The sequence below is a fragment of the Streptococcus infantis genome (genome assembly GCF_047463175.1).
GTDB classification, from domain to species: domain Bacteria; phylum Bacillota; class Bacilli; order Lactobacillales; family Streptococcaceae; genus Streptococcus; species Streptococcus infantis_AC.
On sequence record NZ_JASHEJ010000002.1, the window covers coordinates 1 to 57,671 of the forward strand.

A 57,671-nucleotide genomic window follows, 5' to 3' on the forward strand; every position below is an offset into this window, starting at 1 on the left:
AGTATTCAACTCCTGCTACTGATCCAGCTTTTTCTGTCAACACGTATTCGTGCTCGCCTGCTTCAGTGTATGAAAGTTTGAAGGCTACTTCGTTTGTTGCAACTTCAACACCCTCAACTTCTTTACCATTTGATGATGTTGCGATGACGTTTCCGCCTTCACTCAATTCAAACTCAAATTGTTCTTTAGCAAGTTCTTTACCAACTAATTCTTTAGTTGCTTTGATAACTGCTTCTGTTGGTGATACTTTATATTTGTTTGTAAACTTACGAGTTGAATCTGCTTCTTTAACAGTTGCAACTAGTTTGCCTTCGCCGTTATCTGCTACTGAGACATGGATTGTGTGGCTTTCAGTTGAGTATTCAACTCCTGCTACTGATCCAGCTTTTTCTGTCAACACGTATTCGTGCTCGCCTGCTTCAGTGTATGAAAGTTTGAAGGCTACTTCGTTTGTTGCAACTTCAACACCCTCAACTTCTTTACCGTTTGATGATGTTGCAATGACGTTACCACCTTCGCTCAATTCAAACTCAAATTGTTCTTTAGCAAGTTCTTTACCAACTAATTCTTTAGTTGCTTTGATAACAGCTTCTGCTGGAGTTGCTTTATATGTGTTTGTAAACTTACGAGCTGCATCAGCTTCTTTTACAGTTGCAACGAGTTTACCTTCGCCGTTGTCTACCACTGAGACATGGATTGTGTAACTTTCAGTTGAGTATGTAACTCCTTCTTCTGAACCAGCTTTTTCTGTAATTGTATATTCGTGGTCTCCAGCTTCAGTATAGAGAACTGAGAAGACTACTTCATTTGTTGCTGCTTCAACACCATTAACTGTCTTACCGTTTGATGATGTTGCAATGACTTTTCCACCTTCGCTCAATTCAAACTCAAATTGTTCTTTAGCAAGTTCTTTACCAACTAATTCTTTAGTTGCTTTGAATGTAGCACGAGCAGGTGATGGCTCATATGTATTTGTCAAAGTAGGTGTTTGAGTTGTAACCTCAGCTTTAAGTGTTCCACCTTCAGCTTTGACAACAACTGTTACTTCGTATGAGTTTTCATCAAATGTGATACCAGGAACTTTTGTTTCAGTATTTTCTTTGATGACATAGTTGTAGGTACCAGGACCTTTAGCTTTCAAACCTTCAAATGTGATGCTTCCATCTGCTTTGTTTGTTGTTGAAGCAATTGGAGTAGTCAAGTTGTTTGCATTGTACAAATCAAACTTGAACTCACCATCTTTCAAGGCTACTGGACGATTTCCAGCAATTACTTTCTTAGCAGTAATTGAGAAATCTGCTGCGATTGGTTCGTCTTGAAGGTTAATCTTAGAACCTTCGGCTCCAAGAACTACCTTATATTCTTTTTCATCAAGAGTATATCCAGCAGGAGCTGTCTTTTCTTTGATGATGAATGTCTTACCGACATATTTCTGATCAAACTCATCAGAGATTGCCACACCTTTTTCATTTGTAGTCAATTCTGTAGAGATAGTTCCATCTTCTGACTTAACTGTGTAAACCGCACCTGCAACTGGAACCAATGTGAAGGCATTTGTCTTGTTGATCTTAATCTTGAAGGCTGTAGAAGCTTCGATTTGTCCTTTTACAAGAGATACACGTTCAGCTTTAAAATCTAAGTTTGTACGATTACTACGTTGAGTAAGTGCAGTTCCATCTGCTGTAGTCAACTGGATAACGTTTTGAACTTTTCTACCGTCACCTGGTGTTGTGGTGTGGTATTCTACCCAATACGATTTAGATCCATCTGCAAAGATAAGATTGAACTGAGTATAGTTCTCATTCCAAGCTACAGTATAGTCAGTACCTTCTACCATCTTCTTAGCATCAGACGGAACTTGAGAAGTACCATCGTTCAATGTAGCAGAAGAATAAACTACCAATGACTCTGGGATATATTGGATAGGAGCAAATTCAGATGTATTTGGAAGGAAGTCATTCAAAACTAAGTTTTTACCATAGTCTTGTTTTCCTGTGTTAACACGGATTCTCCATGGAGAGTAAACGTCTCCTTTACCTACTGAACCGATAGCTGCTAACTTTGCTGAAGTCCATTCTTTACTTACTACGTCGTTACCGACCTTAGCATAGTTTTCGAAACCTTCTTGTTTGCTGTCAACTGTCTTAGAAGTAAAGCTATGTGTGATTGTTTTACCAACACCCTTGTTTTCGAAAGTGATTGGTGTTGCTGTTTGGTCACTCTTGAACAAGAAAGTAATTGCATAATTTCCTTTCACACCTTTAACGATATCTCCACCTGTTTTAGCTTGGAACTCATCAAGGTTCTTCAAAGTAACACGTGCCTTACCACCTTGGTTATCACCGTTAGCAGTAACAACTACTGTACCGATATTTACTTTTGTTTCCTTATCGTACAATTCAGTTGTTCCATTATAGACAGTTACTGGTGTAGGAATATCTACATCAAAGTAATCGCCATTGGTCAATTTCCCATCATATTGCTTGAGGTCAAATTGAACAAAGAACTGATTTGAACGATTGGTAATAATCTGATAAGTACCATCTGCATTTGGTTCCAATTTGGAATCCGACATGTTGAGGACACTTATATCAGTTACTACACCCGTTAATTCTTTCCCATCTGCATAAGCGACATTAGTCGACAAGAACAATGTGCTTAAGAAGGTCAGAACTGATACAAAAAATATTAATAACGGCTTTTTCTTTATCTTTTTCACCATTAAATATTTCCTTCTTTCCCTATTTTTTTAAAATATATTGAATTATTAAATAATCCAAAATTATAGTACTATATTTAAATTTAAAAGTCAATAAATTCAGGCGTTAAAAGCCTATTATTTAGTATATTTTCAATTATTTTTTTAATTTCCAATCCTTTTATAATATTCTATTGTTTAACGTACATTTTTTGTAAAATTATCCACTAGAAATCTATGGAGTCAGACAAATTTAATATATTCAAAATAAAAAGCCATCCAAATGAATTTTGAATAGCTTCCCTCTATAGTATAGTATAGTATAAATATTATTGATTCAATAGACTTAGCGCTTCTGCATCCGCAATAATGGTTACATCTGGATGATTTTGTAAGCTACTTGCTGGTAGATTTTCAGTCACTGGACCTTGAACAGTTCCTGCAATAGCTTCTGCTTTTGAAGGACCATAAGCAAATAGAAGAATAGACTTAGCATCTAAGATATTTTTGATTCCCATTGAGATAGCTTGTGTTGGGACGTCTTCGATTTTTTCAAAGAAACGAGCATTAGCTTCAATCGTAGACTGATCAAGATCTACAAGGTGTGTTTGGCTGTCAAAGGAAGTTCCTGGTTCGTTAAATCCGATATGACCGTTTCGACCAATTCCCAAAATTTGCAAATCGACTGGATGATCTGCAAGAATTTGGTTATAGCGTTCTACTTCTTCTGCTTTGTCTTTGACACCACGCGGTAAAAAGCTTTCTTTGAATGGCTTTTTATTGAAAAGATTTTCTTGCATAAAGTAACGATAAGATTGAGGATTCTCTCCATCAAGTCCTACATATTCGTCCAAGTTCACACTAGTAAGATTTGAAAAATCAAGATCACTCTTAACGATTTCTGCGTAAAATTCAAGCGGGCTGCTACCTGTCGCAAGCCCTAATGTTTTAGCACCGTTTGCTAGCTTTTCTTTTAAAATATCAAAAGCTACTTTTCCACCTTCTTCAGGATTTTTCACTTGAATAACTTTCATAATTGTTCCTCCATATTTCTTTATTTTATTATATGGTATAGACCAATTTTTGTCAAGTGTAAACGGTTTTATTTTTTTTAATTTTTATAGGTGAAACTTGATAAAAAGAGAAGACTGAATTAGTCTTCTCTTTTCAAAAGATTCTTAGAATAAATTAATCTTCTTTTTTCTTTCTTGACAAAGCATAACCGGCAGTAGCTAAACCAATAAGTGCTGAATAAGTCATGAATGATTGTTCAACTGAACCAGTATTTGGCAATAATTTCTTAGATGATTTTGGTTTTGATTCTGGCTTAGGCTCTGGTTTTGATTCTGGCTTAGGCTCTGGTTTTGGCTCTGGTTTTGGTTCTGGCTTAGGCTCTGGTTTTGGTTCTGGCTTAGGCTCTGGTTTTGGTTCTGGCTTAGGTTGTGGTTTTTCATTTTCCTTGATAAGCACAACATTTTTATTCCATTCAACAACTGGTTTTTCTGTTTCTTTCTTAACAGGATCCTTCACCAACTCAGGTGCTTCTGGTTTAACCGGTTCACTTGGTAAGACAGGTACAGTTTTATATTCTGGTTCTGTCGGTGGAACTGGTTTTTCTTTAACAGTTGGTACTTCTGTCAATTCTGGTTTTTCAGGTTTAACTGGAGGTGTTGGTTCTGTTGGTTTAACTGGCTCTTCACCTGGATCTTGAGGGAAGCCAACGTTTGAGTTGATAGAGAACCAATAGAGAGTTGCTTCGCCTGTTGCGTTAGCACCTTTTGCTGTAAATTCAAGATGACCATCTTTCAAAATAACAGCAGCACCACCATAGTAAAGGTAAGGGCTCTTAGGATCATCCCAACCCTTAGTTTCACTTGAAGAGTCTGCATTAAATGTAGCACCTTGAGCCATGTATTGGTTTTGTTCTTTAGCAGATACTTCTTTTGTCGATGAATCTTGGTCTACACTTGAATTTGGAAGTTTAATAAACTCTTTGTCACCAATGTTTACAGACTCAACGTGAGGAGTATCTTGGTGTTTCATTTTTGGTGTGTATCTCAAAACACCTGATTTAGCGTCTACAGTGTAAGAACCGATAACGTCTGATTTATCACCGAATGTGTAATCTTCAGTACCAACTGAGTGACCATTTCCGCCACCAGATGCGTTCACTGTTGTAGCATCAACTGTTGTTGCTTCAGTTACTTTGAAGGCATCATCATCCCATGTTGCTTTTTGAGCAACAATTTTCAAAGGATTATCAGCATTGATATCAACTTCTGCACTACCGAAATCAGCTTTACCGCTTTTCACAACAACGTCTGCACCATCAAGTTTTGGTTCACTTCCATCTGAATATGGATCCCAAGTTCCACGAACTGTATTGCCTTCGCTATCTTTAGCTTCAACAACTAGAGGACGAGGTTTGTCATTTTCAACATAAGATGCACCATTCCAGTGGTTAAGTGAGTTAAGGGCAAGGATTGCATTGTGTTGTGACAAATCAATTAATTGGTCATTTTCATCGTAAAACTCAATGTCAACACCAACAGTTACTGGGTTTTCAGTATCTGTTGAGCTACCAATTGTCATTGTAACTGCTGGATCGTTGTAAATTTGAACGATTCCTTTTCCATCTGATGATGGAAGGCTCTTCACTTCGTATTTATAAACAACTTTTGCAATACCTTTTTCTTCGCTATCTTTTACAATTTTAGCTTGAGTAAGTCCTGTGTATGTAACATCAAATTTGTCTCCGACTTTTACAAGACCCCACTCGATTTCATTGTTGGCATATGGATTTGTAGTTGTCACATCAGAATCTTGAAGATTCTTTGTTTCATACATCTTAGTAGCTTTACCATCACCGTACATACGAGATTGACCTTCTTTTGTCAAGTAAGTTGTTAATCCAGTTGTTTGGTGTGTGATTTTAGTTGTTTCGCCATCAGCAAGTTCTTCAGAGAGGAATGTCAAATCTTGTTTGTATTTCTCAGGATTTCCACCACGCTCTGCAACCATCTTATTGAAGGCATCTTTAGCATCATCGTATTGTGCTTTTTTCTTGTTATAAATTTCGAGTTCAATCAAGTAAGCCGCTTGTGCTTCATCATAAGCAGCTTTTTTAGTCTTGTAGTCAGCTAATTTAGCTTCATACTCTGCTTGAGCTAATTTATTACTTTCAGTAGCTTCTTGATTTGCTGTTACAGATGCATTGTATGCTGCAAGTGCTGTGTTATATTCTTCAAGAGCTTTTTCATAAGCAACACGTGCTTCTTCATTACTCTGTTCTACTGCTGTTTTTTCTGCTGATTTTTCAGTCAATTCTTTTTTATAAGCAGTAAGTTTTTCGTTATAAGCTTCAAGCTCTTTATCGTAGTTTGCTTGTGCAGCAGCATTTTTAGCATCAACTTCAGCTTTTTCTTTTTCGTAAGCTTCTTGATTTGCTGCTACTTCAGCTTTATAATCAGCTACAGTTTTATGAATATCAGTAACTTGTTTTTCGTAATCTTTAGCAGCAGCTTCCTCTGAATCTTGCTTTTTAGTTTCAGTTTCTTTAACTTCAAGACCTTCATTTGTTGCAGCAGTTTTAGCTTCTTCCAACTTCTCTGGAACCGCAACTTCTTTTGTTTCTTCTCCAGCTACTGTTGTAGTTGAAGCAACAGGTGTAGTTGCTGATGAAGTTTCATCGGCTGATACAGTGGCAATACCCGCAGCAGCAATCACTGTTGCGACTGCGACAGAACCAAAAGCAACTGAGGTTTTTCTCAAGGCATACTTGATTGTTTTATTATTCTTTAACGATGACATGACAAACTCCTTTTTTAAATTAAAAAAATTTTCTTTAGAAAAAAATCTTATTTTATAAAATTCATATTAAGTTTATCAAAAAAAATATATAAATACAATTAATTTCCGTATAGTTTCTGAATATTTTCAATTTATTTCCAAAACATAAAATTGAACTACAAATATTTAAGATTCAACCTTATTAAGATTGCCCTATAGATTCAAAAAAACTTATTTCCCATTCATAACTTAGAGTTTTGAAAGTCCTTCACGAAGTTACTAAATTTATTAACAACCTATCTTAAACAGGTAATCAATCTTCTCAATGAGCAATTATAGAATTTTCTTTGCTTCTTAGTTTTGTAATCCTAGTCAGTTCTAAAAGGCAACAAGACTAGTGTATTTTAGAGAAAGAAACTAGTTTTTTTACAAAGTAACAAAGAGGCCCCACTCTTCCGAGTAAAGCCTCTTCATTTTAGAGCTAAAATTGTTATTTCAACATCAAAATTTTGATGTTATCTCAATCTTAGTCTTCACGTTTTTTACGTTTTGCAACCAAACCTAGACCTACGAGACCAAGCGCAGCACCAAGTGCAACAACTCCAGATTTAGATTGTTCACCAGTATTTGGCAATTCAGGACCTTTAGGTTTTTCTGATGTTGACGGTGTTACCGGTGTTGGCGGTGTTGGTGGTGTTGGTGGTGTTGGCGGTGTTGGCGGTGTTGGCGGTGTTGGCGGTGTTGGCGGTGTTGGCGGTGTTGGCGGTGTTGGCGGTGTTGGCGGTGTTGGCGGTGTTGGCGGTGTTGGCGGTGTTGGCGGTGTTGGCGGTGTCACCTTGTTGTTAAACTCAGTGTCTTCCGGCATTTGTGAAGTAAGGGTCAACACTTTACCATCCTTAGTTACAGTAACTCCAACAGTCGCTACCATCTTATCGTACTCAACTCCAGCCTCTGTACCTTTCACTTCTTCTACATAATAGATATGAGTGCCTTCTTGACCACGTTTGAACTCAAGAGCTGAGAACTTGATCTTACCTTCAGCATCGTTGCTTACGGTTTCAATCACGTTGCCATCTTTGTCTTTCAATACGAAGCTGAATTCACCAGCTTTCAACGCACGACCTTCCAATTTCTTCGTGAAGTTGAATTCAACTTTTACTGGGATATTAACAACACGTTTTTCAGTTGGTTTTTCTGGTTTTTCAACTGATTTCTTAGTTGGATCGTATTGGTGAACGATTTGAGAAGCTGTATTTTCAATATCTACACCTTCCTTAGCAGTGTCCTTGATACGTGCAAGAATATCAAACTTATAGTAACGACCAAACGCTAGCTTAGTAGTATCAATTACTTGTGTATCTTCCGCATCTCCAAGAGACTTAGTCAAGTCAGCCTTAGATGTAGCAGTAATGACACCATCCATAATTGAGATATCAAACTTAGCTGTTACATCTTCACCAGTTACTGAATCATAAGCTTTAATTTCAGATACATTAACATCCAAGTTTTCGCTGTCATATTTATCTGTAATTCCTACAGATTGAATATTGTGAGCTTCTGTAAATTTAGTTGTATCCAACCATACTTGGTAAACAACCTTATCACCTTTATGGAGTGTTTGAGTATTGATATTTTGTGCTTCGTTGTTATCAACTTTATCCGCATATGGATCTTTGTTGGTATCAGCTACTTTATCAGTCAACTCTTTATCATCATCCAGAAGTTTAGTTCCAGTAATATCAAATTTCTCTTCATTAAGAATATATTTCTCTGGATTGAACTCAGGAGTTTCTGGAGGAGTTACACGGTTGTTAAATTCTTTATCCGCAATGTCGCCTACAGTCGCGATCAGAATTTTAGCTGTTCCATCGTGTTTCACTGTGACTGTTACATTCGCTTTCATTGTGTCGTATGTAACGGTTGCGTCGCTTCCTTTAACCTCTTCTACTGTGTAGTTGTGTACACCTTCTTGGTCTTTCTTGAACTCAAGTTTAGAGAACTTAACATTACCTGATGCATCGTTGCTTACAGTTTCAAGAGTCTTACCTTCTGAATCTTTAAGAACGAAGCTGAATTCGTTAGCTTTAAGCTCACGGCCTTCCAAACGTTTCGTGAAGTTGAATTCTACTTCAACTGGAACGTTGTTGACACGTTTTTCAGTTGGTTTTTCTGGTTTCTCAACTTTCTTAGTAGTTGGGTTGTAGTAGTTGACTACTTGAGCCGCAGTATTTTCGATATCTACACCACCAGGTACATCAGCTTTCACTGTTGTTGGGATGTCGAACTTGTAGTAACGTCCAAATGCGAATTTAGTTGTATCGATGACTTGAGTGTTATCTGCATCGCCAAGTGACTTCGTGAAGCCATCTTTAAGGGTTGCAGTGATCACACCGTTGTTCACAGTAATATCGAATTTCTCTGTTACATCTGCACCACTTACTGAATCATAGGCTTTAATCTTAGTAGCGTCAAGATTCAACTTAGTTTCATCGTAGTCATCTGAGATTCCTACTGATTGGATGTTGTCCTTGTTAGCTGCGTCGAATTTAGTTGTATCCAACCATACTTGGTAAACCAATTTATCGCCACGTTTCACAGTCTTCGTATTCAAGTTTTGAGCTTCGTTGTTTGATGCATCGTCAGCGTATGGGTTCGCTTTAGTATCTGCGTACTTGTCTGCCAACTCTTTATCATCATCAACGAGCTTGTCGCCTGTGATATCGAATTTCTCTTCAGAAACAACGTATTTCTCTGGTTGGAACTTAGGTTCTTTTGGAGGAGTTACTGTATTGTTGAATTCTTTATCAACAGCATCTGTTACATTCGCTACGATTGCTTTAGCTGTACCATCATGAGATACAACAACTTTCACAGTAGCAACCATTGTGTCGTATTTAACAGATGAATCTGTACCAGGAGTTTCTTCAACTGTATAGTTATATGTCTTACCTAAATCATCTTTACCAAACTCAAGAGTCTTGAAGGTAATCTTACCAGTCGCATCGTTCTTAACCGTTTCGACAATATCGCCGTCTTTCTTAAGAACAAAGCTGAATTCACCTTCTGCTAAATCACGACCTTCCAGTTTCTTAGTAAATTTAAGATCAAGTGGAACTGGAACATTGTTCACACGTTTTTGAGTTGGTTTTTCTGGTTTCTCAACTTTCTTAGTTGTTGGATTATAGTAGTTCACCACTTGAGCAGCAGTATTTTCAATATCTGCACCAGCAGCTACATCCTCTTTAACTGTTGTTGGAATGTCAAATTTGTAGTAACGCCCAAATTCGAATTTAGTTGTGTCAATAATTTGAGTATTTTCTGCATCCCCCAATGACTTAGTGTTACCAGCTTTGAGAGTTGCTGTAATAACTCCATTATTAACAGCAATATCAAATTTATCTGTTACTTCAGCTCCTGTTACAGAATCGTAGGCTTTGATATCAGCTTCATTCAGAGTTAATTTAGCTTCATCGTAGTTATCAGAAATTCCTACTGATTGAATATTATCTCTGTTATTAGCATCAAATTGAGTTGTATCTAACCATACTTGGTAAACCAATTTAGAACCACGTTTAACAGTCTTAGTATTTAAGTTTTCTGCTTCATTGTTGTTATCTTTATCAACATATGGATCAGTATTTGTTTCTGTATACTTGTTTGTTAATTCTTTATCGTCATCAAGTAGTTTGTCACCAGTAATATCGTATTTCTCTGCAGCGACAACATATTTTTCTGGCTGGAACTTAGGCTCTTCAGGTGGTGTTACAGTGTTGTTGAACTCTTTGTCAGCTGGATTATTCACAGTTGCAATTAGAGCTTTAGCTGTACCATCATGTGATACTGTCACGGTCACTTCTGCTTTCATAGTATCATATGTTACAGTAGCGTCTGTTCCTACAACTTCCTCAACAGTGTAGTTATATACACCTTCTTCACCCTTCTTGTATTCTAGGGCTGAGAATTTAACATTTCCAGTTGCGTCGTTCTTAACTGTTTCAACTTCATTATCTTTTGAATCTTTCAGAACAAAGCTAAATTCGTTGGCTTGCAGTTCACGACCTTCTAGTTTCTTAGTGAAATTAAATTCTACTGAAATTGGTACACTGTTCACACGTTTTTCAGTTGGTTTAGACGGTTTTTCAACTTTCTTGGTAACTGGATTATAGTAGTTGACTACTTGTGTCGCAGTATTTTCAATATCTACTCCACCATCAACATCATTTTTGACTACTGCTGGGATATCGAACTTATAGTAACGTCCAAACTCAAATTTAGCTGTATCGATAATTTGAGTATTTTCAGCATCACCAAGTGACTTAGTATTGCCAGCTTTAAGCGTCGCTGTCATTACTCCATTTTCAACTGTAATATCAAATTTATTTGTTACATCATCACCTGATACTGAATCGTAGGCTTTGATCTTAGTACCATCAACACCAACCTTAGTTTCATCGAAATCATCTGTAATTCCAACTGACTGTATCTTTTCCTTGTTATCAGTTGTGAATTTTGTAGTATCCAACCAAACTTGGTAGACTAGTTTATCTCCACGTTTAACAGTCTTGGTATTGATGTTTTGTGCTTCGTTGTTTGATGCATCGTCCGCATATGGGTTCGCATTGGTATCTGAGACCTTGTCTGTCAACTCTTTATCGTCGTCAACGAGCTTATCGCCTGTGATATCGAATTTCTCTTCAGAAACAACGTATTTCTCTGGTTGGAACTTAGGTTCAGTTGGTGGTGTAACTGTATTATTGAATTCTTTATCAGCTGGTTCAGTTACATTTGCGATTAAAGCTTTTGCAGTACCATCATGTGAAACAGTAACTTTAACTTCAGCCTTCATCGTATCGTAAGTAATAGTTGCATCTGCTCCTGCTACTTCTTCAACAGTGTATTTATGTTCACCAACTTGGCTCTTTTCAAATTTAAGAGCTTTGAATTTTACTTTACCATCTGCATCGTTCTTGACAGTTTCAACTTCTTTCCCTTTTGAATCTTTCAGAACAAAGCTGAATTCACTGGCTTGCAGTTCACGACCTTCTAGTTTCTTAGTGAAGTTAAATTCTACTTCGATAGGAACACTGTTCACACGTTTTTGAGTAGGTTTTTCTGGTTTCTCTACAGATTTGCTTACTGGATTGTAAACATGAACGATTTGGTTGGCTTTGTTTTCGATGTCTACTCCACCTGGAACTGAATCTTTAACTGTTGCTGGGATATCAAATTTATAGTAGCGACCAAATGCAAATTTAGTTGTATCGATAACTTGTGTATTATCTACATCACCTAATGATTTGTTTACAGAAGTCTTAGATGTTGCTGTAATAACACCATTTTCAACCTTAATATCAAACTTATCAGTGACTTCATTACCAGTTTCACTATCGTAAGCCTTGATTTCACTAGAGTTAACCGATAATTTATCAGCATCATAGGTATCAGAGATTCCAACCGATTGGATATTGTTTCTATCAGTGAAATTCTTAGTATCTAACCATACTTGGTAAACTAATTTTTCACCGCGTTCAACAACCTTCGTATTGATGTTTTCTGCTTCGTTGTTAGTAGTTTTGTCAGCATAAGGGTCAGCATTTGTATCTGCGTACTCGTCTGTCAACTCATGATCATCGTCAACGAGTTTTGTACCAGTGATGTCAAATTTTTCTTTGTTAAGAACGAATTTTTCTGGTTGGAATACAGGTGTTTCTGGAGGAGTTATTTTATTGTTAAACTCTTTATCTTCCATTCCATCTGTTGATTCTCCATTCTCATTCACACCACCTGCTGAGCTGAAATTTGTTACAGTTGTTAAGGCATGTCCATTTTTAGCAACTTCCACAGTAAGCGTTGCTTTCATAGTGTCATACGTCATACCTACTTCTTTAGTTGCAGGGATTACTTCTTCTACTGTATACGTGTGAGTTCCAACTTTAGAGTTGTCAAATGATAATTCTGTAAATGTTACAGTCCCGTCTGCTTTGTTAGTTACTGTTTCAACTTCTTGACCGTTTGCATCTTTAAGAACGAATTTGAATTCGCCGTCTTTAAGCTCACGTCCAGCTAATTTCTTAGTGAAGTCGAATTTAGTTTTAACTGGTGCTACAACATAGTTGTTGAAGATTTTATCATCAGCACTTGACTTGAATCCACCTTCAGCACTGTATTTAACTGCAGCTTGTAAATCACCTTGAGCATTCTCCGTAACAGTAACATTCATAGTAACTGTCATTGCATCATAATCAACATTTGCATCTGAACCTGGTGTTTCAGTGATGGTGTAAGTGTAAGTACCCGCTTTGTTAAATGTTAATTTGCTGAATGTAGCTTTACCGTCTGCTTTGTTAGTTACAGTTTCTTCATAAGCTTGGATCGATTTATTTGGTTGAACTTCTTTTAGTTTGAATGTAAACTCACCATTTGCTAATACACGTCCTTCAAGTTGTTTTTCAACTTCTGGAGTTACCTCAACTGGTTCTTGTTTAACATAGTAGTAAATAGGTTGTTTATACGGTGTCAAAGTGTTAAGCAAGTCAACGTTTGTACCGATACCACCAACTCCACGTTCTAATTGTGCGTTAGCTGAATGGTGTCCAATTCCATCTCCCAAGAATGGTACGAATACCGTTTTCTTAGGTGTATATCCTGCTGAACTTTGGAAATCGAATGCAACTTCTTTACCATTTGGATATTGAGTCTGCGCTCCTGTTTTTGGATCTGTTACAGTATGTGCAATCGTATTAAGAGGTGATTTTTTAACAACTAGTTCTTGCGTATTAGCTTCCCCTGGTTTAATTGGTTTAGTTTCAGCAAGCAACATATAGCCATCAGTACTTAATGAACCATCAGAACGCTTGCTTTGTTGTCTTGGATCTAATAAGTAAACACGAATAACTACTGAACCGTCTTCTCCAACAACTTCTTTGATACGTTTGATACCGTATCGGTCCGCATCCATGAATTTAGAACCGATAGTATAAGGACGATTTACAAAGCCTGATTGATCATTTGCATTAGCTGTTTGGTACAATTTATATCCATCAAATTGGCGCTCACCAGATGCTGTGAATCTTTGTCCTTCTTCAGCTTTAAGTGTATATCTAGCTAAGTCTACTTCATTACCATTTTCTTTATAATCTTGAACAGTTTTATCCGTTTTATTAGCGTTGAAAGTAGGGTTATTTTTATCAACTACTTTATAGTAAGTTGTTTTATTAATTGTTTCTGGTATTTTAGCGTTTGAATCAGTAATTGTACGGCCATTGTAAGCTGGTTCAACAACGTTTAGAACATCTGTTGTAGTACGAGCATTATAAACCGCAGTATAAAGTGTTTGCTCTGCTGGCGTAAGTTTGTGTCCAGCAGCAACTAAATCTGTTATACTCTTTCCAACTTCATAACCATTTTGAATAAATGGTTGAGTAGTTTTACCTTTTTCAGCAGTACCTGCTTTATAATCCACTTGGAAGGTTAATTGACTATTAGACGCAGCTGTGGTAGTAGTGAATTTTTGAACACCACTAGAGGCAGTAATTGTTCTTGTTTCAACCACAGCACCAGTCGTTTTATCGATTAAATCAACATTTGTATCTGTAGATTCATCAAATCTCTTATAAGCACGAGCATAGTATTTTGTACCATAACGTTCATTGAATTTAGTTAAATCCCAGATAGCGTATGTATACCAATCTCCTTCTTTAGCAGAATAACCAGCTGGTACCGTTTGAGATCTTACAGTTGCACCGTTAGCATCTTTAATTTCTGGAGTTACTTTTTCCCCATCTTTTAAGTAAGTACTTACGGCTACTGGGTTAGAGTTATGGTCCCCAGCTACAGCTTCGTTAGTAGTAGCACGACGACTACGTACTTTTGGTTTGTTTGATTCGTCTGTAGCTGGTTTTACTTCAGTTGTTGCCGGTTTTGCTTCTTCTGCTTTTTCCTCTTTTTTTGTCTCTCCTTCAGCAACTTCTGGTTTAGCAGCTTCTTCTGTAGCAGGTTTTACTTCAGTTGCTACTGGTTTTACTTCTTCTGCTTTTTCTGAAGACACTGGTTCAGATTTAGCTTCTTCTGTTTTAGCCTCAGAAGCTGCTTTTCCTTCTTCAACCTTGTTTGTCTTAGCAAGTTCACTTGTTGCAACATTTTCTACAACATTCTGTTCCTTTTTAGAGGAATCCTCGCTACTATCCTTTTTCACCAACTCTGTTTTTTCTTCAGAACTTGGTTGTGCAGGAATTTCTGAAGCTTTTACTCCACCACCATTTGCCATTAGAAAGCTTAGAGTGGTTCCTAAAAATACCGATGCAACACCAACTTTATATTTACGTAAAGAAAAGCGTTGTTGTTCCTTTCTTATCATCTTGATAAGTTCTCCTTTATAAATCTTTTATTTTACTAGGAGTCAGAATTTTATAATTTTTGTACCTTTTATACAGAAATTATATTCTGGCTTTAGCTCCTTTATCATATCATAAGTTTAAGATAAGTTCAAAGAATTATATGTCCTTGAAAACGTTTACTTTGGAATAGTTTTCATTACCTGAGATCTAAATTTTTTATTATATTTTTTTTTATGCATGCTTGATATAATGCTAATTTTAACAGGATTTATTTGAATATGTTCTAATTTTTACTATATTTTTATTTTTGCTTTTTATATTTTCTAGATTATTTTTTTCTTGTGAAAATGGTAACAACATTTTCATAAAATAAAAAATGATTCCCTTACGAGAATCATTTTTTTATTTAGATGGCTTCTGTGACAAAACTTCTGCTTTCTAGTACTTTTAGCATGGCATCTGCTGTGTCTAGAGCTGTAAAGAGAGGAACTCCATGTTCAATTGCTGAACGTCTGATTTGTTCACCATCTTCATCAGCTGTCCGTTTGGTACCAACTGTATTGATGATAGCTTGAATTTTTCCTTTGCGGACGTAGCTTGGGATATCGTGTTCATCATCACCAATCTTTCCAACGAGTTGAGCCTGCAATCCATGACTTGCAAAGAACTCTGCAGTTCCTTCAGTAGCAAGGATTCCGTAGCCAATATTTTGGAAACGACGAGCCAAATCTAGTGCTTCTTCTTTTGCATCATCCGCGATGGTAAAGACAACATTACCAAAGGTTGGTAAGTGAAGATAAGAAGCTTCAAAGGCCTTGTAGAGAGCTTTTTCAAGAGTGGTATCAGAACCCATGACTTCCCCTGTTGACTTCATTTCAGGTCCAAGCAGGCTGTCTACCTTAGCTAGCTTGGTAAAGGAGAAGACTGGTGCCTTGATATGAACGCGAGTGCTTTCTGGGTAAAGTCCATCTTGGTAACCAAGCTCTTTGAGACTTTGACCGAGAATTAACTTAGTCGCTACTTGAGCCATAGGGATGTTGGTTACTTTAGAAAGGAATGGAACAGTACGACTGGCACGAGGGTTTACTTCAATGACGTATACTTTCTCATCCTTGATAACAAACTGAATGTTCATCATACCAAGACAGTTGAGGCCAATTGCAAGACGTTTGGTGTAGTCTGCAATAGTTTCTTGTACCTTTTGCGACAAGGTTTGAGGAGGATAAACAGCCATGGAGTCACCTGAGTGGACACCAGCGCGTTCGATATGCTCCATAATACCAGGGATGAGGACATTTTGTCCGTCTGAAATGGCATCGATTTCACACTCTTGTCCGACGATATAAGAGTCGACAAGAACTGGGTGGTCTGGACTAGCCTTAACAGCAGTTCGCATGTAAGATTGAAGATCATCTTCATTCTCAACGATTTCCATGGCACGTCCACCCAAGACATATGAAGGGCGAACGAGAACTGGGAAACCAATTTTACGTGCAGCAAGTACTGCTTCTTCTTCATTGGTTGCTGTTTGTCCAGGAGGTTGTGGAATATCCAAGTCTTTGAGGGCTTGTTCGAAGAGGTCACGGTCTTCCGCACGGTCCAAGTCCGCAACTTGAGTACCAAGGATAGTCACACCAGCTTTTGCTAATGGTTCAGCTAGGTTGATAGCTGTTTGACCACCAAATTGAACGATAACACCTTTTGGTTGCTCCAAATCGATGACATTCATCACATCTTCGAAAGTCAATGGTTCAAAGTAAAGTTTGTCTGAGACAGAGAAGTCTGTTGAAACTGTCTCCGGGTTTGAGTTCATAATGATGGCTTCGTAGCCAGCAGCCTGGATAGCTTTAACAGAGTGAACAGTTGCGTAGTCAAACTCTACCCCTTGACCGATACGGATTGGACCAGAACCTAGGACAAGTACAGATTCCTTATCAGACTTGATAGACTCATTTTCCCATCCATATGTTGAGTAGAAGTACGGAGTTTCTGATTCAAATTCTGCGGCACAAGTATCTACCATCTTGTAAACTGGGACAATCTTGTTTTCTAAACGAAGTTGGCGAACTTGATCAGCTGTAGTTCCCCAAAGTTCTGCGATTTTACGATCTGAGAAACCATTGAGTTTTGCTGTTTTCAAGACATCGACATCCTGAGGATGTGCGCCCAATTCTTGCTCAATCTCAAAGATATGCAAGAGTTTATCAAGGTAGAAAATATCAATCTTAGTCAAGTCAGCAATCTCTTCTGGTGTATAACCACGACGAATAGCTTCTGATACATAGAAGAGACGGTCATCTTGAGCCTTGACAACTTTTTCAATCAAGTCATCATCTGAAACATCTGCAAGCTCAGGCATTTCATTATGATGGACACCAATTTCTAGAGAGCGACAAGCTTTAAGGAGAGATTCCTCGATGTTCCGACCGATGGCCATAACTTCTCCAGTTGCCTTCATCTGGGTACCAAGACGACGTTCCCCTTTTTCAAACTTATCAAATGGGAAACGTGGAATCTTAGCCACCACATAGTCAAGGGCTGGTTCAAACATAGCATAAGTTGAACCTGTAACAGGGTTAATAACTTCATCCAAGGTCAACCCTACAGCAATCTTAGCAGCCAATTTAGCAATTGGATAACCTGTTGCCTTAGAGGCAAGAGCTGAAGAACGAGATACACGAGGATTTACTTCGATAACATAGTACTTGAAACTGTGTGGATCAAGCGCAAGCTGAACGTTACATCCGCCTTCAATCTTGAGAGCACGGATAATGCTCAAACTAGCATCACGAAGCATTTGGTTTTCATAGTCGGACATGGTTTGCGCAGGGGCAAATACGATAGAGTCCCCTGTGTGAATACCGACAGGGTCAAAGTTTTCCATGTTACAAACAACAAGGGCATTATCAGCTGAGTCACGCATGACCTCATACTCGATTTCCTTGAAACCTGCAATGGAACGTTCAATCAAACACTGGGTAACAGGTGACAGCTTCAAACCATTCTCAGCAATTTCACGCAATTCTTCCTCATTGGCACACATACCACCACCAGTACCACCTAGAGTAAAGGCTGGACGAACGATAACTGGGTAGCCAATAGTTGCTGCAAAGGCAACTGCTCCCTCAACTGTGTTGACAATTTCTGATTCTGGAATTGGTTGCTTGAGTTCCTCCATCAATTGTTTAAAGAGATCGCGGTCCTCTGCTTGGTCGATGGCAGACAGTTTAGTCCCGAGAAGTTCTACTCCAAGCTCATCCAAGATACCATTTTTAGACAATTCCATGGCCATATTAAGCCCTGTTTGCCCTCCAAGAGTTGGAAGCAAAGCATCTGGACGTTCCTTACGGAGAATACGAGTCACAAACTCAAGTGTAATCGGTTCGATGTAGACCTTGTCTGCAATCTCTTTATCTGTCATGATGGTTGCAGGATTTGAGTTAACCAAGACAACCTCATACCCCTCTTCTTTCAAAGACAAGCAGGCCTGGGTTCCAGCATAGTCAAACTCAGCAGCCTGACCAATAATAATCGGACCAGAACCAATCACCATAATTTTTTGAATATCAGTACGTTTAGGCATTTATAAGATATTAAGGGCGTCAAGCGGACAAAGCTAAAATAGGAGTTATGACGAAGAACTGCTAGTTCTAGAAATAACTATCTTTTTAGCACCGTCCGTAGCCCGTATTCAGTTCAGCAAATACGGACCACCCTTCTCCTTTCTATTCGGCAACTCTCTGATTGCCATTAAATAAGATACAAAGGACGATAAGAAAGCGACTGAATTTTAGGAAACCATAGAAGGATTTCTATCCTTGTTGGTTTATCTAAATTCCGAGCTTTCCGTCCGTGTTCAATTCCATAAATTCTCCGACGATTTCTCACTCGTCTTTAGTTTGTTTGTTTGAATGCTTCCATCATTTCAATGAATTCATCAAATAGATAACTTGCATCATGTGGTCCAGGAGCTGCGTCTGGGTGGAATTGTACAGAGAAACCTGGTAGATATCTGTGACGTACGCCTTCAACTGACTTGTCATTGATTTCTTCATGGGTGATGATTAAGTGCTCTGGTAAATCCTCACGGCTAACTGCATAACCATGATTTTGACTTGTGAAGTCCACGCGCCCAGTTGCAATTTCACGTACTGCGTGGTTGAAACCACGGTGACCAAACTTCATTTTATAGGTCTTAGCACCATTTGCCATCGCAAAGAGCTGATGCCCCATACAGATACCAAAGATTGGAATTTTCCCGAGAATACCACGGATCATCTCAAGAGCTTCTGGTACATCTTCTGGATTTCCAGGACCATTTGACAACATAACTCCGTCAGGGTTTAAATGCAAGATTTCCTCAGCCGTAGTTGTGTATGGAACTACAGTCACGTTACAATCACGTTTAGATAGCTCTCGTAAAATAGAGTGTTTAAGGCCGAAGTCTACTAAAACAACGCTCAAACCAACTCCTGGAGCCGGATAAGCAGTCTTTGTAGAAACTTGTCTGATATTATCAGTCGGTAAGACAGTTGCTTGAAGTTGATCTGCAATGTGATCCATACTATCGCCAACATGTGTAAGAGTCGCTCTCATGGTACCATGTTTACGAATAATCTTTGTAAGAGCTCGAGTGTCAATGCCTGAAATTCCAGGAATTTTCTTAGCCTTCAAGAATTCGTCCAGCGTCATTTGGTTTCGCCAGTTACTAGCTCTACGCGCCTCTTCGAAAACTACAACTCCCTTACAAGTAGGACTGATAGACTCGTAGTCATCACGGTTGATTCCATAATTTCCTACCAAAGGATAAGTGAAAGTTAAAATCTGTCCATTGTAGGACTGGTCAGTGATTGATTCTTGGTAACCTGTCATCCCTGTATTGAAGACAATTTCACCAGTCACATCGATATCTGCTCCAAAGCCTTTACCTTCAAAGATTGTTCCATCTTCTAATACTAGAAGTCTTTTTGTCATAATTCACCTCTCGTGGACGCTCTCAGGCGTCTTTTAACGTCTTGTGTTAGTTAATATTTCTACTTGCTAATACGGATTCTAAAATAGCCATTCTTACAAATACACCGTTGGTCATCTGCTGAACAATACGTGATTTTGGTGCTTCAACAAGATGATCGGCAATTTCCACATCCCGATTCACAGGAGCCGGATGCATAATGATTGCTTCTTCTTTTAAGCGATTATAGCGTTCTTGGTTCAAGCCATGTTGAGCATGATACTCTTCTTTTGAGAAGACTGCTCCACTTTCGTGGCGTTCATGTTGAACTCGAAGCAACATCAGAACATCCACCTGGTCAACAATCTCGTCAATAGTTACAAACTGACCATAATCTGCAAACTCTTGACTTCTCCATTCCTCAGGTCCTGCAAAGTAAAGTTCAGCACCTAAACGTTTCAAAATCTGCATATTGGACTTGGCAACACGTGAATGGTCCAAGTCACCAGCAATGGCAACCTTGAGCCCTTCAAAACGGCCAAATTCTTCGTAAATTGTCATCAAATCAAGCAGACTCTGACTAGGATGTTGCCCTGAGCCATCACCACCATTGATAATCGATGTCGTAATGGTTGGGCTCGCAATCAATTCCCTGTAGTAATCAACCTCTGGGTGCCGAATAACACAGACATCTACACCAAGAGCAGACAAGGTAAGGATTGTATCATAGAGTGTCTCACCCTTGTTTACAGAGCTTGTATTCACATCAAAGTCAAGTCGTTCCAATCCCAGTTTAATCTCTGCAACTTCGAAGGATTTATGCGTTCTTGTCGAATTTTCAAAGAAAAGGTTGGAAACAATGGGATGGTCTTCATAAGGTAACTGAGCTCCATTTTTAAACTCAATCCCTCGTTTAATCAATTTCATAACCTGATCTACAGTGAGATCTTCCATGGACACCACATGTTTAAGTGCTTGTTGATTTTCTGACATGGCTACTCCTTTAGCTTTTAAGCTTCTTCAGTAATCAAAACTCTATCTTGGCCATCAAGTTCTGTCATCTCAACGATGATTTCTTCAGAACGACTAGTTGGAATATTTTTCCCAACGTAATCTGGACGAATTGGCAATTCTCTGTGTCCACGGTCAACTAATACCGCTAGACTCACACGGGCAGGACGACCATGGCCGACAATGTTATCGATAGCAGCACGAATTGTACGACCTGTGTAAAGAACATCATCCACCAAGATAACTTCGCGGTCTGTCACATCAACAGAAATCAAGGAAGTATCTTCACCACTTTTGACATCGTCACGGTAAGGTTTGGTATCTAATTCTACAACGGGAACAGAGATGTTTTCCAATTGTTCCAAGCGCTCTTGGATGCGGTGGGCGATAAAGACACCACGTGTTTTAATTCCCGCTAAAATGATTTTGTTCAAATCTTTGTTGCGTTCGATAATTTCATAAGTGATACGCGTAATTGCTCGCTTGACGGTTAATTCGTCTACAACTTCTTTTGTCTTCATGACAAACCTCCAAAAAGAAAAGTCTCCTTAGACAAGGAGACTTGAGAATGTATCATTAAGCAAGCCATACTGGAAACAGCATAGACTTACCCTTCTACTTTATCGAGCTCCTTGCCTGCCTCACGGGACAGGTTTAAAGGAATATTTTATTGTTCTTACTATAACACAAAGCCCAGTTCAAAGCAAGTAAAAACATTCAACATTTGACCTTATGATGAACTAAAATCATACAATTGTGGATAGTGTTCGCATTCTGGATTTTTCGGATGACAGATAGCACGACCAAAGTAAATCATGGCTTGATGCGCTGCCAACCACTTTTCTGGTGGTAAGACATCCATGACACGTTTTTCAACTTCAAGTGGAGTTGCTGATTTTTTAACAATATCATGGTGTTTGCAAATGCGCTCCACATGGGTATCAACCGCAAAAGCTGGAATTCCAAAGCCCACACTCATGACTACATTGGCTGTCTTGCGCCCAACTCCCGCCAAACTTTCTAATTCTTCTCTAGTCTGAGGAACTTGACCATCAAAATCTTCTAATAACTGTTGCGCACATTTTTTAAGGAATTTAGCCTTATTTCGATACAGACCTAAACGAGAAATATGTTTTGCAATTTCACTCTCACTTGCGTCCGCCATGGCTTGAGGCGTAGGGAAGGCTTCAAAAAGAGCTGGAGTCGCTTTGTTTACTGCCGCATCTGTCGTCTGAGCAGACAACATAACTGCAACTAAGAGTTCAAAATGATTGCGAAAATCTAGACTAGGTTTTGCATCTGGAAAAAGAGCTATGATTTCCTCAATGACATGACGGGCACGTTTCTTGGATAAAACCATCTATTCATCTCCATCAAACAGCCCTTGTAAACCTGCAAAAGGACTACTTTCTTCTTTTTTGACTGCTTGTTGAGCTTGATATTCTTCCTCAGTCATGATTTGCCAGTCATTTCCAGAAACAAATCCCTGACCTGCTTCTTCTTCTGCCGTTAAGACCTTGATTGGAATGTTTAGCAAGATATTATCCGAAACACTTTCAGCCAGGTCGATTTCACCATTTTCGATAGGTAAAACCAAGTCATCATCAAGAACTTCTTGATCCAGTTGATTGGTAGCACCTTCCATAAAGACTTCTGTCACTGGATAAGACTCTGCTAACTCAACAGGTTCCATACTACGACTAGAAGCAAGTACGATGGTATAAGACAGTTGATAATCTAGGAAAAACATACGGTCTTCATACTGAATCTTCCCAACTGCGACAATATCTTTTACGTCTAAAATTTCTTGGTTACGCTCACGTAAGTCAACTGACAAGTCTAGAGTTTGCTCAAAATACAAACCTTCAGGCTGCTTACGAACTTCTTGAATATTTAATTTCATACTTCCTCCATAAAGATTTACTCACTTGATTATACCATGAAAGGAGGTCAAGTAAAGCCTCTAAACTTTTAAAACATCTTTCTGTATTTTTTTGATATATTTATTATGAAAAATTCATTTTTTGTGCTATACTATAGGCATCAATACATGAGCAAAGGAGGACGCTCATATGGAAGACAAAGCTCTTTTAACAGAAGCCTATCAACTCGTTTCAAAATTAAACCAAACAATACAAAGCTGTAAACAGGGATTACCTGATGATCTACGCTTACAGCAAAATATAGACGAAATTCTCAGAGCACTTAAAAAAGCTGAGAAAGTAGACAATGCCGTCTTAATTGAACTGGAAACTTTTTACCAACGGACTAGCCTTTTGATTGGACTTGGTAGTCTAAAACTAAACGACCAGGCTCGCACTGCTTGGCGAAACTATGATAAGTTCCACTACGATCACGTTAAACATACGTTGACACTCTATGGACCTGTTTTTGGTCTTTAAAAATAGAGGATTTTCTGGCTTAATCTTGACAAATTTTCACAAAAAGAGTATGATGATTGCAACAATATTCGGAGGTAAGGGAGACATGAACAACTAAGTCTATCAAATAAAGAACCTTTATTTAGTAGATCTTGTTTCTGTCTCTTTTTTGTGTGCTCTTTTTCTGCTGGATTTTCAGCCCTTTTAAAAGAGTTTTTTTGACATAGACGATTAGCTCTACTAGGTAAAGTAGAGCTTTTTGTTATGCAATATGAACATTCTAGAAAGGGCAATAATATGATAAAAATCAATCATCTGACCATTACACAAAACAAAGATTTAAGAGACCTTGTTTCCGATTTAAACATTACCATCCAAGACGGAGAAAAGATCGCTATTATTGGTGAAGAAGGAAATGGCAAATCAACCTTACTTCGAACTTTAATGGGAGAAAGATTAGCTGATTTCACTATCAGGGGAGAAATCCAGTCTGACCTTCAGTCCCTGGCCTACATTCCTCAACATCTCCCTGAAAAACTGAAGAAAAAATCTCTACTGGACTACTTCTTTTTAGAATCTACTGATTTGGACTACAGCATTCTCTATCGCTTGGCTGAGGAATTGCATTTTGATAGCGACCGTTTTGCTAGCAACCAAGAAATTGGGAATCTCTCGGGGGGAGAAGCTTTGAAAATTCAGCTCATCCATGAGTTAGCAAAACCTTTTGAGATTCTATTTTTAGATGAACCTTCAAATGACCTAGACCTTGAGACGGTTAATTGGCTAAAAGGTCAGATTCAAAAGACCAGGCAAACCGTTATTTTCATTTCTCATGATGAAGATTTTCTCTCTCAAACAGCAGACACCATTATCCACTTGCGACTGATCAAGCATCGAAAGGAAGCTGAAACCCTAGTAGAGCATTTAGACTACGATAGCTATAGTGACCAGAGAAAGGCTAGTTTTGTCAGACAAAGCCAGCAAGCTGCTAACGACCAACGAGTCTATGAAAAAACCATGGAAAAGCATCGCCGAGTTAAGCAAAATGTAGAAACTGCACTTCGAGCTACCAAAGACAGTACTGCCGGTCGCCTATTAGCTAAAAAGATGAAAAATGTTCTTTCTCAAGAAAAACGTTACGAAAAAGCAGCTCAGTCCATGACCCAAAAGCCACTTGAAGAGGAACAAATCCAACTTTTCTTTTCAGATATAGAGCCATTAGCGGCTTCAAAAGTCTTAGTTCGACTAGAAAATGAGACTTTATCCATTGGCCAACGAATTCTGTCTCAAGGGCTACAATTAACTGTCCGTGGTCAAGATAAAATCGGCATCATCGGTCCCAATGGCGTTGGCAAATCCACTCTTTTAGCAAAGTTACATCAACTACTAAGCGGCAAAAGAGAGATTTCGCTTGGATTTATGCCACAAGATTACCAAGAAACACTGCAATTGGATCTATCCCCAGTAGAATTCCTCAGCCAAACTGGATACAAAGAGGAAATACAGAAAATCCAATCTCACTTAGCCAGTCTTAATTTCAGCTATCCAGAGATGCACCACCAAATCCACTCTTTATCTGGAGGTCAACAAGGTAAACTCCTTCTTTTGAATTTAGTTATGCGAAAACCAAATTTTCTCCTTCTGGATGAACCCACACGAAATTTTTCTCCAACTTCTCAACCAGAAATAAGAAAACTCTTTGCCAATTATTCTGGTGGTCTTGTTACTGTTTCGCATGATCGACGTTTCTTAAAAGAAGTTTGTACGAGTATCTATAGTCTGACAGATCATGGTTTAGAAGTAGTTGATTTACAAGACCTTTAACTTTTGGAAATAAAACATCCAGAGAAAACCTCTGGATGTTTTTTACATATGTTTCAAACGCTCAATTCGTTCTGAAATAGGTGGATGCGTATAAAATAGTTTTTTTAAAAAACCTGGTTTTTGAGGATCATTGATATAAAGCGCACTACTAGCATCATCCACATGGTGAGTCATTGGTTGACTATTTTCTAATTTTTGTAAAGCATTGATCATTCCTTGAGGATTACGAGTTAATTCTACGCTTGAAGCATCTGCTAGAAATTCTCGTTGACGAGAAATGGCTAACTGTACTAAAGTTGCTGCAAGAGGTGCCAGAACTATGGCTAAGAGAGAAATGACTAACATAATCACTTCAAGCCCTCCACTGTCACGGTCACTATTTCTTCTACTACGTGATGCTCCACCCCACCACATCATACGACTAGCCATACTCGATAAAAGGGTAATGGCACTGGCAAGAGCAACAGCAATGGTAGAGATTCGAATATCCAAGTTACGTATGTGACTAACTTCATGCCCAATTACAGCTTCTAACTCCTCACGATTCATGATATCTAACAGTCCTGAAGTTGCTGCTACAGCAGCATTTTGAGGATTCGAACCTGTGGCGAAAGCATTCAAACCCGGGTCATCAATTACATAAACTCGTGGCATAGGAATTTGCGCCACCATTGCCATATCCTCAACAACATGATAGAGAACAGGTTCTTCATTCCTATCAACTTCACGCGCACCATTCATACTCATGACAATCTCTGTAGATTGAAAAATCATGGTCAAGGCATAGATGAAACCGATAATCATGGCTACGGTCACGCCCCAGATACCTGAGTTCATGAAAAGATATCCAACCGCATAACCTACAATAGCTAACAAAAGAAAGAAAACAATTAATAAAACCCAAGTTTTACGTTTATTACTAGCGATTTGTTCGTACAGCATCTTAGTCACCTAAACCACTAAAATCAACTCTAGGAACAGCCTTTTCTTCTTCTGGAGTCTGAAGGAAATCCGCTGCCTTGAAGCCAAAGATAGCCGCAACAAGATTACTTGGGAAAGTTTCTAATTTAACATTGTAGTTGCTAACGACACTATTATAAAGTTGGCGAGAATATGATATTTTGTTTTCTGTGTTAGTCAATTCTTCTTGTAAGTGAGCAAAATTGCCGCTAGCCTTCAAATCAGGATAGTTCTCTGCAACCGCAAAGATACCAGATATCTGACGAGTCAGTGCATCACTAGCTTTCATGGCTTCTGCAGGTGTAGTTGCTGCAGCTACTTGTCTACGGAGTTCAGTCACCTTTTCAAGAGTAGAACTTTCGTATTTAGCATAACCTTTAACTGTTTCAATTAAGTTTGGTAAGAGATCATTTCGACGCTTCAACTGAACATCGATCTGGCTCCAAGCCTCCTTGGTCTGCATACGATTTTTCACCAAACTGTTATAGCTAACAATCACAAAAATAACAATCAGAGCCGAAACTCCAAGAATAATCCAAGTCATAATCTTATTCCTTTCTGCTTTTAGATTAGTACAAGTATATCAAATTTCCATGTTTTTGTGGTAAAATAAGATGATATACAAGAAGGATATAACTATGAAACCAGAAACTTTTTACTCACTACTTGATCAACAGAATATTAATCTTACTGACCAGCAAAAATTTCAATTTGAGTGCTATTTCGAACTCTTAGTCGAGTGGAACCAAAAAATCAACCTGACTGCCATTACTGAAAAGGAAGAGGTTTACCTTAAACACTTTTATGATTCCATCGCTCCTATCCTACAAGGGTTGATAGAAAACCAAGAAATTAAGTTACTTGATATTGGCGCTGGTGCAGGATTCCCAAGTCTCCCTATGAAGATTCTCTACCCTCAGCTAGATGTGACCATCATTGATTCACTCAATAAGCGGATTAACTTTCTTCAGCTTTTAGCCGAGGAGCTTAATCTAGAAGGTGTTCATTTCTACCATGGACGCGCCGAAGACTTTGCCCAAGACAAGAACTTCCGTGCCCAATTCGATATTGTGACAGCTCGTGCAGTTGCTCGCATGCAAGTTCTCTCAGAGTTAACCATTCCCTACCTTAAAGTTGGTGGAAAACTTTTGGCACTTAAGGCCAGTAATGCCCCTGAGGAATTGACAGAAGCAAAAAATGCTCTCAACCTTCTCTTTAGTAAGGTTGAAGATAACATCAGCTACACACTTCCTAATGGAGACCCTCGCTACATCACCATTGTAGAAAAGAAAAAAGAAACTCCAAACAAATATCCACGTAAGGCTGGTATGCCCAACAAACGACCACTTTAATTGTTTTATTTAAACTGAGTCAGCATCAACTTCGTGTCTTTGTTTCTTGGCTTGGAAAAAATGATTTACAAAATCATGCCTCGCTCTCTTGTTTCAAGGCTCGGGAAAAAATGATTTACAAAATCATTTTTTTCTGCTATACTATCACAAGCAAAGGTTTTTAATGTCATCCCGTGAGGTGACGAAGACGCAGATATATATGAAATTTTTAAATATTGGGATAACCATGTTTTAAAGGTGTCTTACTCTGAGAGCCTATTGCTGTAAAATAATGGGCTCTTTTTTGATGCCCAAAAAGTGAGGTATTTATGAAACAAGAATCAACTGTTGATTTGTTACTCGACGTTGACCAACGTCCTTCTTTTGGTAAGGGAATTCTACTCAGCTTCCAGCACGTTTTTGCCATGTTTGGTGCTACCATCTTGGTGCCACTGATTTTGGGAATGCCTGTATCTGTTGCCCTTTTTGCATCAGGTGTCGGAACACTGATTTATATGGTATCTACTGGCTTTAAAGTTCCGGTCTATCTCGGTTCTTCTTTTGCCTTCATCACTGCAATGTCTCTTGCTATGAAGGAAATGGGTGGCGATGTTTCTGCCGCTCAAACAGGGGTTATCTTAACTGGTTTAATCTACGTTCTTGTTTCAACTAGCATCCGCTTTGCTGGTACAAAATGGATTGACAAACTTTTACCACCAATCGTTATCGGACCTATGATTATCGTAATTGGTCTTGGTCTTGCAGGTTCAGCTGTAACAAATGCTGGTCTTGTTGCTGATGGCAACTGGAAAAATGCTCTTGTAGCTGTAGTTACCTTCCTCATCGCTGCCTTTATCAATACAAAAGGAAAAGGGTTTCTTCGTATCATTCCTTTCTTATTTGCCATTATCGGTGGATATATCTTTGCAGTCTTTCTTGGTCTAGTAGACTTCACACCTGTTCTTCAAGCTAACTGGTTCGAAATTCCAGGCTTCTACCTACCATTTAGCACAGGTGGTGCCTTCAAAGAATACAACCTTTACTTCGGTCCAGAGACAATCGCAATCTTACCAATCGCGATCGTAACAATCTCAGAACACATTGGAGACCACACGGTCTTGAGCCAAATCTGTGGTCGTCAATTCTTGAAAGAACCAGGTCTTCACCGTACCCTTCTTGGTGACGGTATCGCAACATCTGTATCTGCCTTCCTTGGTGGTCCTGCTAATACTACCTACGGTGAAAATACAGGGGTGATCGGTATGACTCGTATCGCTTCTGTCTCAGTTATCCGTAACGCAGCCTTTATCGCAATTGCCCTTAGCTTCCTTGGTAAATTTACTGCTTTGATTTCTACAATCCCTAGCGCCGTACTTGGTGGTATGTCAATCCTTCTTTATGGGGTTATCGCCAGCAATGGTTTGAAAGTTTTGATCAAGGAACGTGTAGACTTTGGTCAAATGCGTAATCTTATCATCGCAAGTGCCATGTTGGTACTTGGACTTGGTGGAGCAATCCTTAAACTTGGTCCAGTTACACTTTCAGGTACTGCCCTATCAGCAATGACAGGTATCATTCTGAACTTGATCTTGCCATACGAAAATAAAGACTAATGTAAAAAAATAAAATCCACTCTCTTGAGTGGATTTTTTATATTCAATACTAACTTTTTGATAAGGTAACAAAACATCTACGCTGATTTCTTTCTCTTTTCTAGCATTAAATCCTTTAAAGAAATAATAGTCACAGCCAATAAAATCATTGCCATACCAAGAAAATCTACAAGATAAAAAACATCTCCCATAATCATGAAGGCAAAAAATACCGCAGAGATTGGCTCAATAGAGGCCAAGAGACTAGATTTGACTGGCCCAACCATACTTGCCCCCTTAAGAAAGGCCGTGTAGGCAAAAACAGTCCCGATGAGAATAATTCCAGCAAACGCTAAGAAAATATCAAATGACATAGGAATACTGGCGCTGATAATCCCTGTAAATGGCACTGCTACCAACCCAGAGATGGTCATACCGACACCAATAACCAAAATGCTCCCCCATTTTTGAATGAGCTTAATGGGTAAAATGATATAAAGAGCATAGGTTAAAGCAGAGAACAAGCCCCAAAAGAGACCTGCTGGTGTCATAGAGAGCTGATCCATTTGACCGTGAGTCGCAATTAAAAAGGTTCCACCTATTGCTAAAATCATAGAAAGGATTTCGGCTATAGTAGGTGCTACCTTATCCTTTATACATGTGTAAGCCAAGATTCCAACAGGACAGACATACTGAAGCACCGTCGCTGTACCTGCATTTGTCTCCTGAATAGCCGATAAATAAGCCAATTGATTCAGAAAGAGGCCAAATAAAGAAAATAGTAAGAGAGAAAACAGACTTGATTTATCTTTTAGAAAAGCCAAAAATTGTTCCTTAGACTTTATATAGGACAAGAGAACTAAAAGCAAACCTGCAACAATCAAACGGATATTAGTTAGGACTAGAGCCGATATCCCATGAACCATTAGGTACTGACCACTGGTCCCAGACAAGCCCCAAGCAATACCAGCAATCACTGTAAAAAGAGTTCCTTTAAGAGCTTTTGACATGCTTCCTCCCTAGTCTGCTTCACGAATTAGGTCCATGACCTGATTACGGTCTAGGATCCACTGGGCACGCTCGTCTTTTTCGTAGGTTCTATTGGACAAGAAAATCGCAGCTTCCTGCTTCTTACGATTCCACATGATAAAGGTTCCAGTATAGCCTGTATGGTCTAGCCAATCACCTTCAAGATTCCAGGCCAAGGAGCGTTCCTTATCACTCAAATCTGAAAAATTCTGGCTTAATCCGTCAGCAAAATCATCCTGTAAATAATGCTCAAGGAAGATTTTTAAATCCTTCACAGTTGAAAACAAGCCTGCACTTCCAGCATGTTTACCTAGTAAACGTGCCTTAGGATCATGCACCACTCCTGCTTTCTGTCCCCGAACTGTAGGAACAGCACTGCTAACTGGTCCAAACTGAGTTTCCTTCATCTTCCATGGATCCAAAACTTGCTCTTGTAAAATCTGTTCTAAATCTTTTTCAAAGTAGTTCTCTAGGAGAAAACCGAGCAAGAGAAAGTGCACATCCGAGTAGAGAAAGGCTCTCTTCTCTCGTCGATTCAAATGAAACATAGCTTCTTTCAATTCTTCTGCATTCAACTGGTCTCTATTGATAATAAACGGGTCCAAGTCCGTAGAATGTGTGAGGAGTTGACGAATAGTGATATCTGGATAATCCGCCTCTGGAAGATAGGTCTTTATGGATTGATTGATCTCAATCTTGCCTTGTTTCCACAAGAAGGTTAAGACAGTTCCAACTCCAACAACTTTGCTCACACTTGCCAAATCATAGACTAAACCTTGACAAGTCTGCTCTCCAATTTCTGGATTTGCTTCTCCGAGGTAGCAATCAGACCATTCACCATCCCGATAATACGCAAAAGAGGCACCAGGATAAATCCCTGCCTCAATTTGTTGCTCTATTTTTTGAATGATTTCTTGTTTCATACTTCTTCAAACCACAATTCGATATTGTTGGCATCCTTGGTTAGGAAAAACTTCTCAGACTTAGGAATAAAGTAACCTGCAGTTTCAAAACGTTGACGGAGACTAGCCAATTCAAGTTCTTTTACCTGGAATTTCAACATAGACAAATCCCAAGTTACATTATTTTCAACAAGCAAATCACTACCTTGGGCTTGTTTAAAAGTTATGCTAGTTTCGATTTCCTCTTTTTCAAGCAGGCTCGTCGTTTCAGCAGGCAAGTTAATTTCTGCTGAAATATCAAACGCTGTTAAATATTGCAGTTTCTCATCTTTTGTGAAAGTAACAGTTTCATCAAACTTTCTCAAATCTTTGATGTCATCTTCTGAATGGATTAGGACAAGATCCCCTTCTGGTGAAAAGATTTCAAAAGCATATCCCTTGTTTCCTTTATAGAGTTGAGGAAGTTTTTCCATTCTAGCTAGCAGTGCTTCAACCTCGGATGGATTCGCTACTTTTACAATCAATCTAGCTAATTTTTTGATCCCTTCAACCTTACGGCTTCTCATACTTGGTGATTCTTCTAAAACCAATTTTTCAATGCCTGACTGGTCTCCTAGCGATAAGAAAGCAGACTCTTCAAGCAAGGGTTTCATACCCAAGGTTTGGATATAAAACAATTCATTTAATCTTCTATTATTTATTTTAAGCGTCGGGATTATACGCACAATTTGATTTACATTCATAAATTCCTCCAACACATTTTATTTTAAAGGATTTTATTTCATTTTACAAGTTATTCAACTAAAAACTTTAACTATATTAACCTTTTTAGCACATGAAACTCCCTTCTAAATTAGAAGGGAGCCTATTGTATTTAGTAAACTAGTTATATCAATTCTTCCAAGAAAGTTCTGCTTGAAGACCGTAGTGATCACTGACCTGCGGACTTGCTTGGCCATCAAAAACTACCTGTAACTTTTCTACCTGAAGATCTTTTGTCGTAAAGACGTAATCAATTCGAAGCGGTTCTGTATTACCCTTCCAACCGTCAATTTCAGGTGGGACTGTATAGCTACCGCTTCTTTCTTGAGCAGCTTCATAGGCATCCTGTAAGCCTAGCGGACTAGTTAGGATAGCTTGATATCCTTCCTGACCTGCAGGGTTGTTAAAATCTCCTGCTAATAACAGAGGTTTATTCAACTCTTTTAAAACTGCTTCAAATCTTGTCCATTCCTCTTGGAATCCTTTATCCCACCAAGAGAGATGCACACTCGCAACTGCAAGCTCTTTACCTTCTACTACTGTTTCTACTAGTGCAACTCGACGAGTGTGATAATCAGTTGGATCATCTACATCTGAAACCAAAATCTCACGCGCCTCAATCGGTGTTTTAGATAGAATTGAAACTCCCTCATGATAACGGTCATATCCGATATGATTATAAGCCCATGTCCAATAATAGTCCAGTCCTTTTTCAGACAACTTCTCTACCAAAAGACGAACATAGTGGTCTTGGTGAATGGGTTCTGCTGAAGGTAACGGATTGTAAAGTCGTCCAGACTCTACTTGAGTTGATGTAATTTCTTGGTTGATTTCTTGAAAGCAAATCAAATCATAACTGTTTTCAAGTATATCTTGAAACAAGAGCTGAAATTTTTCTTCAGGATTTTTTTCCATCCAACTATGAGTATTGAGTGTTAAAAACTTCATGTTTTTCTCCTATAAACAAGAGGTTGGAAAACAGCTTCCAACCCCTTAGTGTATTACAATTCTACTTTTGCAACTGCTGTTTTAGCTGCAAGAGAACCGGTTTGTTCTAATTTAACTGACTTGATGGCATCTCCATTTGTAAAGACTACTACTGTTGTAGTTTCACGCTCAGCAGCCTGAATTGCTCCGAGGTCAGCTTTGACCAAGAGATCACCAGCAGCTACTGTTTGACCTTCTGAAACCACCACTTCAAATGGTTTTCCTTCAAGACTTACAGTATCAAGACCAATGTGGACAAGAACTTCAAGACCTGCTTCAGTTACAAGACCAAGAGCATGTTTAGTTGGGAAGACGCTTGATACAGTACCAGAAACTGGAGATACAATGTTTCCGTTTGCTGGTTCTACTGCAAATCCATCACCCATCATTTTTTGTGAAAAGACTGGATCCTTAACTTGTTCCAATTCAATGACTTGACCGTCAGCAACTGAATAAACTTCTTCAGTTACACCTTTGTAGACAACAGTATCTTTTTGAGCTGCTGCCATTTGACTTGGAAGAGTTTCAGGAATCACTTCTCCAGAATCAAGAATATCTTGGATATCTGATTTCAAAACGTCAGCTTTAGGTCCGTAGATAGCTTGGACACCTTGTCCTTTCATGACAAGTCCCATAGCTCCTTCAGATTTCCATTGTTCTTCTGTTCCAACTTTTTCTGCATCTTTTACAGTAACGCGAAGACGAGTCATACATGCGTCGACATCAACGATATTCGCACGTCCACCGAGAAGGTTGATGATATTAACTGCTTGAGAAGCTTCTGCAACTTTAGTTTCACCGGCAGCTGAAGATTCAGAAGAACCATCTGCATTTTCGTAGTTACCGTTACGTCCTGGAGTTGCATAGTTGAATTTTTGAATCATGAAGTTAGCAATGAAGTACATGATAACTGCAAATAGTGCTGTTACCCAGATAAAGTTAATGATATCCATACCAAGACCAGCATTGATAGCTAGTGGAGTACGAGTCAAGAATTCGATTGAACCGAATGAGTGCACACGAAGGTTCACAATATCAGCCATTGCAAAGGCAGCACCTTGAACAAGAGCGTAAACAAGGTAAAGAGGTGTTGCGATGAACATAAACATATACTCAATTGGTTCAGTTACCCCTGTCAAGAATGTTGCAAGAGCTGTTGCAATCATCATACCTTTGTATTGGTGTTTCTTATCTGGATCAACGTTACGGTAGATAGCCACAATTACACCCATCAAGATACCAAACGAACCAATCATTTGTCCAACTTTGAAACGAGCTGGATGTACTGTATCTAACAAGTGTTGGTATTGAGCCGCGTCAGTACCTTTAAGGTTTACAAGGTCAGTTACCCATGCAAGCCAAAGTGGATCTTGACCAAATACTTGAGTACCTTTTGCTGCACCAGTCATCACATCATAAGTACCACCAAGAGCTGTGTAGTTCATTGGGATTGTCAACATATGGTGAAGTCCAAATGGCAAGAGCAAGCGTTCCAAAGTACCATACAGGAATGGTGCTAGGACTGGAGCTGTTTCTTGAGAGTTAGCGATCCAGATACCAAAGCTGTTAATACCTGTTTGAACAAGTGGCCAGAAAATTGAAAGCAAGATTGCCGCAATTACTGAACGTAGAATAACTACAAACGGTACAAAACGTTTTCCGTTAAAGAATGAAAGTGCATCAGGAAGCTTACGGAAATTGTAGTATTTGTTAAAGGCAGTCGCCCCAATAAAACCAGAAATAATCCCTACGAAGACACCCATGTTCAATGCTGGAGCTTCAAACACACTGATGAAGTAATCAGAAACTTTGATAGAGTTACCAAAGATTGTTGAAACCATTGCATTAGGATCTTTCAACATATCACCACTAACACTAAAGATAGCACCAGTGATACGGTTGATCAAGATAAAGGCAAGTCCTGCTGCAAAGGCACCACCTGCACGTTCTTTAGCCCAGCTTCCTCCGATAGCTAGAGCAAATAAAATGTGAAGGTTAACGATAACTCCCCAACCGATTTGCTCAAGGATTCCACCTGTAATAACAAGTGGGGCAAAGTTAGGATTAATCATTGCAAGCGTCTTACCGATTGAAATCATCAAACCAGCCGCTGGCATAACAGCGATAACCACCATTAGAGCCTTACCGAATTTTTGCCAAAACTCGAAAGACAAAACATTTTTGAATGTATCTTTCATCATTCAAATCTCCTTATTTTTATTTTAATGCAAACGATTTACGAAAACGTTTGCACCATTAACACCTCTATTATACCACTTTAATTTTTTTTGTAAAGGATTTATATAAAATTTTTTCATTTTAAAAATTTCTTACTTCTCTTCAATTGTTTACTAACTTTGAGTTTACTGGGGTTTTCTGATATAATGTTAGCTATGAAATCCTATAATACCTTGAATGATTATTATCGAAATTTATTCGGAGAAAAAACTTTCAAAGTTCCTATCGATGCCGGATTTGATTGTCCCAATCGTGATGGTACAGTAGCTCATGGAGGTTGTACTTTCTGTACGGTTTCTGGATCTGGTGATGCTATTGTTGCGCCTGATGCTCCTATTCGTGAGCAATTTTATAAAGAAATTGACTTTATGCACCGCAAATGGCCAGATGTAAAAAAATATCTAGTCTATTTCCAAAACTTTACTAATACTCATGAAAAGCTCGAAGTGATTCGTGAACGCTATGAACAAGCTATTAATGAACCCGGTGTTGTTGGAATCAATATTGGTACACGACCAGATTGCCTGCCTGATGAGACTATCGAATACTTGGCAGAACTATCAGAACGAATGCATGTTACTGTAGAGTTAGGTTTACAAACAACCTATGAGGAAACTTCTGAATTGATTAACCGTGCCCACTCCTATGAACTCTACGTGGAAACGGTTAAGCGCTTGAGAAAATATCCAAAGATTGAGATTGTAGCCCATTTAATTAATGGTTTGCCAGGTGAAACTCATGACATGATGGTGGAAAATGTTCGTCGTTGTGTGACTGATAATGATATTCAAGGGATTAAACTTCACCTACTTCACCTTATGACAAATACTCGGATGCAACGTGATTATCACGAGGGTAGACTGCAGCTTATGAGTCAAGATGACTATGTGAAAGTTATCTGTGACCAACTAGAAATTATTCCTAAACATATAGTCATCCATAGGATTACGGGTGATGCGCCTAGAGATATGTTGATTGGTCCTATGTGGAGTCTCAATAAATGGGAAGTTCTAAATAGCATAGAAGCTGAAATGAGACGTCGAGGTAGTGTCCAAGGATGCAAGGCTGTAAAACAGGAGTTTATGAATGAAAAGACCACTTGAATTGGCGCATGATTTTCTTGCCCAAGTTATCACAAAAGATGATGTTGTTGTAGATGCAACAATGGGAAATGGACATGATACACTTTTCCTTGCCAAATTAGCTAAACAAGTCTACGCTTTTGATATACAAGAACAAGCTCTTGAAAAAACAAGTCAACGTCTACAAGAAGCCGGTTTGACCAATGTCGAGTTACTTCTACAAGGTCATGAAACCGTAGATCAGTTTGTAACTGAGGTGAAAGCAGCCATCTTTAATCTTGGTTATCTTCCTACTGCCGATAAGTCTATCATTACTAAACCTCACACAACCATTGAGGCACTTGAAAAACTCTGTCAGATGCTCGTTAAAGGCGGACGAATAGCCATCATGATTTATTACGGGCATGAAGGCGGAGATATAGAACGGGATGCAGTTATGGATTATGTTAGTCAGTTACCGCAACAAGAATATACTGCAACTATCTATCGCACCCTCAACCAAATCAACAATCCACCATTTTTAGTTATGATTGAGAAATTAGAAAGGTATCGACATGGATAAACAATACCTAAAAGATAAAATCGAAGCTCTTCGTCACAATTTTGTCGAGTCAACCCAACATGAACGTGCAGTTGGTATTTTGGATGAAGCACATATGAGTAAAAAAATGCTGAAAATCAAGAAGAAAATGATTTCACTTGAAATGGAGCGTTGTCAGAAAAAAATAGAACATAAGGATTGCTCAAAGATTGATCAAAAAATCCAAGAACAAAAGGAACTTTTTGAAAATTGTCGTAAACAAAAATAGGGAGGTGGAAAATGAATTTACTTTTTTATCTCTTAGTATTTTTACTAGTTCTTATTGTTTCTAGTACGACCAATAAGCTTCTGCCCTTTTTACCCATGCCTCTGATTCAAATTTTGTTAGGGATTGGAATTGGACTTTGTTTACCCAACAACCAATATCATTTAGATACTGAGTTATTCTTAGCTTTAGTCATTGGCCCACTACTATTCCGAGAGGCTCAAGAAGCAGACATTATTTCTATCCTAAAACACTGGCGGATTGTCCTCTACTTGATTTTCCCAGTTATCTTTATATCAGCGCTGAGCATGGGGGGACTCGCCCATGTCCTTTGGGCTAGCCTACCATTAGCCGCCTGCGTAGCAGTTGGTGCTGCTTTAGGTCCTACTGACCTAGTAGCCTTCGCATCCCTTTCTCAACGTTTTCCCTTTCCGAAACGGGTTTCTAATATCCTAAAGGGGGAAGGTCTTCTGAATGATGCTTCTGGACTAGTAGCCTTTCGAGTGGCTCTCATCGCTTGGACAACAGGAACATTCTCCCTTACCCAAGCCGGAACTTCATTAGCCATTTCCATCGTTGGAGGATTTGCAGTCGGCTTGATAACAGCCCTAATCAATCGTTTCCTTCATACCTTTCTACTCAGCGTCCGTGCAACAGATATCGCAAGTGAGCTCTTATTGGAACTTAGTTTACCTCTCTTGACTTTTTTCATAGCCGAAGAAATTCATGTTTCAGGCATCATCGCCGTTGTTGTTGCTGGGATTCTGAAAGCCAGTCGTTTCAAAAAAATAAATCTCCTTGAAGCACAAGTTGATACAGTTACTGAGACTGTTTGGCAGACTGTAACCTTTATGCTCAATGGTTCAGTCTTTGTCATTCTTGGGATGGAACTGGAAATGATCGCGGAACCAATTCTTAAGAGTGCATTTTACAACAAAGTTCTTCTCTTACTCAGCGTTTTCCTCTTGACCTTCCTACTTTTTGCTATCCGCTTTGTCATGATCTATGGATTTTACGCATTTCGGATTAAGAAGCTTCATAAAAGTTTAGACAAATATGTCAAAGACATGCTCCTCCTTACCTTTTCTGGCGTTAAGGGAACTGTATCCATTGCCACTATCCTTTTGATACCGTCTAATCTGGAACAAGAATACCCTCTTCTTCTCTTCCTCGTAGCTGGTGTAACCCTAGTAAGTTTCCTGACGGGATTACTAGTACTTCCACACCTTTCTGAAGAGAAAGAACCATCTAAGGATCAGCTCATGCACATCGCTATCTTAAACGATGTCGCCATGGAGTTGGAGAAGGATTTAGAGAACACAAAAAACAAGGTTCCACTCTATGCGGCTATTGACAATTATCATGGACGTATTGAAAATCTTATTCTTAGTCAAGAAAACAAAGAAATTCAGGAAGACTGGGAAGCTCTTAAACTCTTGATTCTCAGTGTTGAAAGCGATGGCTTGGAACAAGCCTATGACGAAGGAAAGATTGGAGATCGTGCTTATCGTGTCTACCAACGCTACTTGAAAAGCATGGAGAAAAATATTAAGCGAAACTTTGCTTCTCGACTAACCTACTACTTCCTTGTCTCCATACGCATTCTTCGTTTTCTACTTCATGAATTGCTCACATTTGGGAAAACATTCCGTTCATGGAAAGACAAGGAAAAACAGCGACTTCTTGCCATTGATTATGACCAGATTGCAGAACTCTACCTAGCTAATACAGAAATTATCATCGAGAGTTTGGAAAACCTCAAAGGGATTTATAAGAGTTCCTTGATTAGCTTCATGCAGGAATCTCGTCTTCGCGAAACCAGTCATATTACGAGTGGTGCCTTTGTGGAACGGGTTATCAATCGTATCAAACCCAATAACATTGATGAAATGCTTAGAGGATACTACCTTGAACGTAAGTGTATCTTTGAATACGAAGCTCAAAAACTCATCTCAGCTCAATATGCCAAAAAGCTACGCCAAAATGTCAATAATTTAGAAACTTATTCCTTAAAAGAATCTGCTAATACCTTACCTTATGATATGATGGAATTAGTTCGAAGAAATTAAAATCTATAGAAAACAAGAGAAAAACTGGAGGATTGTAACATGAAAAAGTTGTGGAAACAGCTGACTGATAGACCCTTATTAAAAGCTTTTTTGCACTACTATCAAGCCTCCGATAGTGAGTTAACTAGCGTTGCTGTTGCCTACTATTGGTTGATTTCAATCTTCCCTTTACTCATGATAGTGGTCAATATCTTACCCTACTTTCAAATTCCCATCTCAAACTTTCTATTAACAATCAAGGAATTTTTACCAGATACAATCTATGAAGTTGTTGCAAAAATTGTCCGAGAAGTTCTGACTCAACCATCAACAGGTTTACTAAGTTTTGCTATCTTATCAGCTCTTTGGACTTTCTCCAAATCCATGGATTTTCTTCAGAAGGCCTTTAATAAAGCCTATGGAGTTGCAAAAAATAGAGGAATTATCTCACACCAGCTGATGAGTCTCTTGGTTAGCTTTGGCCTTCAAATTCTCTTTGCCCTTGCCTTATTCCTCAGTATGTTCGGCCATATGTTATTGGACCTGCTTAAAAACTACTGGAAATCCGAGAGTGCTCTATTTTCTTATCTACAGGATTTTACAGGACCGCTGATCTATGCCTTTCTTTTTGCTACCGTGATTATGCTCTATTATTTCCTACCAAATGTTAAAGTAAGTCGGATTCGATACGTCATACCTGGAAGTCTCTTTGTACTAGTTACCACTATTGCTTTATTAAACATCTTTGCAGCTTATTTCAACAATTATGTCAATTATCTCGTTGACGTCAGATTTTTCAGTTCTATCGTCGTTGTTGTGATGATGTTTTGGTTCATTATCATTGCCAAGATATTAATTATCGGTGCTGTCCTCAATGCTAGCGTTCAAAGTTTGAAGGATCCAGACTTTAAAGCAAATCAATAATTTTTTATCGATTAATACTCAATGAAAATCAAAGAGCAAACTAGGAAGCGAGCCGCAGGCTATACTTGAGTACGGCAAGGCGAAGCTGACGTAGTTTGAAGAGATTTTCGAAGAGTATAAACAAATCAATCCCCCAGTCATTTGATACTGGGGGATTTTTGAATTTCCTACTTTATTGTCCACTCGTTAGGGCTTGCAACTCTGTTTTTAGATACTGAGCCAAGTGTTGGTGGGCAAAAATATTGGCATTCTTTTCTGCGGTAGGATTGTAGTTGGTGTTGGTATTTACATCATAGACATAAATGTCTCCACTCTCTGATTGAACCCATTCAATCGCCGCAACTTCAATCTGAGCATTTTTCAAGAAATTCTCATAAGCTTCTCTCCGGTCATCTGGTAGAGGTTCTGTAATCTGGAATTTTTCAGACGTTTCTAGTTGCTCTGGTCTCTTGCCGATTTGGCAACCATCTGCTGGACACAGTTGGAATCCATCTGAAGAATCAATCGAAACAGTATAGAGAAACTTCTGATTGATGAACTCTGAACGGCGGATACGTCCATCACTTGGCTTGATGTAAGCTTGTAACAAGGTAATCCCGTCCACTGATGGTTCAAAGAGGGGACTATTGACGTAAGCTGCCAGTTCCTCTTCATTTTGGAAGAGTTGAACGCCTAATCCCTTACCTGCACGATTGTGCTTGGTAATCAAAGGATAAATGTTTAATTTTCTTGCTGCTTCAATAATATTCTCTTGCCCTAAAACCGCAACTGTTGCAGGAGTCTCGATACCAGATTCGTTTAACTTCAAATATTGTTTGATTTTACTAATTTCAAGGTTAATAGCACCGGTACCATTCACAACTTTGCGTCCGTGTGCTTCTAACCAAGTAATCACTTGCTCTGTAAATTCTGGCGCATATCGATGTCCTCTTGTGTGAGAAGAGGCAGACATACGATTGTAAAAGATACCTTGCGGCGGTGGGCTTTGCAAATCTAAAATCCCACTAGACAAATCCCATAGTTCATAAGGGACTTCTAATTCTTCCAACCATTTCACTAAATGTTGAGTCCATTCTAGATTCTCATGAATCACATAAACTTTTGCTTCACTCATTATTCATATCTCCTTAAGAAAAGCTGACTGATAATTGGCTTTCCTTTTCTTCCTCTAAAATATATCCTTCTGTTTTTTCGATAACGCTAACTGTTAAGATTTGACCCAAAACATTGATCATGGTACGGCCCGCATTGACAAAGAAATCAACTGCAAAAATCAAGGCCACTCCTTCAACTGGCAATCCCAATTGAGGTGCTGCAGCTAATAAAACTACGATAGCTCCTGATGGCACAGTTGCTGCAGTTTTTCCAATTAAAGTCAAGAGTAAAACAGTAAACAAGAGACTTGATAATGAAAATTGAATGCCATAGGCATGGGCGATAAAAATAGTTGCTACTGAGAAATAAACTGCTGCTCCTTCTAAGTTAAAAGTATATCCTAAAGGAACAACTAAATCAATCGTGTGCTCATCATGCCCCTGTTTTTTCAAATCTTTAAGAAGTGATGGTAAGACCACACTAGAACTTCCAGTAACAAAGGCCAGAGTCAAGAGACTCCAATTTTCACGAAAGGCTGATAAATAAGGTACTTTAAAGAAGACGGCAATCAAAGGGAAAATAAGGAGAACCAAAACAGCATAAGCCAGATAAGTTCCAATGACAAACTGGCCAAGCCCAATCAACTTGTCGATACCCGTAGTTGCAACATCTTTAGCGATAAATCCAAAAATTCCAATCGGTGATAGTTTGATAATTACTGCAACAATCTTGTAAATGGCTTCAATCCAGATTTGGAAACCTTCGATAATTTTCTGAGATTTATCAGACTTAAGATTCCCAATTCCGTAACCAAGAAAGATGGCAAAAACGATAATTGGCAATAGAGCGCCATCTGAAAGAGATTTAACGATATTTGATGGAATGAAACCAAGCAAAAATTCGCTGAACTTGACATTGTTAGCAATCCCATCAAGGTTTCCACCAGTTTGACCGATATTCACTCCTTGACCAAATCCTAAATAGTAACTAGCAAATACAAACAAAAGAGTAATGGCAGTTGTTACAGCAAAAAAGTAAACCAAGCTCTTGGTCAAGATTTTTCCGAAAGATTTTTTTCCGATAACTCCAGCTACTGCAACAACGATGGTTGGGAAGATTAGCGGAATGATAACCATATTGATCAATTTAATAAAGGCTTGACCTAAAAATTGATAAAAGCCTGCAAATTGTGGCCAGATAAGGGCAGCGATAACACCCAAGACCAAAGCCACCAATAATTGAATGCCTAGTGAGAGTTTTGACCATAAAGTAACTAATTTCATAAGAAACTCCTTTGTTTTATTTGCTACTCATTCTACTACTATTCTTCTCTCCTGACTAATATATATTTTTTATTGTCACCATAAAAAAGATTTATCATGAAGGTTCAAACTACTCCAACTTTACAAAGTAAATCACATTGACGTTTGAAATAGTATAAAAAATCAGTTTCTAAACAAAAATTTTTAGAAAAACACTGTTAAATCAAGGAATATGCTTTCCTTTTATTCAAATTTTATGATACAATATTGTTATGATTTTAATGAAACTCGCTTCCGTCTTGCTTTTGGTACTAACCTTGGCTTTGGCTATTATCTTTAGTAGATTTTTTAAGTTAAAGAAAAAGGGGATTAACTTTGCAGATTTGGCTTTTCCTTTTCTGATTTTTGAATACTATTTAATCAGTGCAAAGGTTTTTACCCATAATCAACTTCCCATTTTGGGGGCAGCCCTATCTTTGCTAGCTATTATTCTAGCTTTTTTCTTCCTGAGCAAAAAACGCAGCTTTTATTATCCAAAATTCCTTAAATTCTTTTGGAGAGCTGGATTTCTACTCACATTGCTCATCTACATCGTTATGATTATTCAAATCTTCATGATGAAATAAAAAAAAATCATGCCAGCACCTCAACAGTTGGCGACTAGTTCTTCCACATGAGGTGCTTTTCTAATGACATTTTAAAAAGAGATTATTAAAAAAATAGGAGATCAAACAAGTGAAAAAAACGCTCTTGGCAAGTGCCATCACGCTTACTTACCTAGGAATCACAACAAACCCAGCTTTAGCTGAAGAAAGTAAAGTACAAACTACTTCAGCAGAAACAACGCAACAGCCTACAACGGCTAACAAGGTTGAAACGAAGGAAGCAGTTCCTTCTACTGAAGCAAGTTCAAGCGTACCAACAACTTCTACAACAAATCCAAGTGAAACTCCAGCTAAGAAAGAAGATAAGGCTCCAGAAGTTCAAAAAGAAGGTTGGGTATTAGAGGAAAATATCTGGCGTTTCTATGAAAACAATGCCCCTGTTCTAAACTGGAAAAAAATCCACGGAAAATGGTACTACTTCAACAAAGATGGTATCATGCTGAGTGATACTATTTTTGATGGATATATCCTGACTAGTAGCGGGGCCATGGTCGATTCTGGTTGGAGTAAACTCCAAGAAAAATGGTATTATGCTAACGCTTATGGAAAAATTTCTCAACAAAAATGGGAAAAAATCGGTGGTGTCTGGTACTATTTTGATCAAGATGGTGTCATGCTCAGCAACACGATTTTTGACGACTATCTGTTTACCAATAGTGGTGCCATGGCTGAGAGTTCTTGGGTCAAGCAAGATGGACAATGGTACTATGCACTTGCTTCTGGTAAATTAATCAAAAACAAGTGGGATAAAATCAGTGGTACCTGGTACTACTTTAACAAAGATGCTACTATGGCAAGTAACCAATGGCAAGGTAGCTATTACCTAAAAGCTAGCGGTGCTATGGCTGAAAAAGAATGGATTTTCGATAAAAACTATGATAGCTGGTTCTACTTGAAATCTGGTGGTGTTTACGCAGAACGTGAATGGATTGGTTCTTACTACCTCAAGGCAGGTGGCTACATGGCTAAGAGCGAATGGATTGACGATAGCTACTATAAAGCCCGCTACTATGTGGATGAAAATGGAGTCTATGTTACAGGGACTCATAAAATCGATGGACAAACCCATCAATTCCAAAGCAATGGGAAATGGATTGGTGAAACTTCTGTAAGTCGTGGTTTTGAAAAGGGAAAATATAACAATATTATCTTCCTAGATCCAGGCCATGGTGGTAAAGATCCCGGTACATCTTATTATAACATCACCGAAAAAGAACTAAATATGCAAGTTTATCAAAAGCTTCGCAAGGAGCTTGAAGGCCTCGGCTATACTGTTCTTTCTTCGAGAGACAGTGATGTCTTTGTAGACTTTGTCACCGAACGTTCAAGAATGGTTAATAAGACTGACTCAGATATCTTTATTAGTATTCACTTCAATGCTAGTGGTAATCCAGCTTCAAATAGAGCTGGGATTCAGACTTATTCTTATGAAGAAGCTGCTGGTTATCCTTCTAAGATCAATCCTTACTGGCATAACCACCCTGACCGAATCAGTGAAAGCAATCGCCTCGCGGCAGATATTCACTCTTCACTACTAGCTGAAACAGGTGCTAAGGATGCTGGTCGTCTACGAAGTAGTTTTGCTGTCCTTCGAGAAACTGATAAACCAGCCGTTCTATTGGAATTGGGATATATTGACAATTTCAATGAAAACCAACAAGTTCGTAGTGATGCTTACCAAAATAGATTGGTTGCAGGTATTGTCAAAGGGATTCAAAAATATTACGCAGGTAAATAAAGTAAAAGTCTCGAGAAAGCTCGAGACTTTTTGTGTATAAGAATTCTGAATGAAAATATTTTTTTAAAAATTATAAATACTTGACAATATATACATATATGATACAATAAAGACAATAAGGTTCGCCTTAGAAAAATAATGAAAAATTAAAGAGGAGATAAAACAATGAAAAAAGTTTTATTAACAAGTGTATTGGGATTATCAGCGATTGCTAGCGTTTCTTATGCAGCTACTGAAGTTCCTTCTATCCCAGGAGTAACTGCTTCAACTGCTGGGACAGTTACAGTAGCAAATGCTAAGAATAACCATAACAACCGTTTTGGTTATGCTGTTTCTCCATTAAGAAAAGAAAAAGCTATTAATTTTGCAGGTGCTAAGACTTATCCAGCTAAACCATATCCAGGAACAGACGGTAAACCTTTGAATGATTCAACTCGTGAGTTTGGACACAACACTCGCTTTGGTGCAGGTTTTAACGCTACTAAATCAGCTACGCCAGCTAAGCCAGCTACTCCAGCTCCAGCTAAGCCAGCTACTCCAGCTCCAGCTAAACCAGCTACTCCAGCTCCAGCTAAACCAGCTACTCCAGCTCCAGCTAAGCCAGCTACTCCAGCTCCAGCTACTCCAGCTCCAGCTACTCCAGATCCAAAAGCAATTCCAGGTGTAACACGTCCAACTACAGAAATTGTTACTGAAGCAAATGCTGCTAACAACCACAACAACCGTTTTGGTTATGCTGTTTCACCACAATATAAAGATGCTTATAGTGTATCAGGTGCTGAAACTTATAATACATCTGCTCCAATTGAAGGAACAGATGGTAAACCTTTGAATGATTCAACTCGTGAACTTGGAGATAATACTCGCTTTGGTGCAGGTTTTTCAAAATAATCTAAGGAATTTATCAATTTTATTTAACTTTTAAATAAGTTAAATAAATATAGGAGAAAACCAAGTTGGTTTTCTCCTTTTTCTTTTTTTGAAAAATGTTCAATTTTTTCATAATTTTGGCTTTTACTTTAGTGATATTATTTTTTCATATTCAGGTTAAATTACCTTGCTTTAATATTTTTTTCTGGAAATAGAAATCCAATCCCCACACAAGCCAGAACACCAGCACCGATTACCAACCCACTTGAAAGTGGCAAAATATCAAGAATAGCATTTGCAATAATAAAAGCAATAATCAAGCACATGAGACTAGCTTTATAATCTTTTTTCACTAGATTCTCAAGAGTAAAGAATAGAAATAGACCTACTGGAAAGAGTGCCCAGATGTTAACATCCAAACTTGGCCATCCAACTAAACCAAAATACAAAACTGCTGCTGCAACGACTAAAAATCCGATACCTACTACTTTTTTCATGATATAACCTCATTTTCTATTTTGTTAGGAAGCTTTATCTCCCCTTGACAATTACTACTATAACAGAAATAAAAATCGCAAACAATAGGATTTGCCTATGTGGTAGTCATGATAGACTATGTGGTCAGAATTTTATAAAAAAGAAAAAAGAAGCCTGTCCTGAGACAAGGCTTGATTTATTTTTAAGAACCCGCACTTTCGTAAGCGTCTAATCCCCTATCCCAGAGTTTTAAAGAAATAACAAAGAAAACAAGGGAAACCAAAATCAACCCACCGATATTAAAGAAGACATCCTTATCCTGCAAGAAATAGCTGGCAGGATAGTAGGCGGTAAAAGCGAAAGGCACAATAAAGCTAATTAACCAACGAAGGAGCGAATTGTAAATGGAAATCGGGTACTTGGCAAAGTCATTAAACATATAGAAAATGTAAATCATGGCACCTGACTGCTTGGTCCAAAAAGCGATGCTGGCTGTCGCAATTTTCAAGGAAGTATAAATCAAGGTCGCAAAAGGAATACAGACTAGGAAAAGCAGGAATTTTGGAAGAGTCCAAGCAATGCTAGTCGCCGTTGTCGCTAGTAAGATTCCACCGACCAAAAGTTCACCCAAGGCATCAATCTGAAAGGTCTCAACGAGGATGTGAAAGAGAGGATTGATAGGACGAGTCAGATACTTGTCAAACTCCCCTTTTCGAACTAGTCGTTGACCTAAAGCCCAGAGATTGTCAAAAAAGAGATGATCTAATCCCTTTGGAATTAAGGAAAATCCATAGATAAAGGCAATCTCTTGAAAGGTCCAACCTTCTAGCGAGGGGATGTGTTGAAAGATGACATTGAGAAACAAAAGGTTTAGGCCTTGAGTCAGAAAAACTCCCAAGACACCTACCACAAAATCCACCTTATATTCCATGATTTGCTTGATGTATTGTCTGATAAAAATCAGATGCATGCGTTGATATTTTTTCATACTAACCTCCTTGAATGGTGATAAAGGACTGGACTCGTTTCCAAATCAACTGAGACAAACCAACCATCACTATAAGCCAGAAAAACTGCAAAGCGAGTGCTTGAAGAATCTGACTAGCATCGTATTTCCCAACAATAATCATGACCGGAGTATAAATCAAGGATGAAAAAGGCAAGAAGGATAGAATATCTGAAACGATTTTCGGAAAGAAAGCCAAGGGAATTAAACTTCCAGACATAAAGGCCACTATTGAAGTCTTGAGTAGATTGGAACCCCATAGATTTTTAAACACAAAGGCTGAAAAACCAAAGCAGATATTAAAGAAAAAGTTAATCAGATAAGCCAGAGTTAAGCTAAAGAGATAAAGGACAGTTAATCCCAGCACTTCTACAATACCTTGCCCAGATAAGATTTTCATCAAAACAATGACACTTAAAAATGGCAGTCCAACAGAGATAAAAATCAACCACTTGGAACCAAGCTCCGTAAAGAGGTAAGAAGCCGCAAAATGCACTGGTCTCAGCAAACGCATGATAATGGAGCCATCCTTGACCTCCTCCCCAATCATAAAGGAGCTATCAGACCTGGTCAAAAGATTGGTCACAAAACTCATGATGATGTAGAGGGTGATATCTGCCATACTAAAGCCCTGAATCAAGGAATCTTGCGAGGAATCAAAGACAGCCTTCCAGAGATAAAAGGCCACAAAAGCCCCCATGACATCACCAATCCGATAGAGAATAAAGTTGACTCGATAGGTAATCAATTCCTGAATCCCCGCATTGATAAAGGGTTTATAACGTCTCCACAATTTGACCATCTTAGAGCTCCTTTCGATAGAAGCGACGGATAATATCTTCAATATCCGTATCTACCATCTTCAAATCACGGATTTCAAAATCAGACAGGGTTTGCTTGATAATATCAGCTGATTGGTAGCGGGAACTATCGAATTCAATATTGAGAGTATTTCCTTGTCTATCAATGGATATATCAGGCAAGCCCTCATAATGAGAGACGTGATGACTTTGACCTGGCGTCAGCTCAAAGGAAAGAGTCTTCATCTTGCCAAAGGTCTCCTTGAGCTGGCTAACCGTTCCATCAAAAATCTCTTGCCCCTTATCAATCATAAAAATTCGATCACAGAGTTGCTCAATATCACTCAAATCATGAGTAGTCAAGAGAATAGTTGTCTCTTCCTCCTGATTAATCTGGGTGATAGCACGTCGAATGTTATCCTTGACCGAAACGTCCAAGCCAATGGTCGGCTCATCTAGAAAGAGAACCTTGGGATTGTGAAGCAAGGAGGCCGCAATATCCGCCCGCATCCGTTGACCCAATGAAAGAGTCCGCACAGGATCCTTGATAAATTCCTTCAAATCCAAAACTTCATTCAAAAAGTCCATGCGCTTATGGAAAAGCGAGTCTGGCACATCGTAAATCTCCTTCAAGACCGTGTAGGTCTCTTGCAGTGCCAAATCCCACCATAGCTGGGTGCGTTGTCCGAAAACGACTCCAATATCCTTGACATAATCTTGGCGATTGTCCTGGGGAATCTTACCGTTAATCCGACAAAAACCAGATGTCGGTTTTAAAATCCCTGTCAGCATTTTGATGGTGGTTGACTTCCCAGCACCATTTGCCCCGATAAATCCTAAAATCTGCCCTTTTGGAACTTCAAAAGTTAAATCCTTGACCGCTTCAAAGGTCTGCTTTTCAGGATGAATAAAGGAGCGCAAAGCTCCCTTCAAGCCCGGTTCCTTAACAGTCTTCACAAAATTTTTCTGAAGATGTTGCACTTCTATCATTGCCATATCTATCTCCCTTTAGTAAGAAACAACTTTGTATTTTTGACGACAAATATTCTAAATCCTTACTTTCTACACCTTCTCAATATTATTACAGAAGGATTTATACCAACCTATTATAATCCAATAAAAAAAGGAATGCAAGCGTTTGCTTGTAGATTATGAAATTAGAGATTTCTCTCTTAAAATAATACTTTTGAGTCAGAAATTCTGGTTTAATAGTTCCTTAAAACACCAAAAAACCCACCCTCACGGGCAGGATTGTTGTTAAGAAAAAAATGAACGATTCTACTGTTAATCCTTCATCATTTAATTATTGTCATCAGTCTAAAATTTAAATGATCTCTAAACCATCAATGACTCTTTAAAAAATCTTCAATTTGAGAAACTATTTCATGACTTTGATAATGATAAAGTTCGTGAGGCGCATCCATATAGACGACTTTCACATTGGAGTGTCCACTAGCAAATCTCTCTGCATAATGCTGCCATTCTGATTGGCTAAAGGTCGTGCCTTCACCGTTAGAAACCAGTAATAAGGTGGGAATTTTCGGATTGATGCTAGAGGGAACTTTCTTGGCATTTTCCTTTACCAAACGGGATTCATGAAGCATGGCTTGTGACATCAACTGCTTATAAGCTAGGAGTTTATACTGTTGTCGTTCACTTCCTGTCAGAGTTGGATTTTTTATATAAAAGGACTCAGGGAAATAGCGTAATAAGCCAATCTTACTGCTCCAATAAGCCACAGTAAGCAAGGCCTGATTATCCTTTAAATCCTCATAACTTGCTGGTAATGCCCAATCCAGACCAACCAAGGCTTTCACTTCATCAGGATACTTTTCCTGCCAAGCCAGACTTTCAAGACTAGCCATTGAATGAGACAAAATGATAAAAGGTCCTGTGACATCTGCTTGTGATAGAGCTTGACGTGTCTCAGACAAAACTTCCATCACATCTCTGGATTGATTACTATCCTCGCTATAACCATAGCCAGCCCGCTCCACGATGACTACCTTATATTTTTTTGATAAGGAATCTGAAACATTCTTAAAGTCCAAGATTGGGGAAGCAATTCCAGCACCTGATAGAACTACTATTGTCTCTGGACCATCCCCCTCAACGTAAACATTGATTTTGTGCCCATTAACAAGAACTGTTTGCCCCATAGGTGTTAAAAATTTATTTTCCTTTTGTAAACTGATTCTGTGATAGAAAAATGTAGCGCCTAAAAACAAAAGCATAAGACTAAGGAAGCCAAGAAACCATTTTTTCAGTATTTTCATAGCATTATTGTACACAAATTAGACTCTTTTAGCAACTTAGTATATAGTAGTCTTAAGTATATTCTCTATAAAAGCAACACAAAAAACCCACCTTCACAGGCGGGTTTCATTTAGTATAGTTCAGCTAGATTAAGCTTTACCTTCTGAACCGAATACGTCGATACGTTCTTCAACTGATGCTTGGATAGCTTTTACACCGTCAGCCAAGAATTTACGTGGGTCGAAGAGTTTCTTCTTGTCGTATTCTGCTTCGTTTGCTTCGTAGTCACGAGCAAATTTACGAGTTGCGTTAGCGAATGCGATTTGGCATTCAGTGTTAACGTTAACTTTAGCAACACCAAGTTTGATAGCTGCTTGGATTTGTTCATCAGGAATACCTGATCCACCGTGCAATACGATTGGGAAGCCTGGAAGAGCTTCTGTCAATTTTTGCAAGTGGTCAAGGTCAAGACCTTCCCAGTTTGCTGGGTAAGGACCGTGGATGTTACCAATACCAGCTGCCAAGAAGTCAATACCAGTTGCAACCATTGCTTTAGCGTCTTCGATTGGAGCCAATTCACCTTTACCGATGATTCCGTCTTCTTCACCACCGATAGTACCAACTTCAGCTTCTACTGAGATACCTTTAGCGTGTGCTTTTTCAACTACGTCTTTAGCCAATTTAAGGTTTTCTTCAACTGGAAGGTGTGAACCGTCAAACATGATTGAAGTGTAACCAACTTCGATACACTCAAGTGCATCTTCGTAGTGACCGTGGTCAAGGTGGATAGCTACTGGTACAGTGATACCCATTGATTCTACAAGGTTAGCGATCAAGTTGCGAGCAACTTTGTAACCACCCATGTATTTAGCAGCACCCATTGAAGTTTGGATCAAAACTGGAGCTTTTTTAGCTTCTGCTGCGCGCAAGATAGCTTGAGTCCACTCAAGGTTGTTTGTGTTAAATCCACCAACTGCATAACCGTTGTCACGAGCTGCTTGGACAAATTTTTCTGCTGAAACGATTGCCATTTTATCAGGCCTCCTGTATATTTTTATGGGATATCCCATTTACATTGTTCATTTTATCACTTTTTGACAAAAAAATCTAGTTTTTCCTGTAGTTTGAATTGAATTTCTTCTATCTTAAAATATGTAACTCTCCTCAAAGTCCTAATCTTAAAGGTCTTTGGGTAGGTTCATATAAAAGGCTAAGTGGTCTTCATAGCGTTCAAATCGATAGTCAATTTCTTCGTTTTCCAATAAACTTTTAACTACGAATAGTCCCAAACCAGCTCCCTTACTTTGTCGACTAGAAACCGCAAAGGATTGTTCAAACTTATCTTGCTCCTCAGGTGTACAGGCGTTCTCAATGAAAAGCCAGCCATCTTCTGTCCCAATTTTTAAATAACCACCTTGAACAGAGTGTTTCACAGCATTACTGATAAGATTGGAAAGAACCAGCTTTAGTACCGAAGGATTTAGATAAGTTTGTTGGTCAGTCAGTTGATTCACAACTGAGATTTCCCTCTCTTTGGCTAATAAATCATAATCCTTTAAGAGAAAATCTGTCATTTCAAGAAGGTTGATTTTTTCTTTCTTATCTCGCAATTCTTGCACTGAAGAAAGAGATAAGATTTGCTGTACATGGTGACTCAAATCATCCACAATACCCAAAGAAACTCCCAGATAATGGTCCCGATCCTTATAGCGTCCAATATTGGCTTTCATATTCTCCAGAAGAATCTTTAGACTAGCTAGAGGTGTTTTCAGTTCGTGGGAAGCACCTCGTAAAAACTCAACCTTCATCTTTTCCAGCTGGAGGATGGCCTCGTTTTTCTCATGCAAATCTGCAATCACAGTCAAGAGATGCTGATAAAGGCTGTTGATTTGTTCTTTAAGATCGCCAATTTCATCCTTAGAATCCACGCGCAACCTCACTTCTGCATCCAAATCCATCATCCGTCGAGTCACTCGTTTGATTTCCAAAATAGGAGCAACAATGGTTCTAGCATAGATAAAGGCGATGAGGAGCGAAATGATGAAAGATGCTAATAAAGTATAAGGCAGAAATTGAAGACTGATGTCTTCTGCTTCTTTCTGCAAATCCATAGAAGCTAAAAACTGCAAGGTCATCGTCTGACCATCCTTAGTTTGAACTTCTCTTTCCTCAATAACCAAGGAGGCCGTTTGTCGTTGTTTATCAATGGGAAGATTATCATTGACTTCCAACTTATCCTGAGTCATCTCCCCCTTAACAGCTCCCTTAATATCACTGCTTTTAGAATAAAGTTCAAGGACTTCCTGAATAGCTTGACTATCTTTGCCTTGGAGGGACTGGGCAATTTCTGTAGCCTTGAGGCCTATGCTCTCCTGACGATGACTGAGATAGGTTGATGGAAAGAGGAAATAGATGGCCAAATGCAAACAAATGACCAAGGTAGAAAATACCGAAAAGGTATAAATAAATATCTTTTTAAATAAACCTGAACGTTTCATTTTCTCTCCAATTTATAACCAACATTGCGCACGGTAAGAATACAATCTAGATCCAATTTTTTTCGTAGTTCCTTGATATAGACATCGATCACTCTGTCAAAAGGAACCTCATCTGTCATCTTCCATACAGCATCGATAATCTGCGACCGTGTTAAGGCTCGACCTTCATTTTTAACCAGATAGTTTAAAATTTCCAGCTCTTTTGCATTCACTGCAACTTCTTGATCAGCCACTTTGGCGCTATAGCTGTCAAAGTCTACCTCGGTGTCCCTATAGGTAAAAATACGACTTACATCATAATAACGTTTAAAGATGGCATCCACTCGTACTTTTAACAAAGATAGAGAAAAAGGCTTTTCCAAATAACCATCAGCCAATGCAGCAAAGGCACTCATCTTATATTCTTCGTCCTGAAAGGCTGTCAACATCAAGACTGGTACTTGACTACTTTTACGGATTTCTGACAAAACCTCTAAACCATTGAGTTTCGGCATTTGAATATCTAAGAGAACCAAGGCAACTTGGTGATTGGAAAATTGTTCTAAGGCCTCAAGCCCATCTGCTGCCTGAATGGTTTCATAGCCACAATCCGTCAAATAGTCACTAATTCCCTCACGGATCATGTCTTCATCTTCTACAATTAGAATTTTCATATAAATCCTTTTCTATCAAAAATGCTACCTATATTATATCTCATTTGAGTGAGAATAGGTAGCAGGTTTTTTATTCACTATCCAACAAGAGTTCTTTTGGTTGTTTAAAGAGGAGATTGCTTGAAGCAAGTGCCATAACTAATACTACAAGAACTAAACCAAGTACAAAGATGATAGCAAAGTCAGAAGGTTGAATGGAAATATCCAGACTTGAAAGTGTCTTGCTAAAGCCGTCAACTTCTGCACCACCTCCAAGATTAGAGGCTTGGGCTGCCTTACTAGCCTGCTTAGCCACATCTGATGTGACATTTGCAAGAACTGTATTTCCAATAGTACGAGCAGTATAGTTAGCTAAGAAGTAAGCTGAAATTAGTGCTGGAATTGCAATCATAACTGCTTCTGTGATAAATTGTCCTAAAATACTTGCTTGTTTTAGACCAATTGAAAGGAGAATTCCAACCTCTTTACGACGGGCGTTAATCCATAGTGTCAGTAAGAGAGCAAGTAAAAGAACAGAGAAGCTCAAGCTACCCCAGAAGAGAAGATTAGCCATCTTGTACATGCCTGAGATAGATTGTTCAAGGGCAGGATAGTTAGATGAACTCTTAATCAAGCTATACATCTTCCAGTTGATGCCGTTGATAGACCCTAATTCTTGCATGACAGTATCTAGATTCTTATCTCCAGCTACAAAGAAGGTAGCATCACCATAAATAGCTGTATCTTCTGTATAACCATAGAGCTGGGCAGCTGTGTGAATATCTGTGATAGCTGTATTCTCATAAAGTTCTTGTGAGTAGGTCACAGCAGATTTGTTATGTCCATCAAAAAGTCCTTTAATCGTTACTTCTACTGTTTCCTTGGCTCCTTTTTCATTATCTGCATCGTAGATATTGGAGTTCAGTTTGACCTTGTCTCCAACCTTCCAGCCGTGTTTAGCAGCCAAGTCTTTGTGCATGAGAATCTGGTATTTGTCGTCATTGGTTAAATGCTCACCTTCGACTAGTTTGTAAGAGCCTGACACAAATTTGTCTTCTTTAGAAGAGTCATTGACCCCTGTTATCATCAAGCTACTTCCAAAACGTTGAGCTCGATCTGCAGTTAGATTTTTCTTGGTTTCAGGCGTTTCAATCAGTTCATAGCCTGTCAAATCACCGATAGCATTAATCCGTTTGATGTAGGATTCAATGGCCTTATTCTCGGTAATTTTTTTGATATCTTCACCCTTGATATTCCCAGCACCACGTGGAGTTCCTTGATTGACCCTACGATTGATTTGCATGGAGAAACTATTGGTAATATTTTTAAAGGTTTCTTGAGAAGCCTTGGCTGTCGCACCCTTGATAGACAAGCCGACCAAACTCAAACTAGCCATCAAGAGAATGATAAGAAAGATCACAATAGACTTGAAAAATTTTCTTGTGACGTAGGCAAATGCGTTGTGTAACATAAGATTCCTTTCTAGATTTACTTCGCTTATATGTTTTTATATTTCTTTATTTCCCTTAAATAGTGCGGACGGGAGGTAAAATTATCCAGTGGATGATTTTAGAAATCCAGGGAATTTCACGATTTATTTTTGAGCTCTTCGCCATTTCATTTCTAGGCTCAGACTAAAATAGTTCCCCAAACTATTTTACTCTCAAAAATCCCGTCCTAGATAATAACAAAGTTATTATCTAGGATACCACTATAGCGGGAAATAACTGTTTAAGAATCACTTCGTTTATAATTACTTAATAGTTTACTAAAGCAATTCCAAAAGTTTAAGAAGTAGACTCTATTTTTCAGTCAATTTCTTATCCTTCAATTCAAGTGTAATATCTGACGCCTGTGCTACTTCCTTGCTGTGGGTCACAACGATCACACACTTGCCTGTTTTCTCAGCGAGAGATTTGAGCAAATCGATGATATCCCCAGCAGTCTTAGGATCCAAGTTTCCTGTTGGTTCATCTGCTAAAATCACTGGTGCTTCCGATACAAGGCTACGAGCAATGGCAACACGTTGTTGCTGCCCTCCTGATAATTGGAGAACATTCCTCTTGATTTGACTTTCATCTAAACCAAGTTCAAGAAGGGTATCCTTGCTAGCTTTTTTATTAACCAAGCGGATATTTTCCAATGGAGAAAGATAATCAATCAAGTTATAGTTTTGGAAAACTAGCGAGATGTGGTGCATGCGATGATAAGAATAACCTTGTTCACGAATATCCTTGCCTTCGAATAAGATAGCTCCTTCGACTGGGCTATCAAGTCCTGCTAATAGAGATAAGAGTGTTGACTTCCCAGCTCCTGATTCTCCGATAATACTATAAAACTTGCCAGGTTCAAAATCGTAATTGATTTTATATAATACTGCTTCTGCAGTGTTTTTGTAACGATAAGTAAGATCTTGTAATTGTAGTAAAGTCATGATTTCTCCTTCATTAACTAATAGATGATAAAATTTCTTTTGGTGATTTTCTAAATAAAAATAGGAAACAAAGTGCAACTGACAAGCAACTAATGATAAGTAGGAAGATATAAGATTCTCCAAATGATAAAAGACTTGTTGAAAGATTCGTTGCTTTTGCTAGCGTATCTTGTAGTGCAGCTTGGTCACCGCTTGCTAGTACAGTCTTCAAGAGATAGGAAGTAATGGCATTCCCAGCTACAAATGCAGGCAAAATAGATGCCAATGAAACTAGGATGACTTCCAGGCAGAATTGGCTAAAGATTGCTATTTTCTCTTTACCTAGTGCCAATAAAACACCAACCTCGTAGACTCGCTCTCGTAACCAAAGTGACAAGACCAAGATCAGCGCTCCTACACCAGCAATCATAATGCCATAGAGGAAAATTTGTAAGAAGGTTTGGAAGGTCGAAACTGAATCCTTGATTTGTTCAAAAGCCTTATTTTCCTTTTCGACTTGGTAACCTTTAGTTTCTAGGGATAACTTTTCAACCTCTTGAATGATGCTGTCCATATCTTTTGGATTTTCTAGATAAAAACGAGCGGCGCTAACTTGAGCTTCCTTATTTCCAAGAAGAGTTTGGCTACTTTCGTAGTCTGTATAGACCGTGTTTTCACTAAAGTCTGATGAGAGACCGGTAAATTTCTCTTGCTTCTTACCTGAGAAAATACCTACGATTTCATAGTCTAGCCTTTGTCCACTATTTCCTTCAACTTGACCAGGATTTAAACTAATCTTATCTCCTAGCTTTAGATTGTTTTTCTTAGCTAAATCTTCATGGATTAAGATTTTTTTACGATCCCCTTTTTCGAGATGTCTTCCTTCTTTAAGACTAAAGGCGGAACTTGTAAAAGAAACATCCTTGGAAGAATCTTCTAAAGCAATTAAACTGATAAGATTTTTTTCAGCCTCTGTCAAATCATCCCTTTGGATACTTTGTTCTCCAGTAACAACTTCTTTGTCAGTTAACTTGGCTATTGTTTCTAGCTCAGGTGAAATCTTCTCAAGCCCCTTTATCTTTTTAAGGTCATCTAGTTGAGACAGTTGAAAAGTCTGATCTGCTTCTATTCTTTTAATAGAAAAAGAAGTATTCAATGAGCGATAGAGATTATTTTCTACTGTTTTGTTAGACTTCATGAGCGTCAAACAAGCCGATATTCCAGCCAATAATACAAATAAAATCAAGAATAATATGAGACTTCTCAGTCGTTTTCTGCTGACGTAAGCCCAAGCTCTTTGAGTGGGATTCATATAGCACCTCCATATTTGTAAAACCATTATAATATTCAAATATGAAATGTTTATGAAATACCAAAAAAAGAGCAAAAATATTTTTGCTCTTTTTGATGAAAAATAAAAAGCTAGCCAAAGCTAACTCTTTTCCTATGCGGAGAGAGGGACTTGAACCCTCACGACCTAAAGCGGTCACAGGATCCTTAGTCCTGCGCGTCTGCCAATTCCGCCATCCCCGCGTCGATTACTTTACTAGTATATCAACTTTGAAAAAAATTGTCAAGACTTTTTTCAGATTTTTTCATCTTGAAATGTATTATTCTGTAATTTCAAGCAAATTTTCATCAACCAATTTCGCACCAAGTGTATTCTTGAAATGTCCAAGTGCAAAGGCATGATTCTCAGGCCAAATGGATGCTACTGCTGGTTTCACAACTTCTATCTGGTAACCAAGATTATAGGCATCAATCGCCGTATGCAAGACACAGATATCTGTAAGAACTCCTGTCAAAATGACTGTATCTACCCTACGCTCTCTGAGACGGATATCCAAATCTGTTCCAGAAAAAGCAGAATAGTGACGCTTATCCATCCAGAAAACACGACTATCATCAGCATGCTCCTGATAAAAGTCTGCTAACTTGCCATACAGATTGCGTCCACTAGTCCCAATAATATTATGTGGAGGGAATAGTTTACTTTCAGGATGAAAGACATCATTTTCCTCATGAGCATCGATGGTAAAAAAGATATAATCTCCACGTTCAAAAGCCTTTTGAGTCACCCCATATATATCATCAGATATTGCTTGAGCTGGAGCTCCCGCAGTCAGTTTCCCATGATCCGCTACAAAATCTTCTGTATAGTCAATAGAAATTAAAGCCTTAGCCATTAATAGTCCCTCTTTTTCACTTCTTCAAAAATATCTGGAATGAGAACTTTGAGATAAGTTCCTTTCATACCAAGAGAACGACTCTCAATAATCCCTGCCGATTCAAGTTTACGAAGGGCATT

General features: G+C 38.6%; 44 protein-coding genes and 1 tRNA gene (1 of these 45 running past the window's edge). 12 read left to right on the top strand and 33 right to left on the bottom strand.

The window, feature by feature from the left end:
* The 10 genes from QM859_RS03885 to QM859_RS03930 all read right to left on the bottom strand — a co-directional run.
* The coding region (locus QM859_RS03885; RefSeq protein WP_414262192.1) for a Spy0128 family protein at positions 1-2,722 on the bottom strand (2,722 nt) is incomplete at its 3' end.
* A gap of 305 nt (positions 2,723-3,027) precedes the next feature.
* Positions 3,028-3,732 carry a glucosamine-6-phosphate deaminase gene (locus QM859_RS03890; protein WP_414262193.1) on the bottom strand — a complete coding sequence of 235 codons (705 nt, stop codon included), beginning with the start codon at positions 3,730-3,732 and terminating at the stop codon, positions 3,028-3,030.
* A gap of 154 nt (positions 3,733-3,886) precedes the next feature.
* Positions 3,887-6,508, bottom strand: coding sequence for a GbpC/Spa domain-containing protein (locus QM859_RS03895; protein WP_414262194.1), 2,622 nt, complete (start codon positions 6,506-6,508; stop codon positions 3,887-3,889).
* A gap of 505 nt (positions 6,509-7,013) precedes the next feature.
* The gene (locus QM859_RS03900; RefSeq protein WP_414262195.1) at positions 7,014-14,843 is read right to left on the bottom strand and encodes an SspB-related isopeptide-forming adhesin; all 7,830 of its coding nucleotides are present in this window, start codon (positions 14,841-14,843) and stop codon (positions 7,014-7,016) included.
* Positions 14,844-15,229: 386 nt separating this feature from the next.
* The gene (gene carB / locus QM859_RS03905; RefSeq protein ID WP_414262196.1) at positions 15,230-18,406 is read right to left on the bottom strand and encodes a carbamoyl-phosphate synthase large subunit; all 3,177 of its coding nucleotides are present in this window, start codon (positions 18,404-18,406) and stop codon (positions 15,230-15,232) included.
* 311 nt (positions 18,407-18,717) lie between these two features.
* Positions 18,718-19,797, bottom strand: a complete 1,080-nt coding sequence (locus tag QM859_RS03910; RefSeq protein WP_414262197.1) for a carbamoyl phosphate synthase small subunit — start codon at positions 19,795-19,797, stop codon at positions 18,718-18,720.
* A 46-nt stretch (positions 19,798-19,843) separates the two neighbouring features.
* A complete protein-coding gene (locus tag QM859_RS03915) occupies positions 19,844-20,767 on the bottom strand; it encodes an aspartate carbamoyltransferase catalytic subunit (RefSeq protein ID WP_414262198.1) in 924 nt (307 codons plus the stop codon).
* A gap of 17 nt (positions 20,768-20,784) precedes the next feature.
* On the bottom strand, positions 20,785-21,306 hold the full coding sequence (gene pyrR, locus QM859_RS03920; protein WP_004252509.1) for a bifunctional pyr operon transcriptional regulator/uracil phosphoribosyltransferase PyrR: 522 nt from the start codon (positions 21,304-21,306) through the stop codon (positions 20,785-20,787).
* Between the two features lie 209 nt (positions 21,307-21,515).
* Positions 21,516-22,145, bottom strand: coding sequence for an endonuclease III (gene nth, locus QM859_RS03925; RefSeq protein ID WP_414262199.1), 630 nt, complete (start codon positions 22,143-22,145; stop codon positions 21,516-21,518).
* On the bottom strand, positions 22,146-22,688 hold the full coding sequence (locus QM859_RS03930; protein ID WP_373114450.1) for a YceD family protein: 543 nt from the start codon (positions 22,686-22,688) through the stop codon (positions 22,146-22,148). It abuts the gene before it with no gap.
* A gap of 169 nt (positions 22,689-22,857) precedes the next feature.
* On the opposite strand from QM859_RS03930, the gene QM859_RS03935 reads away from it, so the two are divergent.
* Together QM859_RS03935 and QM859_RS03940 are read left to right on the top strand one after the other, a co-directional pair.
* Positions 22,858-23,187: a helicase BlpT gene (locus tag QM859_RS03935; RefSeq protein WP_414262200.1), complete on the top strand. Its 330-nt coding sequence runs from the start codon at positions 22,858-22,860 to the stop codon at positions 23,185-23,187.
* A gap of 243 nt (positions 23,188-23,430) precedes the next feature.
* Complete coding sequence (locus QM859_RS03940) at positions 23,431-24,990, top strand: ATP-binding cassette domain-containing protein (protein WP_414262201.1); 1,560 nt, start codon at positions 23,431-23,433, stop codon at positions 24,988-24,990.
* 42 nt (positions 24,991-25,032) lie between these two features.
* Here QM859_RS03940 and htpX read toward each other — a convergent pair whose 3' ends face one another.
* Entirely contained in the window at positions 25,033-25,932 is a 900-nt protein-coding gene (gene htpX / locus QM859_RS03945) for a zinc metalloprotease HtpX (RefSeq protein ID WP_414262202.1), read from the bottom strand.
* 1 nt (position 25,933) lies between these two features.
* The gene (locus QM859_RS03950; RefSeq protein WP_414262203.1) at positions 25,934-26,494 is read right to left on the bottom strand and encodes a LemA family protein; all 561 of its coding nucleotides are present in this window, start codon (positions 26,492-26,494) and stop codon (positions 25,934-25,936) included.
* A 94-nt stretch (positions 26,495-26,588) separates the two neighbouring features.
* On the opposite strand from QM859_RS03950, the gene rsmG reads away from it, so the two are divergent.
* Together rsmG and QM859_RS03960 are read left to right on the top strand one after the other, a co-directional pair.
* The gene (rsmG, locus tag QM859_RS03955) at positions 26,589-27,302 is read left to right on the top strand and encodes a 16S rRNA (guanine(527)-N(7))-methyltransferase RsmG (RefSeq protein WP_414262204.1); all 714 of its coding nucleotides are present in this window, start codon (positions 26,589-26,591) and stop codon (positions 27,300-27,302) included.
* Positions 27,303-27,610: 308 nt separating this feature from the next.
* A complete protein-coding gene (locus QM859_RS03960) occupies positions 27,611-28,894 on the top strand; it encodes a uracil-xanthine permease family protein (protein ID WP_414262205.1) in 1,284 nt (427 codons plus the stop codon).
* Between the two features lie 77 nt (positions 28,895-28,971).
* On the opposite strand, the gene QM859_RS03965 is transcribed toward QM859_RS03960, so the two are convergent.
* From QM859_RS03965 to QM859_RS03985, 5 genes are all read right to left on the bottom strand, one after another.
* Positions 28,972-29,883 carry a DMT family transporter gene (locus QM859_RS03965; protein WP_414262206.1) on the bottom strand — a complete coding sequence of 304 codons (912 nt, stop codon included), beginning with the start codon at positions 29,881-29,883 and terminating at the stop codon, positions 28,972-28,974.
* A gap of 9 nt (positions 29,884-29,892) precedes the next feature.
* Positions 29,893-30,825, bottom strand: a complete 933-nt coding sequence (locus tag QM859_RS03970) for a serine hydrolase domain-containing protein (protein ID WP_074324601.1) — start codon at positions 30,823-30,825, stop codon at positions 29,893-29,895.
* On the bottom strand, positions 30,822-31,547 hold the full coding sequence (locus QM859_RS03975; protein ID WP_074324602.1) for a CppA N-terminal domain-containing protein: 726 nt from the start codon (positions 31,545-31,547) through the stop codon (positions 30,822-30,824). The genes QM859_RS03970 and QM859_RS03975 overlap by 4 nt, the downstream gene beginning before the upstream one ends.
* Positions 31,548-31,695: 148 nt before the next feature.
* Positions 31,696-32,514, bottom strand: coding sequence for an endonuclease/exonuclease/phosphatase family protein (locus QM859_RS03980; protein WP_414262207.1), 819 nt, complete (start codon positions 32,512-32,514; stop codon positions 31,696-31,698).
* Positions 32,515-32,567: 53 nt separating this feature from the next.
* Positions 32,568-34,754 carry a PTS transporter subunit IIBC gene (locus QM859_RS03985; protein ID WP_414262208.1) on the bottom strand — a complete coding sequence of 729 codons (2,187 nt, stop codon included), beginning with the start codon at positions 34,752-34,754 and terminating at the stop codon, positions 32,568-32,570.
* Between the two features lie 183 nt (positions 34,755-34,937).
* On the opposite strand from QM859_RS03985, the gene mnmL reads away from it, so the two are divergent.
* The 5 genes from mnmL to QM859_RS04010 are packed head-to-tail and all read left to right on the top strand — an operon-like array spanning position 34,938 to position 39,651.
* Positions 34,938-35,894 (top strand): tRNA modification radical SAM protein MnmL/YtqA, encoded by a 957-nt coding sequence (gene mnmL, locus QM859_RS03990; protein ID WP_100249491.1) that lies wholly within the window; start codon positions 34,938-34,940, stop codon positions 35,892-35,894.
* Positions 35,878-36,435, top strand: a complete 558-nt coding sequence (gene mnmM, locus QM859_RS03995; RefSeq protein WP_368910313.1) for a tRNA 5-(aminomethyl)-2-thiouridylate-methyltransferase MnmM — start codon at positions 35,878-35,880, stop codon at positions 36,433-36,435. The genes mnmL and mnmM overlap by 17 nt, the downstream gene beginning before the upstream one ends.
* Positions 36,428-36,682, top strand: a complete 255-nt coding sequence (locus QM859_RS04000; RefSeq protein WP_006148185.1) for a hypothetical protein — start codon at positions 36,428-36,430, stop codon at positions 36,680-36,682. Before mnmM ends, QM859_RS04000 begins: the two co-directional genes overlap by 8 nt.
* A gap of 11 nt (positions 36,683-36,693) precedes the next feature.
* Entirely contained in the window at positions 36,694-38,748 is a 2,055-nt protein-coding gene (locus QM859_RS04005; protein WP_414262209.1) for a cation:proton antiporter, read from the top strand.
* Between the two features lie 39 nt (positions 38,749-38,787).
* Positions 38,788-39,651, top strand: a complete 864-nt coding sequence (locus tag QM859_RS04010) for a YihY/virulence factor BrkB family protein (RefSeq protein ID WP_368910310.1) — start codon at positions 38,788-38,790, stop codon at positions 39,649-39,651.
* A 172-nt stretch (positions 39,652-39,823) separates the two neighbouring features.
* Here QM859_RS04010 and QM859_RS04015 read toward each other — a convergent pair whose 3' ends face one another.
* Together QM859_RS04015 and QM859_RS04020 are read right to left on the bottom strand one after the other, a co-directional pair.
* Positions 39,824-40,765: an ATP-grasp domain-containing protein gene (locus tag QM859_RS04015; RefSeq protein ID WP_368910309.1), complete on the bottom strand. Its 942-nt coding sequence runs from the start codon at positions 40,763-40,765 to the stop codon at positions 39,824-39,826.
* A 13-nt stretch (positions 40,766-40,778) separates the two neighbouring features.
* A complete protein-coding gene (locus QM859_RS04020; protein ID WP_414262210.1) occupies positions 40,779-42,029 on the bottom strand; it encodes a dicarboxylate/amino acid:cation symporter in 1,251 nt (416 codons plus the stop codon).
* Positions 42,030-42,274: 245 nt separating this feature from the next.
* Between QM859_RS04020 and QM859_RS04025 the strand changes: the two genes are divergently transcribed.
* The 3 genes from QM859_RS04025 to QM859_RS04035 all read left to right on the top strand — a co-directional run bounded on the left by QM859_RS04025 (position 42,275) and on the right by QM859_RS04035 (position 45,302).
* On the top strand, positions 42,275-42,634 hold the full coding sequence (locus tag QM859_RS04025; RefSeq protein ID WP_254724609.1) for a DUF3397 domain-containing protein: 360 nt from the start codon (positions 42,275-42,277) through the stop codon (positions 42,632-42,634).
* A 109-nt stretch (positions 42,635-42,743) separates the two neighbouring features.
* Positions 42,744-44,411, top strand: coding sequence for an N-acetylmuramoyl-L-alanine amidase (locus QM859_RS04030; protein ID WP_414262211.1), 1,668 nt, complete (start codon positions 42,744-42,746; stop codon positions 44,409-44,411).
* Between the two features lie 165 nt (positions 44,412-44,576).
* Complete coding sequence (locus QM859_RS04035) at positions 44,577-45,302, top strand: hypothetical protein (protein WP_414262212.1); 726 nt, start codon at positions 44,577-44,579, stop codon at positions 45,300-45,302.
* Positions 45,303-45,463: 161 nt separating this feature from the next.
* Here the strand turns inward: QM859_RS04035 and QM859_RS04040 are convergent, their stop codons facing one another.
* The 14 genes from QM859_RS04040 to codY form a co-directional block, all read right to left on the bottom strand.
* Positions 45,464-45,778, bottom strand: coding sequence for a hypothetical protein (locus QM859_RS04040; RefSeq protein WP_414262213.1), 315 nt, complete (start codon positions 45,776-45,778; stop codon positions 45,464-45,466).
* Positions 45,779-45,960: 182 nt separating this feature from the next.
* Positions 45,961-46,746: an ABC transporter permease gene (locus QM859_RS04045; protein ID WP_414262214.1), complete on the bottom strand. Its 786-nt coding sequence runs from the start codon at positions 46,744-46,746 to the stop codon at positions 45,961-45,963.
* Between the two features lies 1 nt (position 46,747).
* Positions 46,748-47,566, bottom strand: a complete 819-nt coding sequence (locus QM859_RS04050) for an ABC transporter permease (RefSeq protein ID WP_414262215.1) — start codon at positions 47,564-47,566, stop codon at positions 46,748-46,750.
* Position 47,567: 1 nt separating this feature from the next.
* Positions 47,568-48,560 (bottom strand): ABC transporter ATP-binding protein, encoded by a 993-nt coding sequence (locus QM859_RS04055; protein WP_414262216.1) that lies wholly within the window; start codon positions 48,558-48,560, stop codon positions 47,568-47,570.
* A gap of 347 nt (positions 48,561-48,907) precedes the next feature.
* The gene (locus QM859_RS04060) at positions 48,908-49,840 is read right to left on the bottom strand and encodes an alpha/beta fold hydrolase (protein WP_414262463.1); all 933 of its coding nucleotides are present in this window, start codon (positions 49,838-49,840) and stop codon (positions 48,908-48,910) included.
* 129 nt (positions 49,841-49,969) lie between these two features.
* Positions 49,970-50,851, bottom strand: coding sequence for a class II fructose-bisphosphate aldolase (locus QM859_RS04065; RefSeq protein WP_033688381.1), 882 nt, complete (start codon positions 50,849-50,851; stop codon positions 49,970-49,972).
* A gap of 147 nt (positions 50,852-50,998) precedes the next feature.
* The gene (gene vncS, locus QM859_RS04070) at positions 50,999-52,318 is read right to left on the bottom strand and encodes a sensor histidine kinase VncS (RefSeq protein WP_414262217.1); all 1,320 of its coding nucleotides are present in this window, start codon (positions 52,316-52,318) and stop codon (positions 50,999-51,001) included.
* The gene (locus QM859_RS04075; RefSeq protein WP_414262218.1) at positions 52,315-52,971 is read right to left on the bottom strand and encodes a response regulator transcription factor; all 657 of its coding nucleotides are present in this window, start codon (positions 52,969-52,971) and stop codon (positions 52,315-52,317) included. Before QM859_RS04075 ends, vncS begins: the two co-directional genes overlap by 4 nt.
* 70 nt (positions 52,972-53,041) lie before the next feature.
* Positions 53,042-54,421 carry an ABC transporter permease subunit Vex3 gene (gene vex3, locus QM859_RS04080; protein WP_036753491.1) on the bottom strand — a complete coding sequence of 460 codons (1,380 nt, stop codon included), beginning with the start codon at positions 54,419-54,421 and terminating at the stop codon, positions 53,042-53,044.
* 330 nt (positions 54,422-54,751) lie between these two features.
* On the bottom strand, positions 54,752-55,384 hold the full coding sequence (gene vex2 / locus QM859_RS04085) for an ABC transporter ATP-binding subunit Vex2 (protein WP_006150586.1): 633 nt from the start codon (positions 55,382-55,384) through the stop codon (positions 54,752-54,754).
* A gap of 13 nt (positions 55,385-55,397) precedes the next feature.
* Positions 55,398-56,675, bottom strand: coding sequence for an ABC transporter permease (locus tag QM859_RS04090; RefSeq protein ID WP_414262219.1), 1,278 nt, complete (start codon positions 56,673-56,675; stop codon positions 55,398-55,400).
* A 135-nt stretch (positions 56,676-56,810) separates the two neighbouring features.
* Positions 56,811-56,896 (bottom strand) — tRNA-Leu (locus tag QM859_RS04095).
* Positions 56,897-56,973: 77 nt separating this feature from the next.
* Positions 56,974-57,549: a cysteine hydrolase family protein gene (locus QM859_RS04100; protein WP_414262220.1), complete on the bottom strand. Its 576-nt coding sequence runs from the start codon at positions 57,547-57,549 to the stop codon at positions 56,974-56,976.
* Positions 57,549-57,671 carry the end of a GTP-sensing pleiotropic transcriptional regulator CodY gene (codY, locus tag QM859_RS04105; RefSeq protein ID WP_006150201.1) on the bottom strand. The gene runs 666 nt beyond the window's last position, so only the last 123 of its 789 coding nucleotides appear in the window; its start codon lies off the right edge, out of view; its stop codon occupies positions 57,549-57,551. The genes QM859_RS04100 and codY overlap by 1 nt, the downstream gene beginning before the upstream one ends.

Excerpts from the sequence above, each read along its gene's own strand:
- QM859_RS03890 (WP_414262193.1), bottom strand. The coding sequence starts at position 3,732 with ATGAAAGTTATTCAAGTGAAAAATCCTGAAGAAGGTGGAAAAGTAGCT.
- QM859_RS03895 (WP_414262194.1), bottom strand. The coding sequence starts at position 6,508 with ATGTCATCGTTAAAGAATAATAAAACAATCAAGTATGCCTTGAGAAAA.
- QM859_RS03900 (WP_414262195.1), bottom strand. The coding sequence starts at position 14,843 with ATGATAAGAAAGGAACAACAACGCTTTTCTTTACGTAAATATAAAGTT.
- carB (WP_414262196.1), bottom strand. The coding sequence starts at position 18,406 with ATGCCTAAACGTACTGATATTCAAAAAATTATGGTGATTGGTTCTGGT.
- QM859_RS03910 (WP_414262197.1), bottom strand. The coding sequence starts at position 19,797 with ATGACAAAAAGACTTCTAGTATTAGAAGATGGAACAATCTTTGAAGGT.
- QM859_RS03915 (WP_414262198.1), bottom strand. The coding sequence starts at position 20,767 with ATGTCAGAAAATCAACAAGCACTTAAACATGTGGTGTCCATGGAAGAT.
- pyrR (WP_004252509.1), bottom strand. The coding sequence starts at position 21,306 with ATGAAGACAAAAGAAGTTGTAGACGAATTAACCGTCAAGCGAGCAATT.
- nth (WP_414262199.1), bottom strand. The coding sequence starts at position 22,145 with ATGGTTTTATCCAAGAAACGTGCCCGTCATGTCATTGAGGAAATCATA.
- QM859_RS03930 (WP_373114450.1), bottom strand. The coding sequence starts at position 22,688 with ATGAAATTAAATATTCAAGAAGTTCGTAAGCAGCCTGAAGGTTTGTAT.
- QM859_RS03935 (WP_414262200.1), top strand. The coding sequence starts at position 22,858 with ATGGAAGACAAAGCTCTTTTAACAGAAGCCTATCAACTCGTTTCAAAA.
- QM859_RS03940 (WP_414262201.1), top strand. The coding sequence starts at position 23,431 with ATGCAATATGAACATTCTAGAAAGGGCAATAATATGATAAAAATCAAT.
- htpX (WP_414262202.1), bottom strand. The coding sequence starts at position 25,932 with ATGCTGTACGAACAAATCGCTAGTAATAAACGTAAAACTTGGGTTTTA.
- QM859_RS03950 (WP_414262203.1), bottom strand. The coding sequence starts at position 26,494 with ATGACTTGGATTATTCTTGGAGTTTCGGCTCTGATTGTTATTTTTGTG.
- rsmG (WP_414262204.1), top strand. The coding sequence starts at position 26,589 with ATGAAACCAGAAACTTTTTACTCACTACTTGATCAACAGAATATTAAT.
- QM859_RS03960 (WP_414262205.1), top strand. The coding sequence starts at position 27,611 with ATGAAACAAGAATCAACTGTTGATTTGTTACTCGACGTTGACCAACGT.
- QM859_RS03965 (WP_414262206.1), bottom strand. The coding sequence starts at position 29,883 with ATGTCAAAAGCTCTTAAAGGAACTCTTTTTACAGTGATTGCTGGTATT.
- QM859_RS03970 (WP_074324601.1), bottom strand. The coding sequence starts at position 30,825 with ATGAAACAAGAAATCATTCAAAAAATAGAGCAACAAATTGAGGCAGGG.
- QM859_RS03975 (WP_074324602.1), bottom strand. The coding sequence starts at position 31,547 with ATGAATGTAAATCAAATTGTGCGTATAATCCCGACGCTTAAAATAAAT.
- QM859_RS03980 (WP_414262207.1), bottom strand. The coding sequence starts at position 32,514 with ATGAAGTTTTTAACACTCAATACTCATAGTTGGATGGAAAAAAATCCT.
- QM859_RS03985 (WP_414262208.1), bottom strand. The coding sequence starts at position 34,754 with ATGATGAAAGATACATTCAAAAATGTTTTGTCTTTCGAGTTTTGGCAA.
- mnmL (WP_100249491.1), top strand. The coding sequence starts at position 34,938 with ATGTTAGCTATGAAATCCTATAATACCTTGAATGATTATTATCGAAAT.
- mnmM (WP_368910313.1), top strand. The coding sequence starts at position 35,878 with ATGAAAAGACCACTTGAATTGGCGCATGATTTTCTTGCCCAAGTTATC.
- QM859_RS04000 (WP_006148185.1), top strand. The coding sequence starts at position 36,428 with ATGGATAAACAATACCTAAAAGATAAAATCGAAGCTCTTCGTCACAAT.
- QM859_RS04005 (WP_414262209.1), top strand. The coding sequence starts at position 36,694 with ATGAATTTACTTTTTTATCTCTTAGTATTTTTACTAGTTCTTATTGTT.
- QM859_RS04010 (WP_368910310.1), top strand. The coding sequence starts at position 38,788 with ATGAAAAAGTTGTGGAAACAGCTGACTGATAGACCCTTATTAAAAGCT.
- QM859_RS04015 (WP_368910309.1), bottom strand. The coding sequence starts at position 40,765 with ATGAGTGAAGCAAAAGTTTATGTGATTCATGAGAATCTAGAATGGACT.
- QM859_RS04020 (WP_414262210.1), bottom strand. The coding sequence starts at position 42,029 with ATGAAATTAGTTACTTTATGGTCAAAACTCTCACTAGGCATTCAATTA.
- QM859_RS04035 (WP_414262212.1), top strand. The coding sequence starts at position 44,577 with ATGAAAAAAGTTTTATTAACAAGTGTATTGGGATTATCAGCGATTGCT.
- QM859_RS04040 (WP_414262213.1), bottom strand. The coding sequence starts at position 45,778 with ATGAAAAAAGTAGTAGGTATCGGATTTTTAGTCGTTGCAGCAGCAGTT.
- QM859_RS04045 (WP_414262214.1), bottom strand. The coding sequence starts at position 46,746 with ATGAAAAAATATCAACGCATGCATCTGATTTTTATCAGACAATACATC.
- QM859_RS04050 (WP_414262215.1), bottom strand. The coding sequence starts at position 47,566 with ATGGTCAAATTGTGGAGACGTTATAAACCCTTTATCAATGCGGGGATT.
- QM859_RS04055 (WP_414262216.1), bottom strand. The coding sequence starts at position 48,560 with ATGGCAATGATAGAAGTGCAACATCTTCAGAAAAATTTTGTGAAGACT.
- QM859_RS04060 (WP_414262463.1), bottom strand. The coding sequence starts at position 49,840 with ATGAAAATACTGAAAAAATGGTTTCTTGGCTTCCTTAGTCTTATGCTT.
- QM859_RS04065 (WP_033688381.1), bottom strand. The coding sequence starts at position 50,851 with ATGGCAATCGTTTCAGCAGAAAAATTTGTCCAAGCAGCTCGTGACAAC.
- vncS (WP_414262217.1), bottom strand. The coding sequence starts at position 52,318 with ATGAAACGTTCAGGTTTATTTAAAAAGATATTTATTTATACCTTTTCG.
- QM859_RS04075 (WP_414262218.1), bottom strand. The coding sequence starts at position 52,971 with ATGAAAATTCTAATTGTAGAAGATGAAGACATGATCCGTGAGGGAATT.
- vex3 (WP_036753491.1), bottom strand. The coding sequence starts at position 54,421 with ATGTTACACAACGCATTTGCCTACGTCACAAGAAAATTTTTCAAGTCT.
- vex2 (WP_006150586.1), bottom strand. The coding sequence starts at position 55,384 with ATGACTTTACTACAATTACAAGATCTTACTTATCGTTACAAAAACACT.
- QM859_RS04090 (WP_414262219.1), bottom strand. The coding sequence starts at position 56,675 with ATGAATCCCACTCAAAGAGCTTGGGCTTACGTCAGCAGAAAACGACTG.
- QM859_RS04100 (WP_414262220.1), bottom strand. The coding sequence starts at position 57,549 with ATGGCTAAGGCTTTAATTTCTATTGACTATACAGAAGATTTTGTAGCG.